Source organism: Roseateles puraquae, assembly GCF_002205845.1.
Lineage (GTDB): Bacteria > Pseudomonadota > Gammaproteobacteria > Burkholderiales > Burkholderiaceae_C > Pelomonas > Pelomonas puraquae.
Genome location: NZ_NISI01000001.1, coordinates 1 through 56930 on the forward strand (window position 1 = coordinate 1; position 56930 = coordinate 56930).

The window sequence follows — 56930 nt, forward strand, 5'->3', positions numbered from 1 at the left end:
CCCTAGGGAACTCCCTAGCCCTCCAGTTGCGGGCACAAACACCCCAACTTGTAGGAACCGTGGATCGACCACGCGCGCCATCCGCAATACTCCACCTGGCGCCTAAGCGGGAAGCGGTTGCCTGCCAGATAGCCGGCCTCCCACAGCGACGACATCATGGATGTTCAGCCAAAGGCTTGGCGGCAGGACTACAACGAGAGTCGGCCTCACAGTGCTCTCAATGACCTGACGCCAGCCGAATATGCCCGTAGAATCAAGGAGATGGGGCCTGCCTAGTGGCCCCGAGACCAGCCGGGACTAGCGCTGCGGGTGGCTCGAAGAATCCAAGCGGATCAAGTCCAAGCGGATCAGTTGGCCGCCCAGTGGCTAACCCCAGCCGAGACGGGGCCGTTTCGGGAGCGTCAAGGCTTTCAGGCCGCCCTGCCCCGACCAGCTCACCGTTCCACGCCGAGGTGCAAGCGCAGATAGGCGAACCACCGGCTTTTCGGTTTGGAGACGGGCGCTCGCCGACGTGGAGCCCCGATTGCCGCCACGTGGCAGCAATCCACAGACCGCATGGACTGGCGCCAGTACGCCCTCCACTGTCACGTCGTCAACGGAACTTAGGACAAGCACCCTGCCCGGGACTGGCTGGACCGACTGCGCGGCAGGCGTTCCCAGCACGGGGATTTCTGCACCCGGCTCAGCCCGGACCAAGGTCCCGACGGCAACTGCGGGTTCGGGCGCCGCAGCCTCCTCGGCGCGCTCTACTTGCAGCGTCCGATATCGCCGGTAGGCCTCGCGCAGACAGGCAATTGCGCCGCCGGGCTCAGAGTCGAGGGTTTCAAGGGGTGCGCGCTCCATCCGTGCGCACCATCCTGTTGTTGTCGGGAACAGCAGGAAATGCGGCCGCCCCTCGACAAGGAGCCGATGCCGCTTGAGCACGGCAACCGAGGCCGCGTCGGGAGCCGACGACGTGGCGACACCCCACCCGTCGCGCTGGCTGTAGCGCAGGCACAGGCCCACGCACACCCGCGTCAGCTGTCGAAGATGCTCAAGACGTTGGGCCCGGCGGGCAGCCTTAGTGCCGTGAGGTTGAGGCAGCAGGACATCCTGGGTACGCTCACCCTGGACCGTGAAGCGGACAGTCCGCACATCGGCCTCACCGGCCAACGAAAGCCGATTCCGGCCGATCATGCTTTTGCCAAGGTCCGCATCTCCTGCCTGTGCCATGCCGTGCGCCACGGCGCGGGCGCGCGCGAAACGGTGCCTCAGTACCGCCAAGGTCGCGTGCCGCAGCAGCCAGTCCGCCTGAGCCTGGCGCAATAGGCCTTCCGGCGCTTTTACGTCGAGTTCCATGCTCATCGCCGCCCGGTCAAGCACGGCGCGCGGCATGCCACACCGGCCCGGTGGCGCAGACCGTGGCAGCCACAGCCGGGAGGACACCTCGCATTCGAGATCCTGACTCCAGATGGCCACGGCCCAGGCCGCCAGCGCGCGGGGGTCGTCAGAGATCTGCTGCGCACACTGGTCAGGCGCCAATGACAGCAGTCGCCGGATGAGGGCGTCGGCATGCGGCACAACATGGCGCGTGATGTACCGGCGCAGCGCCCGGTAGGACTGAGCAGCGACGACATAGGCAAGGTAGTCGCCGTCCCGGACGACCTCGTCGTCGTCGCTAAAAGCGGTGCGCCCGGCTTCAGTGACAGTCAGATCGGTCCGGGCCATCAGGCACCTCCGAGCGGCGAGCCGACGGGGTTGCTCACGGGCTGCGCCTGGGCATCGTCATCCGGTCCCTCCGTCCAAAGATGCGCTGCATTGCGCCAGTCGGAGGGCTCCGGCATCCGAAACCCCATGTCCAGGCCATACTCCACCCCACGGCCAGTAAGTTCAATGGCAGCTCGGTCGATGACGCGCCCGCACCGATGCACGTCAAAGGCGCCGCGCAGGTGAACCAGCGACCGGCTTCGCAGGCGCTCCGCTGTCTCGATATCACCGCGCTCCGCAGCAAGCGCTGCCGCCATCTTCAGCACCTGACGGCCCAAGGCGCTGATGCGATCACCCGACAGCCCGATCAGGGTTGCCGACGCCTCGCGGATCCGGAACACCACATGACCCTGGGACGGGGTCTCCCGCTGACGCATCCACCGGCGGACCGTGTCCGACAAGGGCGGTGGGCACACCACAACCTCGCCCACACGCGAGGACAAGCGCTGGTGCAACCGGATGGACCAATCCGCGACTTGGCGATTGGGCGGCTCGAGATCTCCGGGCGACAGGGTGGCGATCTCCTCCGCGCGCAGGTTGCCGTAGTACAGCAACTCGACAATGAACCGCCGCGGAGCCAAATGCTCGGCCGGGAAATGCAGATCCAGCGTGCGTCGGATCCAGTGCCATTCCTCGGGGGTCACGGTACCCAAGGGCGTGAACCGGCGGGCAGCGCCTTTGACGGCTACGGTCGCCGTGCCATCGTCCATAGCGGTTTTGCCGTAGCTGAAGCGAAGGTCGGCATAGCGTTGCTCAAAGAGCCAATGCACGAGTGCCGCGACCTGACGCAGGGCGTTGTCCCGGGAGGAGCCCACCAGCGGCTTGGCAAACGGTCGCCATCTCATCGAAGTCCTCGACACCCGCGCACCGACCCAGCGCTGCAGCGGCTGGGGATGCGCCAAGAAGCGCGCGAACTCCGCGAAGTCTTGCTCGTCTAGGGAAGAGACCGCCTTGCCTTTGACGAAGCAGGCCCAGTTAAGCAGCTTGTCCGCGACGGCGCGCCGGCTGTGGGCGGTGGTCTCGTGACTTGAAGCCTGCGTCACCCACCAGTCGATCGCGGCGAGATCGTTATCTACGCCGATGAGACAGTGCTCCGCGCATCGATGGGCACCGGCGCTGCCGTCCAGTCCGGGGGGCGTGACAAAGCGCTCCAGTGGCGCGATATCGCAGGGAGGTGTCTGCGCGGGCTCGCCCATTCCTGGCCACGGCTCACCCCAGCCGTCATTCGGGTCCGGCAGTTCCGGATTCGTCATGCCATGCTCCTTCAAAACGTCGGGTCCAGACCAGGCACAGCTGTCGCTGTCCCCTGCCCTCTTCCCAGGTGAAATGGCTCAGTCCGCTAGAGAAGGTCTCCATGAGCGGACTCAGCCTGGGCGTCCAGGCCGTCAGCAGTTCCAGGAACGTCGCGCGGTTCGCCTTGACTTCAGGGGCCTCCCGGTCCGCCTGATCGAACGGCTCGCCCAAAGGACGGACCGCAGCCTGCCACTGTCGCGCCGTCCACAGGTCCTCCAGAAAGCTCCGCCACACGAAATGTCCCCAGACGTTGTCACTCACCTGGACGTCGATCGGCCAAAGCAGCAGCGGTGTGCGCAGTCGCACGCGCGGTTCATCTGCGTCCGGCGCGAGTGGCCACAGCCCTTGCAACAGCGGTGCGGGCGGCCTTGCCTCGCAGCGCGAGATCCAGATCACGAGCGCGTGAAGAGGGGCTGGACACGAGGACCGCCTGGGCACCACGGCTTCGTTCACGCGTTGCCGGTAGAAGACCTCGCTGAACGTGAAGCGATTCCCCCGGCCGGCCAGGCCCAGCCGCCGCATGATGTGGCGACGAATCGACTTGTAGATAGCGACGCGCTCCCTCTGCCGAGGCGGCGGCCGCTGGCAAGGCACGCACGATGACTTCACCTGCGAAACCCGGCTGTCCTGGCCATGATCCAGCACTGCCAGCCCCGACAGCATCCCCAGCGCCTGAAACACGTGCACGCGCTGGCGGCCGGCAGCGTCCGGTGATGGGGTGTCGATCCAGCTTGACACCGTGGGCCATTGCACAGCGAGCGACTCCCAGGCTTGCAGCCGGCGAGCCAGCCGTTGCAGGGGCCGCACGTCGAGCGGCCCGCCCCATCGCTCGAAACAGGCGGTGCCGTCCCAGGCGCTGGCGTACCCGCCACCGCAGGCGGTGCACTGCATGGGCGACTGAAAGCCTTCGACGGTCAACGCATACCTCGGCGTGGGGGCATCGCAATGCGGGCAGGTATCTCGCAGCCGCTCGCCATGCAGGGGGCACCTGGACAGCGCATCGATCTGGAAGAGCGCCGACTGATAGCCGACGTCTGCGCAAGATTGGCAGAACCGCAGGCGTGCGTCGCTGGCGATCACTGTTGCCCAGCCGCCGCACAGGCTGCTGAGAAATCCCGGCAACGCCGACTGGCCCGTGCCCCCCTGGGCCCGGGACGCTGCCCAGGCCCCATAGAGGAAGCTTCGGCCATGCACGGGCCCGAAGCTGTTAGGCAACAGGCGGCTGCCGTAGAGCAATTCGCCTAGGGCGCGCGAGTCCAGCGCGTTGACAAGTGCGATCTTGGCGGTCCGCGTGTATGCCCCTTCCAGGGGATGCATCCACCGCAGGCAGCCCACCAGGCCCCCCTGGAGACTCTGAAAGCGTGGCTGGCTGCCCATCAGAAGAGCGTGTCCTCGTAGCCGCTGAGCCGCACCGCCAGATGCCACATGTCGGGCTTGCCTACGAAACCGGGCCCGTCCAGCGGCATCTGGGCGAACAGGAAGTTGCGCACCGCGCCGTTGATCCAATTCATGCCGATGCTGTCGACGATCTTGGTCTTGCTGATGGCGATGGCCTTGAACTCGTTCCACATGCGATCGGTTTCATGAGCGAGCCGCCAACCGCCCTTGAACGCCTGCGGCATGAAGAACTCGGAATAGCTGATGTCGGTGGCAATCGGGTAGGCGCTTTGCGCGGGATCGTCGTAGGCCTGCAGCGTCTGTCGGAGTTCTTCGGGATCTCGCAGGCCGCGGAACGCACGGGGCGTAAGCAGGAAGCGGCCAATGAGGTCTGTCCGCCCACGTGCAAGCAGGAGCTGCCGCAGCTTCCTGAGCTCCCACGTCTGCCCGAAGGTCACGGTGATCAGTCGGACGTTCTTTTCATGGAGGTCGTTGGCTAGGTCGCGCAGCCACGTCCACTGCCTTTCGCCCCAGTTCTGGCCTTCGTCCACCAGCAGCAGATAGCGATCGCTATCGAGCTCGCGCGCGTGGCAGATCCACATGTTCAGGCACCGGATGCGCTTTTCCTGCACGGTGCCTCGCTGCTCACCCGAGTGACCGGCATCCCCGAGCAGGTCGGAGAAAAATGTCCCCTGGGTGAACTTGTCATGGTCCTTGGCCAGGGCCTTGCCGACGGGCAGGTTGGGAAAAGTCTCGTTGAGCGCACAGACCGTGCGATTGATCGTCGTGGTCTTGCCCGACCGAAAATCCCCCAGCAGGCAGGTGCCGGGATCGCGGTGCACCACCACGCTCTCGATGATGTCGTATGCCTCCTTGAGAGGCGGCGTGGCGACCGCGACCTCATTCCTGGTGACGGGGTGGTCGACGTAAAGCCGGTCGCGGGCTTCGCCCGGCTCCAGGGCCGCCTGGCGGACCTCGCGCAGCGCCGCGGCCTGTGCCACGGCTTCGTCGACGGCGGGCTGGGGCGTTGGGGCAGGCGGTGCAGACAGCGGTGAAGTGCGGCGGCTCCTCTGACGGTTGAGGGGCGGTGTGGCAGCGGTAACAACTGGGTTCAGCATAGCGACCTCCATCGGTCAGGTTGGCGCCCCTTTGGGCGCTTGGTGTCCCCTTGCGGGGGCGGTAGGGGATCAGGCTGACGGAGCAAAGGGGAGCGCCGGGCCTGTCCCACGTTCAGGTCTGGCGCCAGGTAGGGCGCTTGATATGTCCGGGTACGGGGCGGATGAGCAGGGGGGCGGCGTCCGGTTCTGCGTTCAACACGGGCGCCTTGAGCCCGGTGACACGCGAAGCCTCGGCGAGCTTTGTGGCGGCTGGCGAGACGCGCTCCGGCGCTGCCTTGACCTCCTCGAGGGCCTGCCGGGTCAGGTAGGCCAAGTACTCAACGACCGGGTCGTCGCCAGCGAGCCGGCCGTGGCGGATCAGCGCGTTGATGGTCTTGCGCATGGCCCGCGAGTGCGTGTGGGTGGACCAGCCGGTGGTTATGCAGCTGAGCTGGCCGAAGGCCTGCCCGTCCGGCAGGTAGGCCCACACCGTCATGTCGCTCTCGCGGATATGAGTAATGGCCTCTACCCCGATGAGGTCGTAGCGCGATGACAGGGTGTCGCAGCTGTAGCGAACCTCGTCGATCCTGATGTAAGGCGGCGTCAGCGAGCCGGGTTTCGCGCAGCCGCGAATGGGCCGCCGCTCCACGGCGACGCCCAGCGCTGGCGTCTGGGCTGTCGGAGGCACCGGCGGACGCGGCACAAACGTTGCGCTGTGTGCGTCGAGGCCGCGACGCAGGACGGCCAGCGGGGTCTGGCCGCCCAGCGCAGCGTGGCCCGTTGCGTTGTAGTTGGCCAGCAGCACGTCGATCAGATCCAGCAGTCCCTCCCAGGTGATCGCGTGGCGGATAGCGTTCTTCACCGGCACGCTCTTGTGCACGTCCATGGGGTTGGATCCCGTCGACGACGGCTCGCACTGGAAGCCGTACATCTCCAGCGTCTTGAAGAGACGCTCGGTGAAACCGTTATTCCACCAGCCCCCGATGGGACCGAAGGTGACGCTGCACCCCAGGGCGCGGCGCGCTGACTGGATCAGCTTGTTGGCGTAGTGCTGGGCCGCGTTGTCGATCTGCAGGGCGCAGGGACGGCAATGCACGAGGCCGTCGATGCAGCCCACCGGGAAGCCTGCGCCGGGCTTGTAGCTGTGGCCCTTGACCACCAGTTCGCGGGGCTTCCAGGGCACCTCGCACGCGGCGAGCGCCTCCTCGATGGTCTCGGCGCTGATCTCCTTTTGGATGCTGGCGGCATAGCGAAGCACGCAGCGGGATCCGAAGTCCACGATCGGGAAGATCCAGAGCCGCTCGATCACGACCGGCTGCGGGCCGGCCGGGCCGGTGACGATGACGACGCCGTGGCAGTGCAGCTTGTGGGCATCGGCGCCGCACAAATCCAGCGGCGCCATCGCCAGCGGAAACCGCTTCTTCCCCGTGCCGAGCTTCATCTGGTCGCGCGCGTCCGCACCGAACCAGGTCTCCACCGACGACGGATCGGTGGTGATAAAGGCCACGGCGTAGCGCTCGACCGAGCGGCGGCCCATGCTGCGTGAATTGAGCGGGTAGTCCTTCGAAGTGAGGCCCGCCGCCTGGCAAGCCGCCTTGAACGCCGCAAACACGCTGCGAAGGGTGGGATGGCGCGACCTGACCTTGGCCCGCGTCGATCCGCCGTATCGGATCGCCTCATGCAGCCGCTTGCGGATCTCGGGCCTCTCATTCAAGAAGGCCTCGAAAGCCCCGGTGGCGCCTTGTTCGGCCGCCCGGGCCCCGCTGGGCAGGTCCCGGCGCCGGTACGGCACCTGCGACAACCGCACATAGGGCAGCAACCCCCGCCAGCCAGCGATCTGGCCGTCATCGTCGACGGTGAGACAGCGGTTGAGCTTGTCCAGGACGGTTTGCTTGCTGCATTGGCCAGCCTTTGCCGCTTCCGCCAACGCGCCCGTGCGCAAGTAAGTACGCAGGGCCAGCGCCAGACGGTCGAAGCGGTCCCGCTCAAGCGGTGACATGTGTTCCACCGAGACCTTGGGCCACAGGTCGCAGTCCCGCCATGCCAGCGGCACGGTCTTGAAGGTGTAGCTCATCATGCCTGCGCCTCCCAGAATCGGGAGCCGAGCCCCCAGTGCTTCTCGTTGAGGTCGCTGCGATAGCGCCCGAACTGGACGCCTTGCAGCAGCGCTGCGACGTACAGGCCTTCCTTACCCGGTTCCGCCAGGGCGATCACATCGCAAAGCGCCACTTCCTCGCGCGTGTGCAGCAGCGCCGCAACGTCGTTGCCAAATTCATGCAGCGGCCAGGCGCGGGCCTGGGCCAGATAGGGCAACAGCCGGTTCCAGTTCTGCAGGCGCACCGGTTGGCGGACCATATCCTCGGCGGTTTGCAATTCCACGCGGGCCGGCAGTTCCTGGTGCACGCGCTGCGTGATCAGCAACTGCAGGTGATCCATCCGGGTGGCCAGCGCAGGCGTGTCCTCGCTGCGCACGCAGCGCCAAACAACGCTGCCGTCGGCCAGGTGCAGCTCCGCGTTGATCGTCTGGCCCAATTCCTCGCCGACGATGCGCATGGCCCGGGCCTGAACGTCATAGCTCGCCGACCGCACGTCCGGATCCGACTCCACCAGCAGGAAGTGGAAGTACTGCGGGTCGCCGTTCAGGACGACGTCGGCTTGTGCCTTGGGGCTGTAGGCGTACCAGAGGCGGAACTTGCTCTTGCCTCGACCAGCGTAGCCCTGCTGCAGCTTGCCACGCATCTGCGTGCCGAGCCTGCCGGTTGCGGACTTTTTCGGGGCCGCGCTCATGACCGCCGCCTTGGCGGGGTCAGGGGGATAGCGATGTCGTACATGCGGGACCTCCAACGCTGTGAAGGCGCCGCGCCGTGCCAGGGTAGCCGGTCTGTCTGGAGCCGGCCGCGTGTCGCGATGAACGCAGGAAAGGAAAATCGAGGGGCGAGTTCACCCCGTCCTTGACAGCTGCAGGCTAGGCGCCTAGGCTGTCAGGGCCAATGCATTGAGAGACTGCGGAGGCAACTTACGGAGTTCAGGAGAGGCCTGCTTGCGGGAACAAGCGGGCCTTTCCGTTTTCTGGCATGCGCGTGCGCCTTACGAAGTGACGGAAATGCATTCATAGGCGTTGGTCAATCAATGATCAAGGCCGTTTATTGTTGTGCCTGAGCTATCTAATTTACACGCGCGGCTACCCACGGCGCTGTCCAGTTGGACGGTTCGCCGGCTAGGGCTTTGAAGTTCATGGGCAGCACTTTCCCAGTTCTTCGAGAGGCTTCCCGGATATCGGCACCCCGCCTCCCGGTCGCAACAGGCCGACTCCACCAGTGCGCTTCGCGGCCGCTACCAGCGGCGCCATTTCAGGATCAACTCCTCCTCAATGGGTGCCTGGTGGTCGGCACCCGCCGCAGCCGAACTTCTCGTCGGCCGTGTCAGCCAGCACCACGCAGTGTGCACCGGCGGACCGGCAGCACCACACCAGGCGCTCAGAACTACGAGATTTGATTCGTCTGCGACCCCATTGAGTCATTCGGGAAGTCAGATCCTTTGTGTCGTCCGCTAGTTCCGTCAAGACCTTTGCGTCGCACATTTCATAGGTGAATGTCTGGTCGCACGAATCGTCTCCTCCATAGAGACGCCAGGGCAAGGTTACGTTGATTGATGTCGCGGTACTACACCCTATGCCACTGGCTGGACAACTGGCTGACACCAGCGAAGTCCGGCATCCGTCAGCCAAATCTGGATGCGAACTCGGCCAAACTTGTGCCTATGGTCGATCCGAACACCACTTCACCTCGCGCAATCCGACTGGTCGAACCAGGAAGTTAAGTCGCATGGGCGACTGGTTGCCGTAGAGAGGCAGATGCCGAAGCACCGAACAGGCTTGGTTAGCCGACATTCCTGACGAGCCGCCGTGGCCTTCAGGTCGCAACATCTTGATCCCTCGTCTACGTCGATCGCTTGCGAGCACCGGAAGCCTGTCGTGTTGGCTGCCTCGTGGGCGTCCGGCTGCGCGCCCAACGCCGTTCGGCGACGATCTGTTCGCCGACGCGCTTCTCGAAGGCTTGAACAAAAGACGTGATGCTCGGCGCACCAATCGCTAGCAACCAACGATGAAGTTCCACGAGGTCCAGTCGCTGGGCGCCGCGCTCGACCTTGCTGACTGCACTTTGGCCAATCAGTAGGCGCGCGGCAAGCTCATCTTGAGTAAGCCCGGCCGACTGTCTGGCAGCTACAAGAAGCTCTCTCAGGATGTCGTATGGCGGCGGGAACGGCTTCTGGGACATAGGCCACGTATTGCAGTGGCCGGAGGTTCCATGCGAACTTAGAATATTCGAAATCAGACTGCCATTGGCGCTTCGCCAGCTAACGAAGGGCTTACGTGGTAGCTGCGGTCCGATCAGGCTCGATAGTCTGTATCGAGCGGCACTTGACTTCCTTGGCTGCCCAGAAAAACCGCCTCAATCAGCGCGTCAGCATCAGATTGGCAGTCGCGGAGATACTGCCGCGGCATCCTGAGGGACTCACCTATGCAGAGTTGGTGCAGGAGATGCGGCGGCTTCACCCCGTAAGAAATCAGAAGAGCTTGTTGTACGACGTCGTCAAGCTGGATCGGCACATTCTTCCTAGGGGCTACAACCTCACGATGCAACTGACCAGTAGCATTACGCACCGCGGGGACGAGCGACCATCGAAGCGCCCTCTTACGGCCGCCGACTCTACGACCGCCCGCCGGCGTCATCGCGCGGCCGATCGCCTTCAGGCACTTGTTGATGTGGTCGGCGAACCGAACAGTGACTTTGGTCTTGCGGTGAGCCTCACGGGGACGAACGGCGCGGACATAGTGCTTGCAACGCTCGTCGAAGAGCAGCAATCGGTGTTCGTCGACCTTGGACAGGTACTCTTGCTCCACCTTCAGCCGTTTGATGACGCCGAGCGCCCGGACGAAGCGCACATGGGCAGGGTCAGTTGGAATGACCTGCAACCCGCCATCCGTGCCAAGGCAATAGAGAAGAATCCGCGCAACCGAGAGGAAGCGCGATGCGCAAGAGCAGGTACACAGACGAGCAGATCATTGGATTCATCAAGCAGGCCGACGCCGGCATGAGCGTGGCGGACCTGTGCCGCAGGGAGGGCTTCAGCTCTGCCACGTTCTACAAGTGGCGGGCCAAGTTCGGCGGCATGGAGGCCAGCGACGCCAAGCGGCTGCGCGACCTTGAAGTCGAGAACAACCGGCTCAAGAAGCTGTTGGCCGAGGCGGTGCTGGATAACGAAGCGCTGAAGGTGGCGTTCGGCGTAAAGCGCTGAGCCCACCGGCGAAGCGACGCGCGGTGGGCAAGATGCTTGAAGCGACCCCGATCAGTGAACGGCGTGCCTGCGTCTTGGTGGGCTTATCGCGCGACAGCTGGCGGCACCCGCCCCAGCGCGCACAGCACGACCAAGCCACGAGCCAGCGCATCGTCGAACTGGCGCACGAGCGGCGCCGCTTTGGCTATCGACGCATCGGCGACCTGCTGCGGGCCGAAGGCTCGGCGATCAACGACAAGCGCGTATACCGGCTCTACAAGCTGGCCGACCTGTCGGTGCGCAAGCGCCGCGGCAAGCAACGCCTGAAGCTTGAGCGCGTGCCACTGCACGAGCCGCAGACCCTCAATGAAGTGTGGAGCATGGACTTTGTGTCCGACAGCCTGGCCAGCGGGCGGCGCATCAAGTGCCTGACCGTCACCGACGACTTCAGCCACGAGTGCGTGGACATCGCTGTGGATCACGGCATTGGTGGCGAGTACGTGGTGCGGCTGCTGGATCAGGCTGCGCGGTTCCGAGGCTATCCGCAGGCCGTGCGAACGGACCAGGGGCCCGAGTTCACCAGCCGGGCCTTCATGGCCTGGGCGCAGGCCAAGGGCGTGCGCCACATCCTCAACCAACCGGGCAAGCCAACGCAGAACGCCTACATCGAGAGCTTCAACGGCAAGTTCCGCGACGAGTGCCTGAACGAGCACTGGTTCCAGAGCCTGAAGCAGGCCCGCGTTGAGATTGCGCGCTGGCGGATCGACTACAACGAGGTGCGGCCGCACAGCAGTTGCGGACGAATGCCAGCCTTCTTCGCAGGGACACCAGCGAAGTTCGCAGCCCTACATCGACAGTCAACCGGCGGCGCCGTGCCGGCGCCGCAGCAAACCCTGGAGTAATCTCCTTCAACCCAGCGGATTCCTTACAACGTCTGGCACGGGTACTGGGGGCAGGTCACCTCTTGCGTCGTCTGCCACAGGCGATGTCGATGTCCTATGTTTGGGTGTTCGCCAACGTCACGGTCGGCAGCCACGAGTCCATAGAGGCGTTCAACACACAAGGCATCGACCGCGCGATCGACATCGAAGCACTTTTGGAATTCAACGAGACGGATCTGCGGGACCTGATCGGCGCGTACGAGAAGAACCAGCCCCCGAGCTCGGAACTCGGCGAGGTCGCCAGCCAGTTGACGATCGACCGATTCAAGCAGTTGCTGCTCCGCAGCGCCGACGCGCTTGGACGTTGCCAACCGCTTCGGCCAGCGCCTGCTGGTTCAGCCCGGCCTCGATGCGGAGTTGCACCAACTCGGAGGCGAAGGCGGTCTCGGCCGCCGTTGTCCGCCACTTGTTCATGCCGTGCGGCGATGCCGATCTCGTGTGCCCAGACGCAGGTTCTCGAACGAGGCGATCTCGTCGCGCACCGAAGCGAGCAACTTCTCGACCTCCGCCGCGCTGCCCTTGCTGCAGAACGACAGCGTCAGGAGCGTCAAGGGATGCACGCCCATCGTCTGCGCCAGTTGGACGACCTTGTTGAGCGACGGGCTGGCCCCCTGGTTCTCTAGCCGGCTGAGATGGGTGCGGCCGGAGACCTCATAAAAGTCTTCCTGCGACAGTCCGCGCTCGAGCCGCACGGCGCGCAGCGCCTGGCCGAATTTTGGGGGTGCTGCCTTGAGACTCATTGCGGGTCGATTCCGGCCCGCATTGGCTCATCATGCACCTTTAAGGACTACACCATATAAGGTGCATTCGCCGGGAAACGAGGCCCCATTGAGGCCATCTGAACCGTATTGGTTTCCGCTTTGCGAAGGCACTACCCGTGGACCGGCGTGCTGCTACGGCAGTGAAGCGAAAGCGGCGCGCAGCTTGTCGCCGAGCTTGCCGATCAGCGCCATCGCCTGGAGGGACGAACTGTCCGCCCGGCTGCCGGCCAGCGACGCACCGGCTCGGCGACAGGCTGCTGCGACCGCTTCGGCTGCACCGGCGATCTCATCGTGCGCATTCTCCATGGCGATCGTCATTCGCAGCACCTGCAGCAGGCGGTCGACGTCCTCGAGGTGCCCGGCCAGTTGGCGCTGCCACGCCTTCGTGCGGGCAAGCCCCTTCAGCATCAGTTGGACCAGATCGGACAGGTCATGGATGATCTTGGCGACCACTGTCAGCCGTGGATCTGTGGGGCTGGAGGTAGCGATCATCACGTCGCAGCGGGGATGGTTTTCCGGCGCTTCGTTCGCCCAGCTGTGGTGTCGGCTGCAACCGCTGGTCGCGGCGTCAGCCGCTCGACCAGCGCCTGTAACGTCTGGGCTTCAGCTTGGTGGCGCGATACGGGGGCGTGCCGAGATACGGTCAAAAATGATACTTAAGCCCTGGGGTGATTAGCTCTCGCCGCGTTATTCGTCCAACGCATACCACCTCCCTACTTCAAGGGGCGAAGCGCCGCCCGCACCGTCACAGACCCTCTACAGAATGCGCCGCCAGTTCAAGAACTGAGGTGGCTGAATGGCATCGGTTGAGAGGACGGCGTATCCACGATTCCCGAGAACGATCACGCTGAAGGATCTGCAGGCGTCTTTCACACCCACCGCCGAAGAACTCCATTGGGCTCAGGGCTTTGCCCGCAGCGCTGATCGCCGCCTCGCACTGCTTGTGCAGCTCAAATGCTTCCAGCACCTGCATCATTTCGTGGACGTCGGCGCCATCCCCGCTGAGATCGTGCGCCACGTCAGCGGCTGCCTCTCGATGCCGGCGCAGGATGCCGTCACCTATCCCGACGCGCACAGGTCGCTCTATCGGCATCACGAGGCGATCCGGACTCTTCTTGGCGTCCGACCGTTTGCCGGCACCGCCGCCAAAAGGGAGGCCAACCAGATTGCGCTCGAAGCCAGCCAAATCGTCGATACGCGGACCGATGTCATCAACATCCTGGTCGACGATCTCATCCAGCGTGGATACGAGCTGCCGAGCTTCAGCGCGTTGGTGCTGATTGCCGAACAGGTGCATGAGGCCACCCAGCAGGCGCTGCACGAGCGCATTGCACAGCGTCTCGGCCAGGCGCAGCGCGAGTGGTTGGATCGCCTCATCGAGAGCGACCTTGAAGCGCGCCAGACGCTCTACAACCGGATCAAGCGTTCGGCCAAGAAGGCGTCCCGCAAGCACCTGGATCTCCTCCTCGGCCAACTGGCCTGGCTCGAGTCCCTGCCGGACTGCGATGCGCTGCTCGAAGGCGTGCCGGAAACGAAACTGCGCCACATGGCCGACAGCGCGGCCGTGCTCGATGCCGGCGAACTGAAAAGCTACCGGCGCATGGGGGCGGTGGCCTACCGCCACGTCGCCGACAATTACATCGCGGTGTTCCGTCACTTCATACCACCAGGCTTCCACGAGGCCGTCTACGTCATCGAGGGCCTGCTCAAGGCCGGCCTCAGCACGAAGGCCGACACCGTCTACTCCGACACGCATGGGCAATCGGAGACGGTCTTCGCGTTCACCCATCTGATGGGCATCCAGCTGATGCCGCGCATCCGGAACTGGAAGGACCTCAAGTTCTACCGGCCGGACAAGGCCACGCGCTTCAAGCACATCGACCGCCTGTTCACTGACACGGTGGACTGGGATGTCATCAAAGAGAACTGGCAGGAGCTGATGCAGGTGGCGATCTCCATCAAGGCCGGCCGCATCGCCTCGCCCACTCTGCTGCGCAAGCTCAGCAACGAAGGCCGGCACAACCGCCTGTTCGCCGCGGCGCGCGAACTCGGCCGCGTGCTGCGGACGGTCTACCTGCTCAAGTGGATTTCGAGCAAGCAGATGCGCCAGGAGATCACCGGCACGACCAACAAGATCGAGTCGTACCACGCCTTCACGAAGTGGCTGGACTTTGGCGGCGACGTGATTGCCGAGAACGATCCGAGCGAGCAGCAGAAACGCCTGCGATACATCGACCTGGTCGCCTCAGCGGTGATCCTGCAGAACACGGTCGACATGATGAAGGTCGTGCAGGATCTGTACTACAAGGGCGATCAGGTGGACGTCGCCGACCTGGCCTACCTGAGCCCCTACATGACGAGCGCGATCAAGCGCTTCGGCAACTACCATCTGGACCTGAAGAAGCCGCCGGAGCCTTGGGTCAAGGAAGCGATGTTCCGCGACGCCGCGAAGCAGTCCCGCCAGGCGCGCAACGGCGCGACCGATGCCTCGTCCGGCGACAACCCCACAGCCTCATGAGCGAACCGACCGTCTCCACACCCTACGGCGTGCTTGACCGCGCAGCACTGCTGAAAGCTCAACAAAGCTTCGACACCCGCGTGCTACTGCAGATGGTCGAGGCGCTCGACCGCTTCATCGCCGGCGCGCGAGAGCAGGACGGGCTGCGCGATCAGCTGCTTGAACTGCACCGCGTCAGCCATTCGGTCATCAACGGTGCAGGTCTCTCCGGATCTAGCGACGCAACGTTGCCGGAACTGGCTACCGACATCCTCATGGAACTGAATGAGATGGTGACCATGCTGCGCGGCTGGTGCACGCCGCTTGAAGAACTGCAGGCGCTGTCGGTGCCGGAGTAGGAAGTTGCAACCCCCTACGGCAGGAAAGCAGTGGGTAGAGCCCGATGCTCTAGTCCGATCAGACCATGGTGCGCTTGCGGAATTCACAGCGATTTCGCAGGGTGCGGGGACGATCCCTCTTTTGGGTTGTGTGTTGATCGAGGTGGTTCCATGAAGAGAAGCGGTGCTTTGGGACTGCTCAGCGTTGTATTCGCGGCTGTTGCGATGCTTCCAGGATGTGGTGGCGGTGGCGGTGGGAGCGATGTGCCAATTGCAACCCCCTCTGGGACTGGATCCAACCCAGCCGACGTCTCCCCAGGCACAGGCCAACCCACCAGCGTCGATCCGGACAAGGTCCCCACGGCCCCAATGCCGACCGACCTGGTTTACGCAGACGCCGTGCCGGCGAATGCCAGTCTTTTTTCCGTGGGACCCTCTCGCTGGTTGGTAAGCAACCTCACCGTTGAACGCTCGGTCCAGCGTCTTGCGTCCTCCGGTTCCAGTGCCTACGCAGGCTGGGTCGAATACGACAAGCGCACAGCCGGCGGCGCGACGTCCACCGGCCGCCTCAAGCTTGCGAGCATCGCCCAAACTGGGTTGAGCGTTGGCTCCGCCGCGACCTCGCCGGGCGGCTTCGTCGAAGGCCGCAATCTGGCCATCGCCGCCAGCGATGCCGGAGGCGCCATGGCGGCCTGGGTCGAGTTCGCGCAGGGCAATAACGGTTCTGAGTGGCGAATTCGCGTCGCTGGCTTCGGTGCTGGCGGCGTTTCAACACCCAGCGAGATCGCTGCCATTCCCGATACGAGCGCAGCCAAGATTGACAAGTTGATCTTGCGCTTCAACACCGACGGCTCGCCGGAGCTGTTCTGGCTGTTGCAGACGTGGCGACCAGGTACTGGGGAAGTGGGCAGTTCAGCCTTGTGGCGTGCGGTGCGCGTCGGCAACAGCTGGCAAGCAGCGCAACTCCGCCAGGTTTCAGACGGCACCATCGACGATCTCACCGCATGGTCCGGAGATGCCCAGGGGCAGGCTGGTGTCGCGTGGATCGAGCGCAACGGCACCTCGACGAAGTTGTTGACGGCAACGGCTTCCACATTGCCTCAAGCTCAACCAACCAGCGTGGCCACTGCGGCATCGATGACCGAAGTCCAAGCCGCGCGTAGCTCGGGATTGGTTGCCCTTGCATGGCGTGCCAGCGACTGTTCCGGCGCCACCCGTCAAAGTTCGTCCTCCAATATGGCAAAGCCGATGGCGGTCATTGCCGCAGCTGCGACCCCGTTCTCAACCTGCCTGACGGTTCGCGAGGGCGGTTCGGCGTGGAAAGACGTTCGGACGCTGGGCAGTCTGACCAGCAATGAGTTCGATACGGCAGCGATCGCCATTCGACCGTCCGGGGAAATCCTGGTTGTCTGGAGTGGCGAGATCGGCGCCAACAAGCGCGTCGCAGCGGCAGCGTGCACTACGGCTTCCTGCGCTACCGCGACCACGTTGGCCACACCGAACATGGGATCCATCGCGCGAACCGCAGTCACCGCCACGTCTTCAGGATTCGCAGTGTCGTGGGTCGACATCGATCCATATGCACAGTATCTAACTGCCGTACGTTTTGTGCGCACCAACGCTTCTGGCGTGATGGCTGGGACACCCGTGCCTGTCCGAGCCGTGTTCTACGGCTCTGGCATGTCCCCGACGAACAAGGAACCGGCTCTGGCTGCGGTGGGTGACAACGTGGTTCTGACGTGGCGAACTGATCGATTCAATACCGATGCCACCCAGGATTTCAACGCTGCCTGGCTCGCCCCTTAAATTGAGGACATGCTGTCGATTTTATTGGCCTGCATACCCCTAATTTGAAGCCGCTTCCTCAGTACAACTGAGCCGTTGGGATTATTTCGGCTTCAGTATTGAGCACTCTCCTGACACAGCAATGCCCTAATCTAAGGGGATTGTCTTATGGGAGAGCAGAATGAAAGTTCGCGGATATATATTTGCGGTCGCAGCATTAGTCTTGACGACCTCTGCAATTGCGCAGGTCAATTCGACTTTTGCCACCCGAACACCAATTTTCTCGGGCGGAGGTAATGGACCCGTCACCATTACCACTAGCTTAAACACGAATCAACAGGTGGAAAACGTTCTGGGTTGCTCGTACCCACGATCAGCGCCCAACCCTGTGATGACCTACGGATACAACGCTTGGTATTCCTACATTGGAAGTCAAGATGGGTATCTTGAAGTCCGTCCACAGGTGTTCCACGCCGACGGCATACTTTATTACGGCTCCAATCTAAATGCCCTTGAAGGGCCATTGGATAAGTTTGCATACGGCTCGACCAACGTTCAATACATTAGGGTGACGCCTGGAAAAGAAATTATCAAGCGTAATTGCTGGGGATCGAACTCGCCCCCCGGCATTATCACCGACGGCGTAGCAACATTCCGGTTCCTTCCTGGTTTGCAAGCGGATTTGGCGACTGCTACGGAAGTGACACGAGCCTCGCAACATACTGGCTTCAACGTACGCGCTCAGGTTGGAAACAACACTAGCAATACGCCCTCGGGTCACTTCATTCTGACGGTCACGCTGGAAAGCGATAGAGGCTTCTCAATCGTACCGACCGATCTTGGTAATGGAGGTACTGGCATCATCGGGAGTGATACTTATAAGGGAACAGGGTTGAATCCCACCGTTTCGGCTTTGAGCTGTGCCCAAGGCCGGTGCCGAATGACTGTAACTTTCCAAAAAGCTAATCAGCCCGTTCCGGTGGCAGGCACCGCCTCGGACGGTTACTATTACGCAGTTATTCCAGTCTCGACGAGTTCAGAAAGCTTCCGGGCGACAGCCGCAATTTCAGCCCTTGAGAATCCTGATCCGAATTTGGCCAACAACAGTGTCTCTACAGACTATGTCCCTCCGCCTCCTGACCCAGGTAGCAGTCAACCTGTGGGAGCAGGTGCCACTGTCCCCACGGCGGCCGAGTGGCAGCTGCTGATCTTTGGCGGTGCCCTCTTTGCAGCTGCGGTCCTTGCGGTTCGTGGCAGGCAGCGCTAGGCGTGAATGAGACGCAAAAACTTGACATGCGGCTGGTCCGCATGTCCGTCGTTTTTTTGGTCACGTACGGCCTTTTAAACTTGGGCTACTTTCTGCTCCCGGATGGGGACCTCAAGAAAATTCACGAGTGGGCGATATTGAAGCCAGCGGCAGCCACTTTAAATGGACTTTTCGGCGCGTCAGTTAGCATCATCGATAACGGCTTGGTTTCTGACGGAATCTATCTTGCAGTAGTCCGAGGCTGCGACGGCGCTGGTGTCATGTTTGGGGGCATGCCGGGATAAGGCCAATTTTCTGTCATAACACTATTAGTTATGAGCATTTGCTCCAAGTGCGACTTGGACGAATTAGGCAATGTTGGTGTGCTGGGTTGGGACGATCTCTGTTCCGGGGTCTCCTCGTTTTCAGTGCAATAAGTGACGGTACGAAAAGCTAGCACTGGCGCGGAGGTGGTGTTGGTAGATCGTTGATTTCATTGACTTTCCTGTTCACTTTCAAATCTGCGATTCGTGGCGTCAAACCGTGGTCGGTTTCATCCATTGGTGCCAGTTATCGATGCATTTGGCCGCGAAGGCAGGATTTGGTCAGCATAGCGGTCAACCGGGAAGCGAAACACACCCCGCAAGTTGATGCTCTCCAGCCTGGTGGGCGCAATCTTCCCGATCAGTTCCGGTGGAATGACCTGGCGGCGGTTCGACCAGCGATCCAGGACCGCCTGCATCTGTGAGGTATTCCACGCCATCACGATGTTGGCCATCAGGCTCAACGCATCGGCCACAGCCTGCATTTCATCGACACGTTTGGCCTGCGCCGGGCTGATCCGGCCGGTATAAATGGCGCGCTTGAGGGCGTTAACAGCCTCGCCCCGATTGAGCACCCGGCGCAACTCGTTCCTGAAAGCGTCCTTGACAAAGTAGTCAGCCAAAAACGCCGTACGCAGCAACCGCCCCAATTGCACGCCAGCCTCATAGATTGGATCGCCCTGGGCGGCAGAACCGAACCGCGCAAGAGCTGCCACCGCACTGGCATGTCCGCTCATGACCGAGGCTGCCAGGTGCACCAGACTATCCCAATGCTTTTCGATCAAAGCGACGTCGACATTGGCTTCGCACACCGCAGCGATTTCTGCGGGCACTTTGGTGCCGCGTGGCACAAAGAGGTGGCGCTGTTTGAGTTCCTTCAACCGCGGGCAAAGATCAAAACCAAGCAAACGGGCATGTGACATGGCAAAGTCGGTGTAGCCATGGGTATCCACAGCAAGCTGGCTGGTCTCCAGCTTTTCTTGGCGGATGACACCTTCAATGGCCACGCCCGCCTGGCGCTCATTGAGCACAAAGGGCTGCGCATGGAAGATGCCCCACCGGTCTTTTACATGGGAGTAGATTCCAATGGAAGGTGTGTTGCGCCGAGGATCAAGCCGGGCTTGCCACACCCGTTTGGTGGTCTCCATGCTCATCATGTCAGAAGATGCCAAATCGGACCGCCCCCAGGTGGCGGCAATCGGGTGTCGCTGCATGAATTCCAGCACAGCCTGGCAGGCCTGGCTCAGACGCCGTTCGTCCCGCGCCCAGCGCATGGCCTGGCGAATGCTGGTGGCAGACAATTGCGGAATCATGCGCGCGCATTCGACCGCAGTCAGACTGGTGCCGTGGGCCATGATGCCGGCATAGACCATCAGCAGCTCGTCGGTAGAGCGCGGCTCACGTCCGAGCATGATCCAGCTAAAGCGCACCTGGGCGTCAACGGCCAGAATCACTTCCGGCAATTGAACCTCACCGATGCGGTGATCCAAAGCCGCGCGCAGCTTGGTCACTTCTGGGTCTTCGTCCTCTGCGGGCAATGGCGACAAATGGAGTTCATCATCCACGCGCAGTACGCCACTGCGGGCTGCAGCGGCCACCGCATCGACACCGGCAGTTACTCTGGCCAGCAAAGGCTTCAAGAAAGTGGCAGCCTTGCTGGGTAACGATAGACGGGCATAGTGTTTCTTGGACTCTGCCTGCCAACGCTCGTCCGTGAAGAACAAGCGCGCACGACCCCGAAAGCTCAGGCTGTGCTCAATCCAGACCGAGCCATTGCGCACCGCGCGGCGCAGGGCAAACAGGGTGGCCACCTCCAACGCCTGAAACGCCCGTTCCCGGTCTGGGCTGGAGATCGAAACCTGCCAGATCATTCCCAGACTTGGTGCCACCACTTCAACTGGCAGCTTTCTGGATCCTTTGAGATATAAAGCTTGCAGCTTGGCAAGGTACTCGATGGCAGGATGCTCGCCGGTGGCCTGCCAGGGCAGCTTTGCAATGGCGACGAGCAACGACCGCACGGGGCGAATTCCATCAATCAATCCCTCGCGGACCAGGGAGGCCCTGCTCGGTGGTTTGCGTTTCTGGGTTTCGGTGATCAAGGCTTCAAGACGGGCACGCAACTCAGCATCTGGCACCGCACCTTGCGCGCTCAAGGCAACAAGTTCGCCGAGCAGCGTTTTGTACATTGCGGCCCAATTGACGGTAGCGGGGACATCGGCGGCAGCCTGACGCCACAGATCGGCGATCCGGCGCTGCACCATAAGGATCAACTGGTCTGTGGTGGTGAACAGGCAATACCGAAGAAAGCATGCGACCTCCACGGTGCGCGCTGGCTCTTTGATCTTGGCTCCGGCTGAGGGCGGCCTGGAGACAAGTCGGCGCGCGTAGCGGCGCAAGATGAGATCGGGGATGTCTGCCAGGTGCTTATGAACGTCCAGCGTGTAAAGCAGGTCGATGCGCTCCAGTACCTCGCTGATTTGGCGGGTTGAGTGTTTCGCCGGTGCAGCCCATAGCCAACTCTGCTGGGTTTGTCCATCTGGGCGCAGCTCTGAAACTGAGGCTCGCCAGCGATCAAGTGTTGCTGGATCAACGCTGGCGGCGATGGCGGTGCCTGTTTCAACTTCAAGCTGGGCAAGTGCCGCCGCAATCAGTGTCCGAATTGCCCGCTCGTGCACGATCACCAGCTTGTTCTTGTACAGCCATTGACGCGCCCGCACGAGTAGCTGATCGCGGTCGGCGCAGCGCGCCACTTCGTCGCGCAGTTCACGTACCAGTGAGCGGCGCTGGTGCTCGCTCATCCACTGGAATCCAAGGACCGTGCAGGCTACTTGTTGGTGATCGAATAGCGTGCGCCCGCGTTCATACATGGCTCTCAGCGAGGCGACTTCTGGTGCTGCAATGCCAAGCTCGTTGCCAAGGTGGCGCCACAAGGCTACTGGAATTACCCGAAAGGCACCGAGCAAACGCCCACTCATGCGCAGGAAACCAATATGGAGCGCCAGACCAAGCTTGTGGGAATCACCTCGGCGTGCATTGATTGCGTCGCGCTCGGCACCATCGAAGGTGAAAAATGCCTTCATCTCGAAGTCGCTGATATCGCGGGGGAGCCCACGCATCCCCAAAAACGTTGTGTGCCAACCCTGCATCGTGAACCTCAAAAGTGGGAGGCCACCATACCCGTTTACAAAGCGAACAGGAAAGTCAATGAAATCAACGGTCTACCCAGACCACCCCCGCGCCAGTGCTAGCTTTGCGTACCGTCACTTATTGCACTGAAAACGAGGAGACCCCGACAGCGCGCAGACGCCGAGCTGTCGGCTCTCAGACTCGACCACGGGCAGATGAAGGCACAGCTGCAGGCGCAGGTTGAGGGCCTCCAGGCGCAACTGCGTGCGGCGCAGGAGCAGGTGGCGTCGCTGGAGGAGAAGCACACCCACGCCCGCGAAGCTTTGGAGCACTTCAGGGCCGCCTCAAAGGAGCAACGCGACCGTGAAGCCCGCCAGCATGAGCAGCAGCTGCAGTACCTGCAGCGCGAGGTCGCCACCGCCACCGAAGCGCTGGCCAACAAGCAGGCTGAGCTCCGCGCCGCGCTGCAGGAGAAGGTCGACGCGCTGGCGCTGTTGACGGCCGCACGTGCCGAGCGCCGCCAGGTCGACGAACAACTGCGCGAGCTGAAGACGGCCGGGGAGAGCCTGGCCGTCCAAAACCAGCTCGTCGAGGACCTACGCGCCCAGGGCCAACAAGCTGCGCAGCAGTACGAAACCCTTCAGCTGCGTGCTGGAGAGCTGGAGAGGCGCAACGGCGAGCTGGAGCGGCTCCTGGCGGCGGCCGAAGCCGCAGCGCAGACACAGGCGGAGATGGTCAAAGGCTTGCTGGATCGCGTTGGCCAGGCACCGGGCAAAGCCAAGGGGAAGGCGACCCCGGGCGGCTGAAGACGCCCCATGGGTGGTGACCTTAACCCCATGTTTTGCACGCAAACCGACGCGGGTGTTTTTGGGCGATTTCCGTAAGTTGTTGATTTTTATAGGAGCCGCTCTGGCTTAACCCCAGTTTTTGCACCGAGACCGACGCGGGCTTTTTTCAGGGGGCAGTGGTGAACAGGTCGTCATTCCGGTGGGCTCACGCGCCCCGCGCCGCAAGCGGCGCTATCGTCGTCGAGGCGTTATGCCGAAAAACCTCATCCCGGGTTGCTCGACAGAGCATGGAAGCCACATGAAGACCAACGCCGAAGCCGAGTTCTGGCGCCACGTCCACGACGTCGATGGCGAACAGCCGGACGACTTCTTCTACAGGGTCGACTCGTTGATGGGCGTACGCACCATTCGGCGAGATGCGCTGCTGCGGCCCAGGCGCTGGGACACCGTGGATCGGCATCCGCACGTGGCGCTGCTGGCCGCGGACGAGCGGCGCGGTCCTCACCAGGCCATCTTCCGACTGTCTTTCTGGCGAACCTTCAAGGATGGCCTGCACGACTGGCGCACTCGGGCACCACACCATCCGATGGTCCTGATGCGGGTCCCTCGCCGAACTGTTCATCGCTCCCTCGAGGGATGGACGTTCGCTGAGGACGACCACCTGGATGGTCGGGCCGAACTGATCTGGAAATTGGGCAGCGCCGATGAGGACCGCGACAACTTCCATGTCGGCGGGGTATCGCTGGAGCACATCGATGTGTTCGACGCGAACACCGGACGATGGGGGCCGTGGCAGCCAAGGCCACGAGATGCTGTTCGACGCCCACACGCGCAGCTTCGCGGCCCTGGGCGGCGTGGCGCGCCGGGGCATCTACGACAACATGAAGACCGCCGTGGACCGCGTCGGTCGCGGCAAGCACCGCGACGTCAACAGCCGCTTCGCCGCGCTGTGCGCGCACTACCTGTTCGACCCGGACTTCTGCAACGTCGCCAGCGGCTGGGAGAAGGGTGTCGTCGAGAAGAACGTGCAGGACAGCCGGCGTCGCATCTGGCTGGCGGCGCGCGAGCAGCGCTTCGGCAGCCTGGAGGAACTCAACGCCTGGCTGGGCGAGCGCTGCAAGGCGCTGTGGGCCGAGTTGCGCCACCCCGAGCACAAGGCCTTCAGCGTGGCGGAGATGCTGGAGCTGGAGCGCAGCCATCTGATGCCCAAGCCCGTGGACTTCGACGGCTATGTGCAGGACGTGGCGCGTGTGAGCAGCACCTGCCTGGTCACCGTGGCCCGCAACCGCTACTCGGTGCCGTGCGAACTGGCCCGGCAGACGGTCAGCACGCGGCTGTACCCGCAGCGCGTGGTGATCGTGGCCGATGAGCGCGTGGTGGCTGAGCATGAGCGGCTCAGCGGCAAGGGCCGCACGGCCTACGACTGGCAGCACTATGTGCCGCTGGTCCAACGCAAGCCCGGCGCGCTGCGCAACGGCGCCCCCTTCGTGGACCTGCCCGAGCCGCTGGCCAGGCTGCGCCAGGCCTTGCTTCGCCACGCGGGCGGCGACCGGCTGATGGCGCAAGTGCTGGCGCTGAGCAGCACGGCCGGGCTGGACGAGGTGCTGGTCGCGGCCGAGCTGGCCTTGGAGCATGCTGGCCCCAGCGGTCGGATCAGCCCGGAACATGTGGCCAACGTGCTGGCCCGGCTCACGGCACCGGAGCGACCGCCCAACGTCGCCACACCGCTGAGCACGACCACACCGGTGCAGGCCGACCCCGGCCGCTACGACCGCCTGCGCCGGCTGGCTGAGCAGGAGGCCGACCATGGCTGATGTCATTGCGGAATTGAAGGCCCTGCGCCTGCACGGCATGGCGGCCACCTGGGCCGAACTCGGCGAGCAGCGCAATGCCGAAGTCGAGCGCTCGCGCTGGCTGCTGGAGCACATGCTGCAGGCCGAGGTCAGCGACCGCGCTACGCGCTCGGTGCAGCACCAGATGAGCAGTGCCAAGTTCCCGGTGCACCGCGACCTGGCCAGCTTCGACTTCGAGGTCTCGCCCGTGGACCGCAAGCTGGTCACGCAACTGGCCACCTGCGAGTTCACGGCCGCGGCGCACAACGTGGTGCTGGTGGGCGGACCGGGCACGGGCAAGACCCACCTGGCCACGGCCCTCGGCGTGGCGGGCATCGGCACGCACGGCAAGCGGGTCCGCTTCTACAGCACCGTGGACCTGGTCAATGCGCTGGAGCGGGAGAAGGCCGAGGGCAAGGCCGGGCGCATCGCGGCCAGCCTGCTGCGCCTGGACCTGGTGATCCTCGACGAGCTGGGCTACCTGCCGTTCAGCCAGAGCGGCGGCGCCTTGCTGTTCCATCTGATGTCCAAGCTCTACGAGCACACCAGCGTCGTCATCACGACCAACCTGGACTTCGCCGAATGGAGCACCGTCTTCGGCGACGCCAAGATGACCACGGCGCTGCTGGACCGGCTCACGCACCACTGCCACATCGTGGAGACCGGCAACGAGAGCTACCGCGTCACGCAGGCCACGGCGGCCACGCGCAAGCGCATCAAGGCCAGGGAGCAGGAGCGACGCAACAAGGGCGACGAGGCGGGCTGAACAAGCTCGCCGCTACAGTTGTCCACAGCCGGCATCAGCCGATGCCGGCCCCAAGCCCTGGGTCAAAGTTCAATCGGCAGGGTGGGTCAAATTTAGATCGGCGCCAACAGACTCAGAACTCAGGTGGTTCGTCGAGAGCGCGCCGAAGGAACTGGGCGCGCCGCCTGCAGCGAAGGCTTCGGCGGGCAGGATGAACGCGGCCGGCATTGCAGTCTTTTACGGTGCGATGGACCAGGAGACCTGCGTGGCGGAGATGCGGCCGGCCTTAGGCGGCAGGGTCCTGGTGGGAGCATTTAGGACGACACGACCACTGAAGATCTTGGACTTCCGTCGACTGGAAGCAGCCACGTTGGGGGAGCTCAGCTACTTCGATCCCAAATATGCGGAGCAACGAGAGCGGGCAGTCTTTCTTCGTCGTCTCCGCGGGCTGATAAGCCGACCGGTGGTGCCGGGGCACGAGGACGAATATTTGGTCACACAGACGTTGGCCGAATATCTGGCCCACGTCCACTCGCCGCCTTTTGACGGCATCTTCTTCGGCTCCGTCCAGAAGGAGGGAGGGGCGAACATCGTCTTGTTCGGGCGAAGTGACGACGAGCTGGTGATCGACGTGCTGGATGCACCAGAGCCCGTCTCAACACTCTGGCCCGCAGAGCCTCAGCACGAGGTGAATGGGGATCAACGGTTTCCCGTCGAGTACGTTGATGGCAGCGCCAAATTGTTTGCTACCCGCTCGATCGAGTACCAGCATCAGCAGCTCACGTTCTCAATCGGTGAGGACTACCTCTTTGTGCACGACGGACCCGACGACTACGAAGACGGCGATTGGGGCTGACGTGGTCGGCGTCACCCCTCAAGAAGAGCCGCTGCTTTGAGGGCATACCCTAGGCTCTTAACCCCAGTTGGTGCACGAAAACCGAGATCACCCCAAACCGGCTTTGCCCGAATGGTGGCCCATCGCGGTGGCCATGGCGCTCTCCGCCCCGCTCGTGCTTCCGATGTTCGCCACGCTGTTCGGTGCCCACTGGATGCTCCCGGGCTGGCTGCAACTCGCGTTGGCCACGCCGGTCCAGTTCTGGCTTGGCGCGCGCTTCTACCGGGCTGGATGGAAAGCGTTGCGCGCCGGCGCCGGGAATATGGACTTGCTCGTCGCCCTGGGCACGAGTGCCGGCTACGGTTTGAGCGTCTATCAGCTGTTGGCCCATGGCGACCAGGCCATGCATTTGTACTTCGAGGCCTCAGCGGTCGTCATCACGCTGGTCCTGCTCGGCAAGTGGCTGGAGACGCGTGCCAAGCGGCAGACCACGGAGGCGATTCGCGCGCTCAACGCCCTCCGCCCCGAACGAGCCCGGGTTCGCCGCAACGGTGCCGATCTGGATGTGGCGATCGCCGAGGTTCGTGTTGACGACCAGGTTGTCGTGCGCCCAGGCGAGCGGATTCCTGTCGACGGCGAGGTGGTTGAGGGTGCCAGCGAGATCGACGAATCGCTGATCACCGGTGAAAGCCTGCCCGTGGCCAAGCATGTCGGTGACCGCGTGACCGGCGGCTCCGTCAACGCTGAGGGTCTGCTGCTCATCCGGACCACGGCGGTCGGTGCCGAATCCACCCTCGCACGCATCGTTCGGCTTGTCGAGTCGGCGCAGGCGAAAAAGGCGCCTATCCAGCGACTTGTCGACCAGGTGAGCGCCGTGTTCGTCCCGGTGGTCATCGGCATCGCTGCCCTGACACTGCTGGGCTGGGGGCTGGGCACGGGCAACTGGGAGGCTGCGATCCTCAATGCCGTTGCAGTGCTGGTCATTGCCTGCCCGTGCGCCCTTGGCCTGGCCACGCCCACCGCCATCATGGCCGGCACCGGCGTTGCCGCACGTCACGGGATTCTGATCAAGGACGCCGAAGCACTCGAGGTCGCGCACAGCGTCAAGGTCGTCGCCTTCGACAAGACCGGGACGCTGACCGAGGGCAAGCCGGAACTCGTGGCGTTTGAGGCGGTCGATGGCAACACCAGCAGCATGCTCGGAGCGGCTGCAGCCATCCAGAACAACAGCGAGCATCCGCTGGCGCGTGCTGTCATCGAGGCTGCCAAGCGGGAGCGGGTCGGTGTGCCGCCGGCCAGCGAGGTCCGAGCAATTGCCGGACGTGGGATGGCGGCCGTCGTGCGCGGCCGAAACCTCAGGCTGGGCAGCACGCGGTTCATGCAGGAACTCAACGTCGACCTGTCGGCGATGGCCAAGATCGCCGCCGCGCTGGAAGCTCAGGGACGCACGGTGTCCTGGCTCGCCGAAGCTGGTGAGCGCCCTCACCTGCTTGGACTGCTGGCGTTCGGTGACGCGGCCAAGGCGTCTGCGGTGGACGCCATTCGGCGCCTGCATGAGATGGACGTCAGCACGGTGATGCTCACCGGCGACAACCGCGGCAGCGCCACCGCCATCAGCCGCCAGCTCGGGATCGACGAATTCCGGGCCGAGCTCCTCCCCCAGGACAAGGCCGATATCGTTGCCGAGCTCAAGAGCGGAAACAGGCGCGTGGCGATGGTCGGCGACGGCATCAACGACGCCCCTGCCCTGGCGGCTGCCGACGTGGGCATCGCGATGTCGACAGGTACTGACGTGGCCATGCACGCCGCTGGGATCACTCTGATGCGGGGCAACCCGGCGCTGGTCGCTGACGCCATCGACATCTCGCGGCGCACCTACGCCAAGATCCGCCAGAACTTGTTCTGGGCTTTTGCCTACAACGTCGTCGGCATACCGCTGGCCACCTTCGGGCTGCTCAGCCCGGTGGTCGCAGGAGCGGCCATGGCCTTCAGCAGCGTGAGCGTCGTCACCAACGCGCTGATGCTGCGCCGCTGGAAAGGAAGTATTCAATGAGCAGCATGAGCATGACCGGCCCCTTCAACATCGGTGAGGCGGCCAGCCAGTCGGGGGTGTCCGCCAAGATGGTCCGGCACTACGAATCGCTGGGGCTGCTGCCCAAGATCGGGCGGACCGCCTCCGGCTATCGCCAGTACACCGACAAGGAAGTGCACACCCTGCGTTTCATCCGGCGAGCTCGGGACCTGGGCTTCAGCATGGCGGAGATCGCCGAACTCCTGAAGCTTTGGCAGGACCGGCGCCGGGCCAGCGCCAACGTCAAGCGCATCGCGCTGGCGCACGTCGCCGACCTGGAAGTCCGGATGAAGGAGATGGACGCCATGAAGCGAACCCTGGAGCGCCTGGCCGAGTGCTGCCACGGGGACCATCGGCCGGACTGCCCGATCCTGGACGAGCTGGCCGACTGACGCTCCGCGCTCTCGCTCCTTCTGCAGAAAGCTGGCTGACAGCTGCACGTTGACACCATGCGCACACAATGAGAATAATAACGATTCTCATTTGCATTGGATAAGCATGCTCCTGTCTTCTCAGCGCGTGGCGACCGCCACGGTCATTGGCCTGGCCCTTCTTTCTCGCTCCGCCGTCGCTGGCGAATCCCCTATGGGCTGGATCTACACCGCTGAAGTCGCGCCTCCAGGGACTAGGGAATTCGAGCAATGGGTCGACGTTCAGACCAAGCAGACACGGGGCGACTACACCAACGTCCGCTTGCGCTCCGAGCTGGAGTTCGGCATCACGTCTAAATATCAAACGGCCATCTACCTGAACTCCCGCTTCATCCGCGCCTATCGCAACCAGATGGACGGCACGACCGCTGGCCCCAACACCGACATCCCCGACACCTTCGATCCCACATCCCGCTACAAGATGAGTCGCGTGGAGTCGGTGTCATGGGAAAACATCTATCAGCTATCCAACCCATTGGTGGACCCTGTCGGGCTGGCCGTCTATGTCGAGCCCTCCTGGGGGCGTCGCAACAAGGAGCTGGAATTCAAGCTCATCCTGCAGAAGAACTTCTTGGACGACCGCGTCATCTGGGCCACCAATCTGAGCACCGCCCTGGAGAACAACAAGCGGGGCAGCGACGTCGAAAAGGCGACGGAGCTCGATCTGCTGACAGGGGTCTCCTACCGCTTCATGAACAACTGGTCTGCAGGTATCGAAGTCCGCAACCATCGCGAGTTCACGGGCTACGGGTACGGGGTGGCCAACCACTCGGCGTGGTTCATTGGGCCGAACGTCCACTACGCCACCAAGGGCTGGTGGCTGACGGCGGCCTGGCGCAGCCAGATGCCCTGGGCGAGTGGCTTCCAGGATGATCAGAAGGAGGTGATCAGCGGCGGCCGTATCTACGGCGACGAGCACACACGCAACCAGTTCGTGCTGAAGCTGGGAGTGCCGTTCTGATGCGCTGGGAACCCTTCTTCGCCGTTCCCCTGGCTGTCGCCTCGACCGCCGCTTCGGCCAGCGTCTTCTTCTCGACCGAACAGGCTCAGCAGGTCATGTTCCCCGCGGGGAAGTTCACCAAGGTCGCGCTGGCCATGACGCCAGAGCAGCGTGATGGACTGTTCGCCCGATCGGGCGTCCACGAGCCGTTTCGGGAAGACGGCGTCTGGTCGGTGGAAGGCCAAGGGTTCTTCATCGTCGATCAAGTCGTCGGCAAGCACGAGCTGATCACCTATGCCGTGGGGCTCAACCTCGATGGCAGCGTGAAGCAGATTGAGATCCTCGAATACCGCGAGACCTACGGCTCAGAGGTGCGAGGGGCCGCGTGGCGGCAGCAGTTTGTCGGCAAGACTGCCGCGTCGCCAGTCAGGCTCAACAAGGACATCGCCAACATCACGGGCGCCACGCTGTCCTCCAAGCACATCACAGACGGGGTGCGGCGGGTTCTGGCTGTCTATGACTTGGCGTTGAAGGGGCTTCACAGTGGCAAGCGTTGAACGCATGCAGCCATTGCTGGGCACGTTTGTCACCATACGGGCACAAGGCCAGGAAGGCGTGCCTGAATCCGAGGTGACGGGCGCGGTCAGCGCTGCGTTCTCGGCCATAGCCCGGGTGCAGCGGCTGATGAGCTTTCATCGCCATGACAGCGACGTGGGCCGGCTCAACCGGGCTCGCCCTGGCTGTCACCTGCGCGTGCATCGCTGGACGAGCGCTGTGCTCAGCGAGGCGTTGCAGCTGCACATGGCGAGCGCCGGTGCTTTCGATTGCAACGTCGGTCGGGTTCTCGTGCGAGGCGGCTTGCTACCTCGCTCACGCCCCGCCGTTGTCGGCCGATCCAAAACGTCCATGTCCCGTGCCATCAGGTTGGCAGAGGGTGGCCGCGTCAACGTCGCCCAACGGGTTTCGCTTGATCTCGGAGGCATCGCAAAAGGATTTGCTGTCGACCAGGCGGTGCGTGTCCTGCGCAGTCGGGGCATGCAAAGTGGGCTTGTCAACGCCGGGGGCGACCTCTACGCCTTCGGCTCGGCGCCACAAGAAATCTGGGTTCGATGCCCGAAGTCGCCGACTGACATGAAGTTGATCGGACGGCTGCAAAACGGTGCCGTCGCGACGTCCGCCAGCTATTTCGCCTCCAACCTGGGCAACGACGGCAAGGCGGCAAGTGCCATCGTGAATCCGAGGCACCAGAGGCGTGTTGGCCTGCCAGGGAGCGTTTCTGTGGTCGCGAAAAGCTGCCTGCAGGCCGATGCGCTCACGAAAATAGTTGCGTTGCGAGGCTCCCTTCCCGCCAGCATCCAGAGGCGAGCGCGAGCAACGGTCATCCGACTATGACGACGACAAGACCTCAACCGTTCAGCATTCGCCTGCCAGCTTTTCAGCGGTGGGCGACCTATGGCACGTTGGCAGTGGTCGCAGCAAGCGGAACTGCCTGGCTCGTCGTTCATGACTGGCTGCGGTTGAACTGGTTTGCCGCTGAGCACAGGCTGCTCGTGACACACGGCGTTGCCGCCGCCCTTGCACTTACCGTTGTCGGAGGTTTGCTGCCGCTGCATATCCGGCTGGCCTGGCGCATCCGCCGCAACCTTTGGTCCGGTGCGTTCACCCTCATCATCATGGGACTGCTCGGCTTGAGCGGTTGGTTCCTCTACTACGGTGACGAGGAGTGGCGGGAAATTACCCGTTGGCTGCATATTGCAGTTGGCCTGCTCAGTTGCGCCGTGGTCCCGTTCCATGTCTGGATGGGCAGACGTCGCTCGGCAAAGCAGCAAGCCCCTCAAGCGCTGCCTACGCAGGTAGGCAAGGAATCGTTGGCCACGAACTGTGCCCCTTAGCGGACCCAGTTCCGGCGTTTTCCCATCTATGACGAGCGCATCCTGTTGCAGCCGCGAGGCTGGCGGTATCACAGCTGTCGATTCCGATCACCGAACCGTGGGAGGTGCATTGTGCAAATGAGATTGACGCCGATGGACTCGATCCAGTCGATCGCTCGCTCGGCCGAGGCACTGACCAAGCCGGCTTCGGTACAAGGGCGAGGGTTTCAGGATGCCTTGGCAAGTGCGCTTCAAACCACCAGCGACCTGCAAAAGGAGTCGGGCAGGTTGAGCAAGGAGTTCTCGCTGGACAACCCCACGGTCAGTCTCGAGGAAACGATGATCGCCGGACAAAAGTCGAACATCGCTTTTCAGGCGACTTTGCAGGTGCGCAACCGGCTGGTTCAGGCCTACAGCGAAGTCATGAACATGCAGATCTGAGGCGATAACCAGGTCGATCAAGGGCCCCTCCGTGTCAAACCTGCCGTGGTGTAAGGCGACGGAACCCGTCGCCGACGCATACCGCTTACGCGTTGGCTCTGGACGGAAACGCGCAGACTTTGATCTGGATCTAACGCCCCCGGCCACACGCGGATAGACTTTGCCCATGATGTTGAACAAGACCTACCGGCGCTGGATCGCGAGCTTGCTCGCGGCGGTGCTGGTGTGTCTGCAGCTCTCTACGGCAGCCTACGCCTGCCCCGTCCCGACCGGCTCGGAGTCGATGCCGATGGTCAGCATGGCCGGCATGGCCGACTGCGACCAGATGTCCGGGATGGACACCGAACAGCCGCAGCTGTGCAAGGCGCATTGCGACCGCGACAAGCAGACGGTCAACAACGCGCCGGCGCCTGACCTTGCGCCCGCGGTTCTCCTCGATCAGCTCTTCACCCGCCTGGCCCTCTGGCTCCCGCCCGAGACCGCAGAGGCACTCCCTGCGGTCATTACCGCCCACACCGGCCCGCCAGACGGCACGCTGCCGGTGTATCTCACCCTCCAGGTCCTCCGCAATTAAGCCCTGACGTCCGCGCTGCCGCACGCGCGGCGGCGTGCCCACGTCTCGCGTCGCTTGCCGACTGCTTCCAGGCTTTTTGTGGAGCGCCATCATGGCCATCTTCTTTTGGGCGGGATCTTGGTCCCGCTCCGGCGGCACAGGAGCTACCTGCCGCCGCATCCGCAAGGCTGTCATCGCGGCAGGCTTACTTGCAGGCGCCGCCGTGCATGCGGCCCCCGTCACCTTCGAACAGGCCTTGTTGCTCGCTGAACAGCGCTCCGCCGCACTGACGGCGCGCCAGGCCGCGGCAGAAGGCGCGCAACAGGCGCGCACGGCCGCAGGGCGCCTGCCCGACCCCAAGCTGGCTGTCGGCATCGAGAACTTCCCGATCTCAGGTCGCGAGCGTTTCAGCTGGAACCGCGAGTCCATGACCATGCGACGTGTCGGCGTCATGCAGGACGTGCCCAACGCTGCCAAGCGGGCCGCCCAGCGCGACGCTGCCGACGCCAAGGCCGAGCGCGAGCACGCGATGCTGGAAGCCGAACGCCTGGCGGTACGCCGCGAGGCGGCGCTGGCCTGGCTCGCCCTGCACTTCGCCGAGCAAAAGCTGAACGTCTTCGCAACGCTCGAGCAAGAGAACCGCCTCTTGCAGGACACGTTGTCTGCCCGCGTCGCATCCGGAGCCGCCACGCCCGGCGATGCGCTGATGGTGCGCCAGGAGGCCTTGGAGCTGGCCGACCGAAGGGACGAACTGCAGGCCGGCGTCGAGCAGGCACGGGTCCAACTGCGGCGCTGGACCGGCGACCAGCCGGAACTGTCCGCTGAGGCTGAACCGCCCCCGCTGCGGCCGGACCTGGCGCGATTGCTGGGCGGGCTTGATCGGCATGCCGAACTGCTGGCCTTCAACCCGATGCTCGCAATGGCTCGCGCCGACCTCAGCGAGGCAGAAGCGATGCGCCAGGGTGATTGGGGCTGGGAGGTCGCCTACGGCAACCGCGCACGGTCCTTCGGTGACATGGTCTCGTTCCAGCTCACCTTCGAGCTGCCCGTCTCACGGGCCACGCGCCAGGAACCCGTTGTCGCTTCCCGCCGTAAGGACGTCGAGCGGCTTGAGGCCGAGCGGGAGGATGCGCTGCGCCGCATCCGCGCCGAGGTGGATACCCAGGTTGCGGAGTTGCAGCGACTGGAGCGTGTGCTGCAGCGCCAGCTAACCGCCACGCAACCGCTTGCCCGGGAGCGCGCCCAGGTGACCCTGGCCAGCTACCAGTCCGGCCGCGCCGACCTCGGTGCCGTGCTCACCGCCCGCAAGAGCGCTGCCGAAGCGCAGTTGCGCGGTCTCGATCTTCAAGCCCAGGTGCTGGCCCAGCAGGCCCGCCTGGCCTATCTCATTGCGGAGTGACCCCATGACCTCCAACAAGAAACTGTCCGCCGTCGCCATGCTGCTCGTCGCTGCGGGCGCAGGCCTGGGCTACGGCGTCGCCCATTGGCGTACGGCCTCGATGTCGGACCCATCCGCCACGGTGTCCGGAACCAAAGAGACGACCAAGAGTCCGGCCGGTGAGCGCAAGGCCCTGTATTGGTACGACCCCATGGTGCCGCAGCAGAAGTTCGACAAGCCAGGTAAGTCGCCGTTCATGGACATGCAGCTGGTGCCCAAGTACGCCGATGAGGCGCCCTCAGGTGGCGTTGCCGTCGACCCGCGCGTCGCCCAGACCCTGGGGGTACGCACCGCAACCGTGGAGAAGCAGCGGCTCGGCGCCTCGTTCCAGGTGCCGGCCGTCGTGCAGCTCAACGAACGCGACGTGGCCATCCTGCAGGCGCGCACCGCTGGCTTCGTCCAACGGGTGGCCCGCCTGGCACCGGGCGATGTCGTCGCTAACGGTGCCTTCATCGCCGAACTGCTGGTTCCCGAGTGGGCAGGCGCCCAGCAGGAATTCCTGGCGGTGCGCCAAACGGGCGATGCGGCCCTGACCGCCGCGGCCCGCCAGCGCTTGGTGCTGCTCGGCATGCCGACGTCCCTGATCCAGCAGGTGGAACACAGCGGACAGGTACAGGCGCTCTCCAACGTGCACGCCCCCACCGGCGGGCTGGTACAGGAGTTGATGGTGCGACCCGGCATGACAGTGTCCCAAGGCATGAGCCTCGCCCGCATCACCGGTTTATCGACCGTCTGGCTAGAAGCCGCCCTCCCCGAAACCCAGGCCAGCGTCGCCCGCGTCGGACAGCCCGTCGAGGTGTTGTTGGCGGCGTTTCCCGGCGAGACACTGCGCGGCAAGATCACAGCGATCCTGCCTGAGGCGAATGCTGAGACACGCACCCTGCGCGTCCGGGCCGAGCTCCCAAATCCGCAAGGCCGGCTGCGGGCGGGGATGTTTGCTCAGATGCGCCTGGGCGGGACGGCCGAAGAGGTGCTCGTCGTGCCTGCCGAGGCCGTGATCCGCACAGGCCAGCGTGCTGTCGTCTATGTGGCTGAGCAGCTTGGGCGCTTTACGCCGGTCCAGGTGCGTCTGGGTCGCGAGCTGGGTGACAAGCTGGAGGTGCTGGAGGGATTGCAGCCCGGCCAACAGGTTGTGGCGTCCGGCCAATTCCTGATCGACTCGGAAGCGAGCATGCAGGGTGTGCTGCAGCGCCAGGCCACTCCGGCAGCGCCTGCTGCCAGCGCGGCTGCCGTGCCGGCGGCCTCATCGACAGCTTCTGCCGTTTCGGCACTTCAGGCGGTCGGCAGGATCGTGGAGCTTTCGGGGCAGAGCGTCACGCTGGATCACAGCGCCGTGCCGGCCCTCAAATGGCCAGCCATGCAGATGGGCTTCCGGCTCGCGCGGCCGGAGCTGGCCAAGGGCGTGAAGGTGGGCGACACCGTCCGCTTCACCTTCCGGGAAAGCCAGGACGGCTATGAAGTCGTCGCCATGCAGCGCGAGACACCGGGAGGCGCACGATGATCGGCGCGCTGATCCGCTGGTCGGTCGGCAATCGCTTCCTGGTGCTGCTGTCCACGCTCTTCCTCGCCGTCGCCGGCGTGCTGTCGCTGCGCTCGACACCGATCGACGCCCTGCCCGACCTGTCCGACGTACAGGTCATCATCCGCACCAGCTACCCCGGCCAGGCGCCACAGATCGTCGAGAACCAGGTCACCTATCCACTGGCGACCACCATGCTGTCGGTGCCCGGCGCCAAGGCCGTGCGGGCGTTCTCCTTCTTCGGCGACTCCTTCGTCTATGTGCTGTTCGATGACGGCACGGACCTGTACTGGGCTCGTTCCCGCGTGCTGGAGTACCTCAGCCAGGTGCAGGGCCGGCTGCCAGCGACGGCCAAGCCCTCGCTCGGCCCCGACGCGACCGGCGTGGGCTGGGTCTTCCAGTACGCCCTCGTGGACCGCACAGGTCGCCATGACCTGTCACAGCTGCGGGCGCTGCAGGATTGGTTCCTCAAGTTCGAGCTGAAGGCCGTCGCCAACGTGGCCGAGGTGGCCACGTTGGGCGGCATGGTCAAGCAGTACCAGGTGGTGGTCGACCCGGCCAAGCTCATCGCCTACGGGATCACGCATAACCAGGTACGCGAGGCGCTGATGAACGGCAACCAGGAGGCTGGCGGCGCCGTGCTGGAGCTGGCCGAGGCCGAGTACATGGTGCGCGCCAGCGGCTTCCTGAAGTCGCTGGATGAATTCCGCAGCATCGTGCTGGCCAGCCGCAACGGCGTGCCGGTGTTGCTGAGCCAGGTCGCCACCGTGCAGGTCGGACCGGAGATGCGCCGTGGCATCACCGAACTGGACGGCGAAGGCGAGGCGGTCGGCGGCGTGGTGATCCTGCGCAACGGCAAGAACGCCCAGGCGACGATTGCCGCGATCAAGGACAAGCTCAAGCAGCTGCAGTCCAGCCTGCCTCAGGGTGTCGAGATCGTCACGACCTATGACCGCAGCTCCTTGATTCAGCGCGCCATCGACAACCTGTCGATGAAGCTGCTCGAAGAGTTTGCGGTGGTCGCCCTGGTCTGCGTGGTTTTCCTGTGGCACCTGCGCTCGGCGTTGGTGGCAATCATCTCGCTGCCGCTGGGCGTGATGGCGGCCTTCCTGGTGATGCAGCAGCAGGGGTTGAACGCCAACATCATGTCGCTCGGGGGTATCGCCATCGCCATCGGCGCCATGGTCGATGCCGCAGTCGTCATGATCGAGAACGCGCATAAGAAGCTGGAGGCTTGGCAGCACGCCCACCCCGGCGAGGAACTGAAGGGCGAAGCGCGCTGGGCAGTCATCACCGACGCCGCAGTCGAGGTCGGCCCGGCGCTGTTCTTCTCGCTGCTGATCATCACGCTGTCCTTCGTGCCGGTCTTTACGTTGCAGGCGCAGGAAGGACGGCTGTTCGGGCCACTGGCCTATACCAAAACCTATGCCATGGCAGCGGCCGCCGGCCTGTCCATCACCCTCATTCCCGTGCTGATGGGTTACTGGATCCGCGGGCGCATTCCCGACGAACAGCGCAACCCCATCACGCGCGCACTGATCGCGCTATACCGCCCCGCGCTGGACGCGGTCCTGCGCTGGCCCAAGGCCACGCTCGTCGTGGCCGTCGCGGTCTTCGCCACCACCGCCTGGCCCGTGATGCGCCTGGGTGGCGAGTTCCTGCCGCCGCTGGATGAGGGTGACCTGCTGTACATGCCTTCCGCACTGCCAGGTTTGTCCGCCCAGAAGGCCGCCGAGCTGCTGCAGATCACCGATCGCATGATCAAGACGGTGCCAGAGGTGCAACGGGTGTTTGGCAAGGCCGGCCGGGCGGAGACCGCTACCGACCCCGCGCCGCTGGAGATGTTCGAAACCACCGTGCAGCTCAAGCCACGCGATCAGTGGCGCCCTGGCATGACCCCGGAAAAACTCGTCGAGGAGCTTGATCGCACGGTGAAAGTGCCGGGCCTGACCAACATCTGGATCCCGCCGATCCGCAATCGCATCGACATGCTGGCCACCGGCATCAAGAGCCCCATCGGCGTGAAGGTGTCCGGCACCGATCTCTCCGCGATTGACCGGATCGCCGCCCAGGTCGAGGCGGCCGCCAAGAACGTGCCGGGCGTCAGCTCGGCGCTGGCCGAGCGGCTGACCGGCGGACGCTATGTCGACGTGCAGATCGACCGCGTGGCCGCCGCGCGCTACGGCATGAACGTGAGCGACATTCAGTCCGTGATCTCAGGGGCGATAGGCGGCGAGAACGTCGGCGAGACGGTAGAAGGCCTGGCGCGCTTCCCCATCAACCTGCGCTATCCGCGCGAGCTGCGCGATACGCCGGAGAAGCTGCGCAATCTGCCGGTGCTCACGCCCGCTGGCCAGCAGGTGACGCTCGGCACTCTGGCAGCCGTGACCCTCGTTGACGGACCACCCATGCTCAAGAGCGAGAACGCCCGCCCATCGGGCTGGGTCTACATCGACGTGCGAGGACGGGACATCGCCTCGGTGGTTGGCGATTTGCGGCGGGAGGTCGCCCAACAGGTGCGGCTCGAGCCAGGCATGAGCCTGGCCTACTCTGGCCAGTTCGAATACATGGAGCGGGCCAACGAACGGCTCAAGGTGGTGGTGCCTGCCACGCTCTTGATCATCTTCGTGCTGCTGTACCTGACGTTCCGGCGCGCCGAGGAGGCTGCCCTCATCATGGCCACGTTGCCGCTGGCGCTGACCGGAGGAATCTGGTTCCTCTACCTGTTGGGCTACAACCTGTCCGTGGCCACCGGCGTTGGCTTCATCGCGCTGGCGGGCGTATCGGCCGAGTTCGGCGTCGTCATGCTGCTGTATCTCAAGCACGCCCTGGAAGACCGGATGCGCGCCGGTATGCCCATCACACGCGAGGTCGTGCTCGACGCCATCCGTGAGGGTGCAGTGCTGCGCGTGCGTCCGAAGGCGATGACGGTGGCCGTGATCCTCGCCGGCCTGCTGCCCATCGTCTGGGGATCTGGCACGGGCTCCGAGGTCATGAGCCGCATTGCTGCGCCGATGCTGGGCGGGATGGTGACGGCACCGCTGCTGTCGCTTTTCGTGGTCCCAGCCGCGTTTGCCTTGATGCGCGTGCGACGCGTCAAGAACTATCCCCATCATCACGAGCCGACAGGCCAAGTCACTTGAGCTGCGCTTATCGGTATGACTTGGCCGCAGCAGGCTTGACGATGAAACTTTCGCTGCCATGGCATCCGTCAAGTTTCCATTTGCGGTTGGAATCCCGGCGGCGGGCGTCCAGGCGAGGCAGAAAAAACGCGGCCCCGGCAAGAGCCGGGGCCATAAAGCTTCGACGCTGTCATCACGCCGACGCTCCTGCTCAGGGAGGTAAAGCAGGGAGACCAGCACCGCCAGTCTCGAGAGCAACTTTAGCAGCCAACGCCCCTTTGTTTGCGCGGCGGGTATACCGACTCTCAGTGCTTGTGCACCGAGCGCAGATGGCTTGCACTCTGATCCGCCGGCGTTTTCTCTTGCGAAGCTTCGGCGAGACCGGAAAGGATGCCGCACTGGTCCGTGCGCCTGGCGTCCCCACAACGCTGGCGAAGTTCCTTGAGCTGCTGTTCCAGCGCTCGCAGCTCCTTGATGCGCTTGGACACGTGTCCGATGTGCTCGTCGAGCAGCGAGTTGACGTCCCCGCAGTCCTCACCAGGTGCGTCCCTGAAGCGCAGCAGAACACGAACCTCGTCCAGCGACATGTCGAGGCCTCGGCAGTAGCGAATGAACTGAAGCCGCTCCAGGTGCGGCGCCTCGTACACACGAAAGTTGCCCTGCGTACGGCCAGGCGCAGGCAGCAACCCCTCCCGCTCGTAGAAGCGGATGGTCTCGATGGGCGTTGTTGACGCAGCGGACAAGTCACCAATCTTCATGGGTCCCCCGGGGCTTACAGGACAGAAGTGTAGGGACTTGACTCTGTAGCAGCTACAGGTTGTCAAATACCCTCAATAGCTGAAGAACGATCAAGCATGAGCACCCACAAGCACGACCACAGTGACCACGCGGAGCACCATCATGAGGACGGCCATGCTCATGGGTCCGGGCACGGGCACGGGCATGGCGATGCACATGAGCACGGGCGTGAGCCGTCGTGCTGTGGCACTGCATCCGTCGCAGCGGCGAAGGCCCAGACATCCACTGCGTCTGGCGGCCTGCTGCTGCGCATTCCCTCCATGGACTGCCCGACCGAGGAAGGACAGATACGCCGCGCGTTGGAGGGTTTCCCCGAAGTACGAGGATTGCGGTTCGATCTGCCGGCACGCGCGCTGGACATCGACGCCCCGCCGGCAGCCTGGGAGCCCGTCATTGCCGCCATCAATGGCATCGGCTTCAAGACGGAGACGCTGTCGGCGCCGCCTCCTGCGGAGGACACTGCAAAGGCTCAGCGCACCGAGTTGACGCGCCTGGTTGCGGCGCTGCTGGTTGCCATTGCTGCGGAGCTGGTTGACTTCTTCGCGCCGGACATGCTGGCCTGGAAGGTCGTCGGTATGGCTGTTGCAGCCGGGGCAATTTGGCTTTCTGGTCTTGCCGTGTTCCGCAAAGGCCTTTCTGCCATCGTGCGGCGTGACCTCAACATCAACGCCCTGATGTCGGTGGCGGTCGCAGGCGCGTTCGTCATTGGGCAATGGCCTGAAGCGGCGATGGTGATGGCGCTGTATTCCCTGGCGGAGCTCATCGAGGCACGCTCGGTTGAGCGTGCGCGCAACGCCATCACTGGCCTTCTCGCGCTGTCACCGCCACAGGTGGAGGTGCGCCAAGCCGACGGCACATGGACCAGCGCGGACGTCAAGACGGTGGCAGTTGGGGCGACGGCGCGCGTGAAGCCTGGCGAACGCTTCGCCCTTGATGGTCGCGTGACCGCGGGCCAGGGCGCTGTGGATCAGTCCCCCGTTACCGGCGAGAGCATTCCCATCGACAAGGCACCGGGCGATGACGTCTTCGCAGGGACCATCAACCAGAGCGGTGCCCTCGAGTTCGAAGTGACCAAGCCCGCCAGCGACACAGTGCTGGCCCGCATCATCCATGCCGTCGAAGCTGCCCAGGGGCAGCGGGCGCCTACCCAGCGCTTCGTCGACAAGTTCGCTGCCATCTACACCCCGGCCGTCTTCGTGCTGGCGCTGGCGGTCGCCGTCGGAACGCCCTTCATCATGGGCTGGCCGTGGCTGACGGCGGTCTACAAGGCGCTGGTGCTGCTCGTCATCGCCTGCCCTTGCGCACTCGTCATCTCGACGCCGGTTACCGTCGTCAGCGGCTTGGCTGCCGCGGCGCGACGCGGCATCCTCATCAAGGGTGGCGTTTACCTCGAAGAGGCTCGCAAGCTCAAGGTAGTCGCGCTCGACAAGACCGGTACGCTGACCGAGGGAAAGCCGCGCCTCGTCGCACAGGCGGCGCTGTCGCAGAGCCTTCCTGAAGCCGAGGTGTTGCGCATTGCCAAGAGCCTGGCCTCGCGCTCTGACCACCCGGTGTCCAAGGCTGTGTCCAACGGCTTGGACGGGGAAGAGCTGGCCGTCGAAGACTTCGGCGCCGACATGGGCCGAGGCGTTCACGGCACCATCCACGGACGTAAGTACATCCTCGGCAATCACCGCTGGGTGCATGAGCGTGGCCTGTGCTTCCCTGAGTTGGAGGCCAAGCTCGAAGAGCATGAAGCGCAAGGGCGCACGCTGTCTTTGCTGGCAGACCAGGAACGCGTCCTGGGTCTGTTCGCGGTCGCCGACACCGTCAAAGAAACCAGCAGGCAGGCGGTCGCCGACCTGAAGGCCCTCGGCGTGCGTTCCATCATGCTGACCGGCGACAACCCGTCGACCGCCAAGGCAATCGCCGGCCAGGTCGGCATCGACGACGTTCAGGCCAACCTGCTCCCCGAGGACAAGCTCAAGGTGATTTCCGAGCTGGGTCAAACCCAGCAGACGGGCATGGTCGGCGATGGCGTCAACGATTCGCCGAGCCTGGCTGCGGCGTCGGTGGGCTTCTCCATGGGCGGTGCTGGCACCGATACCGCGAAGGAAGCGGCCGACGTGCTCATCATGAACGACGACCTGCGCAAAGTGCCCGAGACCATCCGGCTTTCGAAACGGACGCACGCCATCCTCTGGCAAAACATCGTCCTCGCGCTTGGCATCAAGGCCGTGTTCTTCGTCCTCGCAGTCTTCGGCAGCGCCACCATGTGGATGGCCGTCTTCGCCGACATGGGCGCGAGCCTGCTGGTTGTCTTCAACGGTCTGCGCCTGTTGAAAAGCACTCGCTAAATCCATCGGCCACATCGGCTCGCATCGTGCGGGCCATCTTTTTGCTCGAGAACCGAAATGAGTCTCACTAAGACAGTCCATCGCAGCGCCAGGGGGCTGGCCATCCTGGTCACGTTCCTCTTCTCAAGCGTGTCGCAGGCGTCGGAAGCCGACGTGAAGCGCGTTTGGCAAATCCTCGACTACTTGGCTGTCGACTACGCCGGCGCCGTCAAGGATGGCAAGGTCGTCTCTCAGTCCGAGTACGACGAGATGAAGGAGTTCGCACTGACGGCGCGAACCAAAATCGCGACGCTCGAAACCAAGAGCGAGCAGCCCGCGTTGATTGCACAGGCTACGGAGCTTGAAGCAGCCATCGGCGCTCGAGCTGACGCAAGCAAGGTTGGCGCGCTGTCCAAGGCGTTGGCCAAGTACCTTGTCGCCGTCTATCCCGTCCCGCTGGCGCCCTCGAGAATTCCGGACGTTGGGCTCGGGGCGAAGATCTACGCCCAGAACTGCGCCAGCTGCCACGGCGCGACTGGCAACGGCGACGGCCCCGTGGGGAAGTCACTGAACCCTAAGCCCATCGCGTTCACTGACAAAGAGCGTGCAAGTCAACGCAGCCTCTTTGCGCTCTACCAAGCTGTGTCGCAAGGTCTCGCCGGCACGGCGATGCCCGCGTTCGGTCAGCTGTCTGAAGAAGACCGATGGGCTGTGGCGACTTACCTGGGCACCTTTGCGCACGACAGCAGCGAAATCGAGCAAGGCAAGAAGGTGTGGAGCGAAGGAGAAAGGGCGAAGGCCGCTGTCCCCAATGTCGACCGCTTCGTCGGCCTCACGCAGAACGACTTGGCTGAGACGCTGAGCGGAAAGGAAGCGAGCGTGGTCATGGCGTACCTGCATGCAAATCCGGATGCGCTCAACCAGGCTCCTGCTGGTGACCTGACGCTCGCGCGAAAGCAGCTGCAGCTCAGCTTGGCGGCCTACAAGGCCGGTGACATCAAGAAGGCTCAAGACCTTGCTCTATCTTCCTACTTGGACGGTGTTGAGCCCTATGAGCATGCATTGGCTGCAAAGGATGGCTCGCTGAAAAGCCAGATTGAAGTGGCGATGAGCCGCTACCGGTCACAGCTTTCAGACAAGGCTCCGATTGACCGAGTAGCCGCATCTGCTTCTGATGTGGAGCGTCTCTTCACCCAGGGGGACCAGGTGCTCTCTGACTCGAAGGCAGACTCGACGGCTGCCTTCTTGGGGAGCCTCACCATCCTGCTACGAGAAGGTCTTGAAGCTCTGCTGGTCGTGGTGGGCATGATTGCGTTCCTGCGAAAGGCGGAACGCCCGGACGTGCTCGGCTACGTTCACGCCGGCTGGCTGACGGCCCTCGCCGCAGGTGCGGCAACGTGGGGGGCCGCGACGTACCTCGTCACCATCAGCGGCGCCAACCGTGAGGTGACAGAAGGGCTGTCGAGTCTGTTCGCCGCCGCGGTGTTGGTCAGTGTGGGCATCTGGATGCACCAGAAGAGCGTTGCTGGTCAGTGGCAGGTCTATCTGCGCGAACGCATGTCTGCAGCCTTGAACCGGAAGTCAGCGTTTTTCATGTTCGGTCTGGCCTTCGTTGCGGTGTATCGCGAGGTCTTCGAGACCATCCTGTTCTACGCGGCGCTCTGGGGCCAGGGCAATGACCGCGCGATCTTGGTTGGCCTGGCGGCCGGCGTCCTGTGCCTGGCAGCAATCACCGTCTTGCTGCTGCGCTTCAGCGCAAAGCTACCCATCGGCAAGTTCTTCTCCGCCAGCTCCTGGCTCGTCGCCGTGCTCGCCGTTGTCCTGACCGGCAAGGGTGTAGCCGCACTGCAGGAAGCCGGTTGGATTGCCCCTAGCGCCCTGCCATCGCCGCGCGTTGAGCTGCTAGGCGTATACCCTTCCACCATCGGGCTCGCCGCCCAAGCGGTCGTTCTGGCGTTCGTGTCGGGGTTCTTCCTGTGGAATGGACGTGCGCAATCCAAGCCGGAGCAGCACGCATGACGCCTGGAGGACCGCCTCGCCTTGGCGCAGTCCGGATCGCAGTCTGCCTAGCGACGGCACGGCCGGAGCGCTAAAGGCTCGCGGTAGCATCACCAGTTATCCGGCGGTCGGATTGGGGGGCAATGGCATCGAGAAGCAGCATCCCGCCAGCAACGCGACGTTGCGCCTGAGACCGTATTTTGACGCCGGCATCACTCCGGAGCAGGCGGCTTCCACCACGCTCCCGGCACACACGCCCAGTGCCGGGCTGCGCAACGCATACGCTGGGGTGGGATTCATCACCGCTCTCACGCCGCGTTGGATCCTCTTCGGCAACGCGGGGACATCGAGATTGATCGGTGATGCGGCCGCCAGTCCGCTGACCCTGAACCGCAGTTCCTACTCGGCTGGCCTGGGCCTGGCGTATCGCTGCTGCCGTTGGTAGGCGCCGCAAATCCTGATGGAGGGTGTGACTGGTCGGCGGTCCGCGCGCGGGGCACGTCGTAGCACGCCACACTGACGCCATGCATCTGATCCACAAAGTACGCGCATGGGCACGAAGCATCAAGCGCGACGCGTTGACTCTCTGGTTCGCACGTCGCCATCCCGATGCGCCATTGATCTCAAAACTGCTCGCCGCGTTCGTCGTGGCCTACGCGCTGAGTCCGATCGACCTCATCCCGGACTTCATCCCGGTGCTCGGCTACGTCGACGATGTGCTGCTGCTGCCTGGCTTGATATGGCTGGCTATCCGTCTGCTGCCCGCGTCTGTGTTGGACGCGGCACGCCTTGAAGCCGAGACCTGGATCACCGGCCGGCGCGACAAGCCGCGCAGCGTGGTCGGAGCGGCCGTGATCATCTCGATATGGTTGATCGTTGCTGTTGCGATTTCACTGTGGGCAGCTCGACATTTCCAGTTCGGCGTTTGAGTCGAGTGGTAGATTCGAGATCGAAGCTTGGCTGCGGCCAGTTTCCCTGCTTTTCCTCCCTGAGCAGGCGCGTTAACGTTATGACAGCGAAGATGCGTTGAGCCCCGGCCAGCCCGGGGCTTTTGTTTTTCTGCTGCAGCCGCAACGCTTTTCTCGAGCTTGGCGCTGTTGACCCTGGATTCACGCCCCCAACAACTTGAGCGCGTGCAAGCCTTCATAGCCGACATAGAGCCCGACGAGCAATATCAAGGCGCTTGAGAAGTACGGCGCCTTGCGTGCGAACGCTCCGAAGCCGCTCCAGCGCTTGGATACGTGCTTGACGCTCAACGCGGCGAGCGCGCCCGACGTCACCATCGTCAACGCCAGGCCGATGCTGAAGCACAAGACCAACGCTGCGCCCAGCGTGAACTTCTTCAGCTGCAGGCACAGCAGCAACACGGTGATGGATGCGGGACAAGGGATCAGCCCACCGGTCAGGCCGAAGATGATGATCTGGCCTGTGGTGACATTGCGGTTGGCAAAGCGGCGCTTGATATCGTTCGCATGAGCGCGCTCGTGTGCGTCTTGAAACTCCAAGTCGCCTGCTTCAAGCTCGTCATGGGTGTGCTGGTGTTCTTCAAACGTCAGTGAATAGTCGTGGTGCTCTCCACCGAGGCCCAGACTGACTTGGGCTTTGAACGCGTGCGGCTCGGGAATCTCGTCAAGGGACTCTAGGAATCCGTCCTTGCGAACGAACTTGAAGAGCTGCCGGCCGCCATCCTCACGAATCGTCGTGACCTCCGCTTCCGCAGCGTCCCAGCTACTTCAACCAGCTGCACGCCGAAGGCATGACGCTGCTCGACAGCGTGACGCTGGGGGCCAGACGGCGATTGCGACCGGTGCTCATGACCGCGTCCATCACGGCCTTCGGCCTGATCCCCCTGCTGTTCGCGACCGGGCCAGGCTCGGAGATCCAGCGTCCTCTGGCCATCGTCGTCATCGGCGGGCTCATCACCGCCACGGCGCTGACCTTGGTGCTGCTGCCGCTGCTTTACCTGCGCTTCGGCCAGCCGCGGGCGGCTGCACTTGCAACGCCGGAGGTGGCCCATGGCTGATTTCCCATCAAACCTGGTCTGTCTGCACCTGCTGTGCCCGGCGCTGACCGAAGAGCGGGTGCTCGACGCTCTGCTGGCCGTCGGCGAGGCAGGCGTTTTCACCAGCTCGCCAGCCTCGGGCCACGGCTACGGGCATGGCGCTCTGAGCACCCAGGATCAGGTCAGTGGCCGCAGCGATGCAGCCGTGGTTCAGGTGCTGGTCGCGCACGACCAACTGGACGCCCTGTTGACCCGGTTGCAACCCGAGCTGGTCCGTACCGGCGCGCGCTATTGGGCCACGCCCGTCGTTCGACAAGGAGAATTCAAATGAAGCGGCTGGCAGCGAGATTCATCGCATGCGCCTGGCTCTGCGTGACGCTGTCCGCGCGTGCTGAAGACGTGCCGACCCCCGGCTTCCTGCCCTCCACCGCACAGGCGAGTGCCTGGATCGAGGCCGATCCGGCCGTAGCGCGCGCCCGTCTCGCCGCGGAGGCCGCCAACCACGGTGGTGCGGCCATTGCGGCTGGCCCGCATGAGTGGACTGCCCGCGTTCAGGGCCAGCGGCGCAGCTACCAGGACAGCGGCGCACGCTCCAACGAATGGACGGCGGCGCTCGAGCGCGCCATCCGCGTCAACGGCAAAGCCGGATTGGACCGCCAGCTAAGGGACCTGGAGGTGGAGTTGGGCCGAGCCCGCCTCGGCGAGGCGCGCCACGAGGCGGCCCGGACGCTGGCCGATGCCTGGACGGGCGTCATCGTTGCCAAACGCCAGCACGCACTGCTGCGCGACCAGCTTGCCATCGCCATGAGCAATCTCGACGTGGTGACCAAGCGCCAGCGGGCCGGTGATGCGTCGGCGCTGGACTCCAATGTCGCGCAGGGCGACATCGGCAGCATTGCGCGTGATGTCAGCCAGGCCGCCACCGAAGTCGTCAAGGCTGAAGCCACGCTGCGCGTGCGCTTTGCGGCCGTGGTGCCGGACGGCATCGTGCTGCCACCTCCCCAGACGCCGGTCTGGCCCGAGGCCCAGTGGCGCGAGCGCGTGCTGGAGGAAGCCGACCCCATCAAGACTGCGGAGACGGAGTGGCGGCGCGCCGGCGTGACGGCCGCGCGGGCGCGGGCCGACCGCATCGCTGACCCCACGGTGGGCGTCTTCGCGGCCAACGAGGCGATGCGCAACGAACGGGTCGTGGGCCTGTCGATCAGCATCCCTTTCGGTGGCAGCTACCGCAGCGCGCGGGCGTTGCAGGCCGGCAAAGAGACCGACGCACTGCAGGCGGCGCTGGACCAAACGCGCCGCGAGATCGAGCTCGAAGCGGCACAGACCTACGCCGAGGCCACCGGCAGCCTGGAGCGCTGGCGCATCGCAAGCGAGACAGCCCGTCTCAGCGCTGAGAGCGCACGCTTGATGCAGCGCGCCTACGGCCTGGGCGCGGCGGACCTGCAGGCCTTGCTGCTGGCACGCCGCCAAGCTACCGATGCGGCACGCGCTGCCGTGCAGGCCCAGGGCGAGGCGGTGCGCTGGGAGATGCGTCTGCTGATTGACGCCCACCTGATCTGGGACCTGGCCCAAGACTGATCCACGTAATCAAGAAGGTCACTCATGCTCCGACTCTTTGCCCGGCCGCTGCTTGCGGTGGGCTTGTTCCTCACCTCGCTGGCCGCCTGGGCCCATGGCATCTCGGAAGCCGACAAGCAGCGCATGCTGGATGGCGGATACCTGCAGTACGTCAGCCTGGGAGCCAGCCACATGCTGACCGGCTATGACCACCTGCTCTTCCTGTTCGGCGTGGTGTTCTTCCTCACGCGGTTTGTGGATGTCGCCAAGTTCGTCACCGCCTTCACGCTCGGCCACTGCATCACGCTGATCTTGGCGACCTTCCTGAAGATCACGTGGAACTTTTGGCTGGTCGATGCGCTGATCGCCATCAGCGTGATCTACAAGGGTTTCGACAACAACGGCGGTTTCCAGAAGCACTTCGGCCGCGCCTCGCCCAACCTGCTGGCCGTCGTCTTCGGCTTCGGCCTGCTGCACGGCTTCGGCTTGTCGACGCGGCTGCAGCAACTGCCGCTGGGAGACGACCAGGTAGGCATGCTGATGCGCATCCTCAGCTTCAACGTCGGCGTAGAGCTGGGCCAGATCGCGGCCCTCGTCGTCATGGTCGGCCTGCTGTCGGTCTGGCGTCGGCGCGAGTCGTTTGCACGCTTCAGCGTGCTGGCTAACAACGCGCTGATGGCGGTGGGTAGCCTGCTGCTGCTGATGCAGCTGCACGGCTACCACCACGACATTGATGCAGAGAACCTGCGTTTCCCCGTCAAGGCGCATCGGCACGCCCACGAGGACCTGGAAGTCGAGAACAGCACCAAGACCGGGCGCGACAGCCTCTAAACAATATTCCCCTCCCCCCACCAAGGACTCACCATGAAGCAATTCGTCAGCACCTTTGCGGCCCTGGCCGCCCTGTCCCTCTCGGCGCCAGCCTTTGCCGGCGGCGAGGGCGACTGCCATTTCCACGGTTCCACCCCGGCCAAGGCCGAGACCGTGTCTGGCTGCGCCGTCAAACGCCAGCAGCAGCTCATCGCCAGCGGCAAGCTCGACAAGTCTTGGCAGGCCGTGAAACCCGCCGCACCCGAGCAAGTCGACGGCCAGAAGGGCAAGGAATGGAAGTTCACTTTCAAGGACGCTGCTGCGACGGACAAATCCAAGGAGACCCTCTACATGTTCTTCACCCCGCAGGGCAATTTCATCGCTGCCAACTTCACCGGTAACTGATGCGCCCACCTCGGTGGGCACATCGCCTGCCGAGGTCATTCAATATCAGCGGAGAAGCACCATGCTCGACGTCCTCGCCAACCGCACCTATCGGCATCTCTTCTTCGCTCAGGTCATCGCTCTGGTCGGCACAGGCCTGGCCACGGTCGCCCTGGGCCTGCTGGCCTACGACCTGGCAGGGGCAGACGCCGGGGCGGTCCTTGGCACGGCGCTGGCCATCAAGATGCTGGCCTACATCGGCGTTGCGCCGGTGGCCTCCGCCTTCGCCGAACAACTGCCCCGCCGCACTCTGCTCGTCACTCTGGACTTGGTGCGCGCAGCGGTCGCCCTGCTGCTGCCTTTCGTCACTGAGATCTGGCAGGTCTATGTGCTGATCTTCGTGCTGCAGTCCGCCTCGGCCGCATTCACGCCCACCTTCCAGGCCACCATCCCCGACGTGCTTCCCAAGGAGGCGGACTACACCAAAGCATTGTCGCTGTCCCGCTTGGCCTACGACCTGGAGAGCCTGGGCAGTCCGGCGCTTGCCGCAGTGCTGCTGACGGTCGTCAGCTTCCACAGCCTCTTCCTCGGCACCGTCGTGGGTTTCATCGCGTCGGCGTTGTTCGTCGTGTCGGCCGTGCTGCCCAAGGCCAAAAAGCCGTCGCGCCGCAGCGTCTACGAGCGTACGACGCGCGGCAGCCGCATCTATCTGGCCACGCCGCGGCTGCGCGGGCTGCTGGCGTTGAACCTGGCCATCGCGTCGGCGAGCGCCATGGTCATCGTCAACACCGTCGTGCTCGTGCAAAGCCAGCTGCAGCTCAGCCAGCGCTTCACGGCCGGCGCGCTGGCAGCTTTTGGCGCAGGGTCCATGCTGGTGGCCCTGGGGCTGCCCAAGCTGCTGGAGCGGCTGCCGGATCGAAGGGTCATGCTGTTCGGTGCCGGGTTGCTGGCAACCGGTCTCTTCCTCGGGCCACTGGCGGTCGGGCGATTCGAGATGCTGGTGGCGCTGTGGCTGTTGCTCGGCATCGGCTATTCGCTGGCACAGACACCGTCGGGCCGGCTGCTGCGGCGCTCCGCCAACGAAGAAGACCGACCTGCCCTCTTCGCCGCGCAGTTCGCCTTGTCGCATGCCTGCTGGCTCATCACTTACCCAATGGCCGGCTGGATGGGCGCGCGGGTAGGGCTCAATGCCAGCTTCCTCGCCCTCGGCACGCTGGCCGCGCTGACGACGATCATGGGCATGTGGCTGTGGCCCAGCGACGACCCGGCCGAAGTGCCACACACCCACCCTGACATGCCGGCAGAACATGCCCATCTCCACGCCCCGGCGGTCGATGACCAGGGGCGGCATAGCCACGCCTACGTCATCGATGACGAGCACCAGCGCTGGCCGAGAGACTGACCATGAGTGTCAAGACACGCTGCTAAGACTCCGTACGTCGTGGCAACCGCGTGGCGGTTCGCGTCGACGGTCGGCGCGGCTTGGACGCAATTCCTGATTCGGTTGTCTGAATCTGGTTGCGACCCGGATCGCACGGGCTGCCGTTGGACTGGCAGGGCCGTAGTGACGCAGGACGCTGCTCTTGGGGCCGGCGAACAGCGGTTTCTGGAGATCAACGGCTCGCCAATGATCCGCGCCACGTGCTACTGCTGGCCGGCCGGCGAAGTTGGCGGCGCGAAGCGACGCGCGATCCAGTCGAAGCTGAGTATCCGTCCGGCCAACTCACCTTGAACGGCCCGTGGCCGGCAGCCAGGATGGTGCCCACCAAACAAGTTAGGTGGACACCATGCCAGACGCCAAGCCGGCTAGCCGCCGACGTCACGATGCAGAGCTGAAGCGGCAAGTCATCGCCGCATGCGCGGCGCCAGGCGCGTCCGTGGCCCAAGTGGCGATGAGCTACGGCCTCAACGCCAATCTCGTTCACAAGTGGCGCCGCCTGGTTGCTGACGACGCAGAGGCTCGCAGCGCACCCGCCTTCGTCCCCGTGTCGGTGGTCGCGGAGGTCCCGCCATCTGATCCGCCGCAGTCCATCGAACTGGAGCTGCAGCGCGGGGCGGTCCACGTCCGCGTGCGCTGGCCGATGAGTGGTGCGACGGCCTGCGCCGCTTGGCTGCGCGAGATGCTGCGTTGATTAGGGTCGACGCGCTGTGGCTGGCAGTCGAGCCACTGGACATGCGCGCCGGCACCGAGGCCGCGCTACGGCGCGTGGTCGCAGTCTTCGGCGCTGCCAGGCCGCATCATGCCTACCTGTTCGCCAACCGCCGAGCCAACCGGATGAAGGTGCTTGTGCATGACGGCATCGGCGTGTGGCTGGCGGCCCGACGCCTCAACGCGGGCCGCTTCGTCTGGCCTCGCGATGTGACAGGCACGCTGAGCGTGAGCCGCACCCAGTTCGACGCCCTGGTGCTGGGCCTGCCGTGGCAGCACGTCGGCGAGACCGGCGTCATCACGCTGCTGTAGCCGCGCGTCCATTGCGGCATCTGCCGATGGGCGGCGCGGCTAACGGCGGGCAGCATCACCACTCGTGATTGCCGACGACCTCGACACGCTCGATGCCAACCAACTGCGCGATGCCCTTCGGGCTGCACGCGCCGAGGCTGCGTTCAAGCAGGCCATCATCGACAAGCTCACGCACGAGAACGCCATCCTCAAGCGACTGAAGTTCGCGGCGCAGAGCGAGCGGTTCAGCGCCGAGCAGAAGAGCCTGCTGGATGAGACGCTGGACAGCGACCTGGCGGCTGTTGCCGCCGAGATTGAGGCGCTGCAGCCAGGCCGCGCCGCTGGTGAGCGGCAACAGCCTCGGCGAGAGAAGCTGCCGGCGCACCTGCCGCGCCGCGATGTGCGCCATGAACCCGAGAGCACGACCTGCGGCTGCGGCCAGGCCATGCAACGCATCGGCGAGGACGTGGCCGAGAAGCTGGACTACCAGCCCGGCGTCTTCACTGTCGAGCGCCACATCCGCGGCAAGTGGGTGTGTAAGTGCTGCGAGCGGATCGTGCAGGCGCCGGTCGCCCCGCACATCATCGACAAGGGTCTGCCTACGACGGGCCTGCTGGCCCAGGTGCTCGTGGCCAAGTACCTGGACCATCTGCCGCTGTACCGGCAGGAAGCCATCTTCGAGCGTGCCGGCCACGCCATCTCGCGCTCCACGCTGGCGCAGTGGGTCGGCGAGTGCGGCGTGCAACTGCAGCCGCTCGTTGACGCGCTGACCGCCGAGCTGCTGCGCCAGCCGGTGTTGCACGCTGACGAGACGCCGGTTGCGATGCTCAAGCCCGCCGGTCAGCGCGACGGCAAGACCCATCGGGCCTACCTCTGGAGCTACTGCAGCACGCAGTTCAGCCCGCTGCAAGCCGTCGTCTTCGACTTTGCCGACATCCGGCGAACCGTATTCACAACTCAAGTCAAAGAGGAGATCCCATGCTTGCTCAGTTCACCAAGATCATCAATGCATTCAGAGGGTTGCTCGAGAGCGCTGACCAGCACCGGGTAGGAGCATGCTTCATGCTCGCTACCGGCCTACTGATCGTTGCCGCGATCTACCTTATCCGTCATTGAGGGAGCTCGCCTACATGGGAAAGCGGCCCAGCGGCAAGTGCGCGGCGAGTTCCGCTGCTACCTTGGACATCCACTCGTCCCAATGGAGACCGCGATGACCAACTCCTCTGCCGGCCCAGCGCCCGCGCCTGGTGACCATCAGAAATCCCCCGTCCAGTTGCCGACCGAGCCGGACAAGCCGGTCGACGCGCCCATCACGCCGCAGCCGGAAGACAGCCCTGGACACGCCAATGCCAAGGCTCAGCCCGATCGGGTCGCGCAAAGCATTGAGGACGCCCATGCCGACGGGAGCGATCGGTCGAGCGAGACCGAATCGCCCCGAGGCTCAGGACCTTGAGTACACCGATCTCAGGCTTTCATCCGCCGCGGAGCACCATGTAGACGGTCGTGCCGCTGATCGCGGCGCCCAGAAGCGCGCCCACAACGGCTCCGATGATCACAGGTAGCCACCAGTTTTGCTTGAGGCGGTCCGCCTCGAGATTGACAGCAGACACAGCTGAGTTGGTTTCAGTCGTCAAGTTGGTCAGTGCCGTCTTGGCCTTGCCTTCCGCCTTGGTCAACTGCTGCCCGATGCGATCAGCTGCATCATCAACAGTGGTGTTGAACTTGCCTGCCACGACTTTTTCGATGTCGGCAGCCATCTGCTGTTGATTGGCGACCAACGTCTTCACGGTGCCAGCGACGAGCGCTGCGGCCGTGTTAACGCGCTGCACGGCGTCGCCTGCTGCTCCTTGCAGCGTCTGAGCGTGTTCGATGACGTCGGCAACGATGGGGACCAGCTCTTCGAGCGTCTCTGGTCGCTTCTTATCGGGATTGGATGACATGTGAGGTAGGTGATGAGGGCCTGCGGATGCTTGCAAATCTCCGCCCTGCGGTTGAAATGAGGTCAGAGGGATGGACCATGATCAAGCGTTTGCTGCTTCGGCTCGACTCCGTGTGCCAGCTCGCCAGACACCTCTCGGCGCTGCAGTTCCTGTCGCACAGCAGATGAAAACGCGCCGCGCGCGGCCTGACTTCGCGTGAACTCTTCCTCCCTGGCGCGCAGCCGGGCACGAAGCACACGAGAAGTCGCCTTCAGGTCTGTGATGTTCTCAAGCGGCAGGTATGACAAACCGCCATTGCTGCCGACGCCCACGAGTAGCCCAGAAGTTTCGTAACCGTCGAGGCAGCCGAAAAGCTTGATCAAGCGGAGGTACAGGTCCAGCTCTGCCTTATTCGGTGGGTCTTTGTGCGCATCCTCGGCAACCTGCTCGGCAAAGGCCTCAAGTGAGATCCCTCCGTGCTCCTCGAGCTCCAGGTAGGGCCGCACGTTCATTTGAAACGTCGAGTTGTCAAACTCGTCAATGATGTGCTGCCCGGTCTCGACAAACCAGTGAGCTCGCAAAGACGCTTTGCGAAGATCAACGTCTCGGCGCGTGGCGCCTCGGTACGTCGCCAGCTTGACGCGCTCCTTCTTCAGGTTGGCGCCAACGCGCTTGAACTCGATCAGCCGCCAAGCTCCAGGGAACTGCAGCATGACGTCACCCAGGACCTTGTCCAGTGGCGTCTGCTGCAGCAGATTCACGCATGAATCGATCTGCCTCGGGTTCTTGCCCATCACGAGCCCAAGCCCGTAGATGAAGTTCCCGATGATGACGTTCTCGTAAGGCGAAAGCATTCGTTCCTCCCCTGCCCTCTGGCTACGGGCCTCCTTGTTGATCCGGGGCTACCGCGGTCACGGCCGTACCGTGCCATCGCCGCACGACGCGCTGGAAGAACAGGCTGTTGGGCAGTTGCAGCGTTGTGCCGTTCTGCTGATCGCCGCTTTCGAGAAGCGTGGTGTAGACCGGATTGATTTCGACCACGCGTCCCTTCATCCCCGGCTTGTCACCCGCTTCTAGCAGTTCGACCGTGTCGCCAATCCGAAAGGACTTGGTGATGTAGATGAGCAGCGTGCAGAACAAGTTCGACAGCACGCTCCATGCTGCGAAGAACGCGACCGCGCCGACGGTTGCAAACCCCGTGAACGCCGTCCAGAGCACTGCGCCCGAGACACCCATGCGCTCCAACGCCCAGAGCAGCGCGCCGAGGTAGACCAGGGCGCCGACCACGCGAAGAAACAACGATGCCATGTTGACCGGCAGGCCGTACTTGGTCGTGACTCGGTCGATCAGCTTGTGGGCCAGCCGCATCAGCAGCCAGGCGCCCAAGACGATCATCACAACCTCCACCGCAGGAATGAGGATGTCGAGCCAGTCCGCTGCCCAGACGGGCAACTGGTCGTGTAGCGCTTGGATGAGCTTTCTCATGGAGGGAATGTCGTCGTCAGAAGTTTGAACGGATGTTCGCAGGCAGGAGTTTTACCTGCGCCGCCGCTTCGCGCCGGCAGTGTCGAGCTTGCGCTCAACAAGCTGTCTGCGAACCCTCCGCCGCCCCGCCCGGAAGCGCCATCGCCTCGTCCAGTTCGGCCTTCGCCATGCGCGCCCAGCGTCCCCCTCCACGAAGGACATCCAGTTCGTTAGAGCACGCCCTGGCAAAGAACATCGATTCGGCCAGACCATGAGCCTGTAGGACCTGCTTCAACCTCACCATGCGATGACGAAGATCGAAGTCCTGGAACTCTGCACCCCGTACGCCGCCGCCAGCGACTTGCGCCACGACGCGTCGCAGGTTGTGCTGGACTGACTCCGAGATGGCCGGCACCGCGCGCGGCGCGGAAAGCTTGGCATGGCGGATGAACGGATTGCGCCCCACGACGAGCCCCCACGGGCGCTGGCTGCCCACGAGGTCCACGGTCATCGCCTCGAGCTTGGTCAGCCCGAAATCCCTGGCCACCTGAAGCCGAAGTGCGAGCCCAGGACTGGACTGCTCAATCTCCTCCAGCGCGCGGGCTGCATCGACGTCACGGCTGTCCACGGGAAGAACGAAGGTGCACAGCAACCGGTGGGCGGCCTCATCGCCCGCTTGTGCCGCTTGGTACAGCCAGTGCATGCCTTGCTCGACATCGCGCAGCGAGCCTGATGCCCGCAGGATGGTTGCACCCAGCCGCCGCTGGGCAATCACTGCGCCGCTGGCCGCCGCCTTCTCCAGGCAGAACCGCGCCATAGGCGGGTTGGCAACCGATCCGTTGTGGTTCGAGTGAATCTCGTACAGCCGGCTCCATGCCTCGCCGTGGCCACCGTCAGCGGCGCGCATCAGGAGCGCTGAGGCCTTTCGGAAGTTTTGGCTCGTCACCAGCGATTCCCACGCCAGGGCACCGACATCCTGGCCGCTCAAGGCCAGTCCCAACATCAACGCCGCGCCGGTGTTGCCTCGTGCAACGCAGTCGTCGAGAAGGGCCTCAATCGCCCGACGATCAACAGCGGTATCCACGGGCTGCACCTTGCTGGCATAGCTGAGGGCTTCGAACACCTTGTCCGCCAAGCCAGCCTCAGGTGATCCATCCAACTCCAAGCTCACCGCCAGCGCCCGGAACAGGATCTGCGGCTCTTGACGCATCAACGCCCTGTCCATCGCAAACGTCAGCAAAGCGGCCCAGCCGATGCCCGGCACAGCCTTGAGGGAGCGAAGCCGCGCCACGACGCGTTCTTCGGACAAATCGTCCGGGGTATAGGCGGTCAGCACCTTCCTGGCAGCTGTCTCACCACCCGCCGCAGCGCTTCGGAACCAGCGCATCGCCTCTTCGGGATCGACGGCCGTCAATGAAAGCCAGATTGCCAGCTTCATCTGCGCGGCCGCTCTGCCGGCCTGCGCTGCTCGCTGCAGCGTGGCGACTCGCCCATGCGCAGCGATCTCGTAGAGGTCCAGCGACTCGACGATGAGCTGCAGCGTGTCGTCGGCTCGGGCGCGCTCAGCCTGCTGCAAGTACTCGAGCCCGAGCGTCACGTGGCGCGGGAATCCGCTCGTGCCTTGCAGGTATTTGCGGCCGGCCTCCAGGCAGGCCGCGATGTCTCCTCGTCGCGCCCTCGATATCAGTTGAGCATCGGGTCTTCTCATCCGCGCCTTCTTTGCAGTGGCCCTTGCCAAGCCGCCTGCGTCCGTAACGGCGTCGTGGACGCCAGTGCCAACGGGCAAGCGTAAGAAGGCGGCCATGACCGCTGCCCGTCCGGCGGATTACGGTTTTGTCAGGTTGGCGCGCCGATTCACGGGTTTGTCCAGCTATGACAAGGGTGTGAATCGAAATCGCTCATTTCGCGCAAGTGCCCCCTGTCGATTCGAAGGCACAGCAACCCTGCCTTTGCGGCACCGCGCACCAGCACGCGCCCACCCAAACGGTCGAGATCATGGATTTCCCTAGGCAGCTTCCCTAGCCTGCGTAGCGCTGGGGGCGATCCAGATCCCCCGGTACCTACTGAATAGGAGAAGTACATGAAGAAGCCAGTCCTCTTGGCCTTGGCATGCAGCGCGATGGCGAGCACCGCTTTCGCGCAAACCTCGTCGGTCACGCTGTTCGGTGTCGCCGATGCGGCCGTCCGCCAGGTGAAGAACGGCAGCGCAGGCACGGTCAAGGGCGTCACTTCGGGCGCCAACACGACCAGCCGCCTGGGCGTTCGTGGCGTTGAACAACTTGGCGGCGGCCTGTCTGCCGGCTTCCATCTGGAATCGGGTGTCGAGCTCGACACCGGCGCGGCCAACGCCAGCAAGTTCTGGAACCGCCGCTCCACCGTCAGCCTGATGGGCGAGTTTGGTGAGATCCGCCTCGGCCGCGATACCACCCCGACGTACAACAACGCGCTCAACGACGAGTTCGGCATCGTCGGCGTGGGTTCGCGCGGTGTTTTCGTCTACGGCTCCAGCGCAGTGCTGGGCAGCGGTGCGACCACCGCCCAACGAACCGACAACGGCGTCAGCTACTTCCTGCCCAAGAACCTGGGCGGCTGGTTTGGTCAGGTGCATGTCGCCGCCGGCGAAGGCGTCGTGGGCAACAAGTACACAGGCGGCCGTCTCGGCTTCGAGAACAACACGTTCCTGGTCGGCGGTGCCATTGGCCAGACCGACGTTGGCAGCACCCAGCCGAAGTTCAAGAACTACAACCTGCTCTTCAACTACAAGTCGCCCTGGGGCACGTTGCACACCCTCGTCGACGTGAAGAAGTGGGGCCCGCGCAAGGCTCAGGAACTGTCGATTGGCGCCACCGT

General features: G+C 64.0%; 49 protein-coding genes and 5 pseudogenes (1 of these 54 running past the window's edge). 36 read left to right on the forward strand and 18 right to left on the reverse strand.

Features of this window, described 5'->3' with window-relative positions:
• Nucleotides 1-159 precede the first annotated feature (159 nt).
• Nucleotides 160-276, forward strand: a pseudogene (locus CDO81_RS29245) (integrase core domain-containing protein); the annotation flags it as partial.
• 90 nt (nucleotides 277-366) lie between these two features.
• Here the strand turns inward: CDO81_RS29245 and CDO81_RS00010 are convergent.
• The 8 genes from CDO81_RS00010 to CDO81_RS00045 form a co-directional block, all read right to left on the reverse strand.
• A complete protein-coding gene (locus CDO81_RS00010) occupies nucleotides 367-1707 on the reverse strand; it encodes a hypothetical protein (RefSeq protein WP_088481135.1) in 1341 nt (446 codons plus the stop codon).
• The gene (locus tag CDO81_RS00015; RefSeq protein ID WP_144397083.1) at nucleotides 1707-2999 is read right to left on the reverse strand and encodes a hypothetical protein; all 1293 of its coding nucleotides are present in this window, start codon (nucleotides 2997-2999) and stop codon (nucleotides 1707-1709) included. Before CDO81_RS00015 ends, CDO81_RS00010 begins: the two co-directional genes overlap by 1 nt.
• Complete coding sequence (locus CDO81_RS00020; RefSeq protein WP_144397084.1) at nucleotides 2968-4356, reverse strand: hypothetical protein; 1389 nt, start codon at nucleotides 4354-4356, stop codon at nucleotides 2968-2970. The genes CDO81_RS00015 and CDO81_RS00020 overlap by 32 nt, the downstream gene beginning before the upstream one ends.
• 59 nt (nucleotides 4357-4415) lie before the next feature.
• The gene (locus tag CDO81_RS00025; RefSeq protein WP_144397085.1) at nucleotides 4416-5534 is read right to left on the reverse strand and encodes an ATP-binding protein; all 1119 of its coding nucleotides are present in this window, start codon (nucleotides 5532-5534) and stop codon (nucleotides 4416-4418) included.
• 112 nt (nucleotides 5535-5646) lie between these two features.
• The gene (locus CDO81_RS00030; RefSeq protein ID WP_088481139.1) at nucleotides 5647-7590 is read right to left on the reverse strand and encodes a hypothetical protein; all 1944 of its coding nucleotides are present in this window, start codon (nucleotides 7588-7590) and stop codon (nucleotides 5647-5649) included.
• Nucleotides 7587-8300 carry a hypothetical protein gene (locus CDO81_RS00035; protein ID WP_144397086.1) on the reverse strand — a complete coding sequence of 238 codons (714 nt, stop codon included), beginning with the start codon at nucleotides 8298-8300 and terminating at the stop codon, nucleotides 7587-7589. Before CDO81_RS00035 ends, CDO81_RS00030 begins: the two co-directional genes overlap by 4 nt.
• Before the next feature lie 1151 nt (nucleotides 8301-9451).
• Nucleotides 9452-9790 (reverse strand): helix-turn-helix domain-containing protein, encoded by a 339-nt coding sequence (locus CDO81_RS00040; protein ID WP_088481141.1) that lies wholly within the window; start codon nucleotides 9788-9790, stop codon nucleotides 9452-9454.
• Between the two features lie 113 nt (nucleotides 9791-9903).
• Nucleotides 9904-10488 (reverse strand): hypothetical protein, encoded by a 585-nt coding sequence (locus CDO81_RS00045; protein ID WP_144397087.1) that lies wholly within the window; start codon nucleotides 10486-10488, stop codon nucleotides 9904-9906.
• A 56-nt stretch (nucleotides 10489-10544) separates the two neighbouring features.
• Here CDO81_RS00045 and CDO81_RS00050 point away from each other — a divergent pair.
• Nucleotides 10545-11692, forward strand: a protein-coding gene (locus tag CDO81_RS00050; protein ID WP_088481143.1) for an IS3 family transposase whose coding sequence is annotated in 2 segments (ribosomal slippage) — nucleotides 10545-10806 and nucleotides 10806-11692 — 1149 coding nt in all. Because the reading frame shifts where the segments join, the coding sequence is not laid out codon by codon here.
• A 449-nt stretch (nucleotides 11693-12141) separates the two neighbouring features.
• Here CDO81_RS00050 and CDO81_RS00060 read toward each other — a convergent pair.
• Together CDO81_RS00060 and CDO81_RS00065 are read right to left on the reverse strand one after the other, a co-directional pair.
• The gene (locus tag CDO81_RS00060) at nucleotides 12142-12471 is read right to left on the reverse strand and encodes a helix-turn-helix domain-containing protein (RefSeq protein ID WP_088481144.1); all 330 of its coding nucleotides are present in this window, start codon (nucleotides 12469-12471) and stop codon (nucleotides 12142-12144) included.
• A gap of 153 nt (nucleotides 12472-12624) precedes the next feature.
• Nucleotides 12625-12987 (reverse strand): hypothetical protein, encoded by a 363-nt coding sequence (locus CDO81_RS00065; protein ID WP_158218117.1) that lies wholly within the window; start codon nucleotides 12985-12987, stop codon nucleotides 12625-12627.
• Nucleotides 12988-13288: 301 nt separating this feature from the next.
• Here CDO81_RS00065 and CDO81_RS00070 point away from each other — a divergent pair, with 301 nt between their 5' ends.
• From CDO81_RS00070 to CDO81_RS27450, 4 genes are all read left to right on the forward strand, one after another.
• Entirely contained in the window at nucleotides 13289-15010 is a 1722-nt protein-coding gene (locus tag CDO81_RS00070; RefSeq protein WP_088481146.1) for a Tn3 family transposase, read from the forward strand.
• The gene (tnpC, locus tag CDO81_RS00075; RefSeq protein WP_088481147.1) at nucleotides 15007-15348 is read left to right on the forward strand and encodes a Tn3 family transposase post-transcriptional regulator TnpC; all 342 of its coding nucleotides are present in this window, start codon (nucleotides 15007-15009) and stop codon (nucleotides 15346-15348) included. The genes CDO81_RS00070 and tnpC (CDO81_RS00075) overlap by 4 nt, the downstream gene beginning before the upstream one ends.
• 348 nt (nucleotides 15349-15696) lie before the next feature.
• Nucleotides 15697-17133, forward strand: a complete 1437-nt coding sequence (locus CDO81_RS27445) for a hypothetical protein (protein ID WP_144397089.1) — start codon at nucleotides 15697-15699, stop codon at nucleotides 17131-17133.
• A gap of 160 nt (nucleotides 17134-17293) precedes the next feature.
• Nucleotides 17294-18379 carry a hypothetical protein gene (locus CDO81_RS27450; RefSeq protein WP_144397090.1) on the forward strand — a complete coding sequence of 362 codons (1086 nt, stop codon included), beginning with the start codon at nucleotides 17294-17296 and terminating at the stop codon, nucleotides 18377-18379.
• Nucleotides 18380-18911: 532 nt separating this feature from the next.
• Here CDO81_RS27450 and CDO81_RS00090 read toward each other — a convergent pair.
• A complete protein-coding gene (locus tag CDO81_RS00090; protein ID WP_003049965.1) occupies nucleotides 18912-21827 on the reverse strand; it encodes a Tn3-like element IS1071 family transposase in 2916 nt (971 codons plus the stop codon).
• 195 nt (nucleotides 21828-22022) lie between these two features.
• Here CDO81_RS00090 and CDO81_RS00095 point away from each other — a divergent pair, with 195 nt between their 5' ends.
• On the forward strand, nucleotides 22023-22613 hold the full coding sequence (locus CDO81_RS00095; protein ID WP_088481150.1) for a hypothetical protein: 591 nt from the start codon (nucleotides 22023-22025) through the stop codon (nucleotides 22611-22613).
• Between the two features lie 187 nt (nucleotides 22614-22800).
• Here CDO81_RS00095 and CDO81_RS00100 read toward each other — a convergent pair whose 3' ends face one another.
• Entirely contained in the window at nucleotides 22801-23322 is a 522-nt protein-coding gene (locus CDO81_RS00100; protein WP_088481151.1) for a hypothetical protein, read from the reverse strand.
• A gap of 67 nt (nucleotides 23323-23389) precedes the next feature.
• On the opposite strand from CDO81_RS00100, the pseudogene istA reads away from it, so the two are divergent.
• The 14 genes and pseudogenes from istA to CDO81_RS00170 form a co-directional block, all read left to right on the forward strand.
• A pseudogene (gene istA, locus CDO81_RS00105) lies at nucleotides 23390-24409 on the forward strand (IS21 family transposase); the annotation flags it as partial.
• The gene (gene istB, locus CDO81_RS00110; RefSeq protein WP_088481152.1) at nucleotides 24402-25193 is read left to right on the forward strand and encodes an IS21-like element helper ATPase IstB; all 792 of its coding nucleotides are present in this window, start codon (nucleotides 24402-24404) and stop codon (nucleotides 25191-25193) included. The pseudogene istA and the gene istB, both read left to right, overlap by 8 nt.
• Before the next feature lie 151 nt (nucleotides 25194-25344).
• On the forward strand, nucleotides 25345-26028 hold the full coding sequence (locus tag CDO81_RS00115) for an RES family NAD+ phosphorylase (protein WP_277596050.1): 684 nt from the start codon (nucleotides 25345-25347) through the stop codon (nucleotides 26026-26028).
• 94 nt (nucleotides 26029-26122) lie between these two features.
• A pseudogene (locus tag CDO81_RS00120) lies at nucleotides 26123-28060 on the forward strand (copper-translocating P-type ATPase); the annotation flags it as partial.
• Nucleotides 28061-28065: 5 nt separating this feature from the next.
• Nucleotides 28066-28470 (forward strand): Cu(I)-responsive transcriptional regulator, encoded by a 405-nt coding sequence (gene cueR / locus CDO81_RS00125; protein WP_241516791.1) that lies wholly within the window; start codon nucleotides 28066-28068, stop codon nucleotides 28468-28470.
• 106 nt (nucleotides 28471-28576) lie between these two features.
• Nucleotides 28577-29470, forward strand: a complete 894-nt coding sequence (locus CDO81_RS00130; protein ID WP_088481154.1) for a DUF6662 family protein — start codon at nucleotides 28577-28579, stop codon at nucleotides 29468-29470.
• Complete coding sequence (locus CDO81_RS00135; protein WP_088481155.1) at nucleotides 29470-30006, forward strand: FMN-binding protein; 537 nt, start codon at nucleotides 29470-29472, stop codon at nucleotides 30004-30006. Before CDO81_RS00130 ends, CDO81_RS00135 begins: the two co-directional genes overlap by 1 nt.
• A 4-nt stretch (nucleotides 30007-30010) precedes the next feature.
• Entirely contained in the window at nucleotides 30011-30841 is an 831-nt protein-coding gene (locus CDO81_RS00140) for an FAD:protein FMN transferase (RefSeq protein ID WP_088481156.1), read from the forward strand.
• Nucleotides 30838-31341, forward strand: coding sequence for a DUF2231 domain-containing protein (locus CDO81_RS00145; RefSeq protein ID WP_144397091.1), 504 nt, complete (start codon nucleotides 30838-30840; stop codon nucleotides 31339-31341). Before CDO81_RS00140 ends, CDO81_RS00145 begins: the two co-directional genes overlap by 4 nt.
• Nucleotides 31342-31473: 132 nt before the next feature.
• Nucleotides 31474-31761, forward strand: coding sequence for a flagellar hook-basal body complex protein FliE (gene fliE / locus CDO81_RS00150; RefSeq protein WP_088482370.1), 288 nt, complete (start codon nucleotides 31474-31476; stop codon nucleotides 31759-31761).
• A 166-nt stretch (nucleotides 31762-31927) separates the two neighbouring features.
• Nucleotides 31928-32335 (forward strand): hypothetical protein, encoded by a 408-nt coding sequence (locus tag CDO81_RS00155; protein WP_088481158.1) that lies wholly within the window; start codon nucleotides 31928-31930, stop codon nucleotides 32333-32335.
• A 91-nt stretch (nucleotides 32336-32426) separates the two neighbouring features.
• Nucleotides 32427-33713 (forward strand): TolC family protein, encoded by a 1287-nt coding sequence (locus CDO81_RS00160; RefSeq protein WP_088481159.1) that lies wholly within the window; start codon nucleotides 32427-32429, stop codon nucleotides 33711-33713.
• A 4-nt stretch (nucleotides 33714-33717) separates the two neighbouring features.
• Nucleotides 33718-35253: an efflux RND transporter periplasmic adaptor subunit gene (locus tag CDO81_RS00165; protein ID WP_088481160.1), complete on the forward strand. Its 1536-nt coding sequence runs from the start codon at nucleotides 33718-33720 to the stop codon at nucleotides 35251-35253.
• Complete coding sequence (locus CDO81_RS00170; RefSeq protein ID WP_088481161.1) at nucleotides 35250-38414, forward strand: efflux RND transporter permease subunit; 3165 nt, start codon at nucleotides 35250-35252, stop codon at nucleotides 38412-38414. The genes CDO81_RS00165 and CDO81_RS00170 overlap by 4 nt, the downstream gene beginning before the upstream one ends.
• A gap of 284 nt (nucleotides 38415-38698) precedes the next feature.
• Here CDO81_RS00170 and cadR read toward each other — a convergent pair whose 3' ends face one another.
• Nucleotides 38699-39151 carry a Cd(II)/Pb(II)-responsive transcriptional regulator gene (gene cadR, locus CDO81_RS00175; protein WP_088481162.1) on the reverse strand — a complete coding sequence of 151 codons (453 nt, stop codon included), beginning with the start codon at nucleotides 39149-39151 and terminating at the stop codon, nucleotides 38699-38701.
• 96 nt (nucleotides 39152-39247) lie between these two features.
• Between cadR and CDO81_RS00180 the strand changes: the two genes are divergently transcribed.
• From CDO81_RS00180 to CDO81_RS00195, 4 genes are all read left to right on the forward strand, one after another.
• Entirely contained in the window at nucleotides 39248-41527 is a 2280-nt protein-coding gene (locus CDO81_RS00180; protein WP_168928248.1) for a heavy metal translocating P-type ATPase, read from the forward strand.
• 57 nt (nucleotides 41528-41584) lie between these two features.
• Complete coding sequence (locus CDO81_RS00185; RefSeq protein ID WP_088481164.1) at nucleotides 41585-43525, forward strand: cytochrome c/FTR1 family iron permease; 1941 nt, start codon at nucleotides 41585-41587, stop codon at nucleotides 43523-43525.
• The gene (locus tag CDO81_RS29250; RefSeq protein WP_088481165.1) at nucleotides 43488-43949 is read left to right on the forward strand and encodes a MipA/OmpV family protein; all 462 of its coding nucleotides are present in this window, start codon (nucleotides 43488-43490) and stop codon (nucleotides 43947-43949) included. Before CDO81_RS00185 ends, CDO81_RS29250 begins: the two co-directional genes overlap by 38 nt.
• Before the next feature lie 79 nt (nucleotides 43950-44028).
• A complete protein-coding gene (locus CDO81_RS00195) occupies nucleotides 44029-44433 on the forward strand; it encodes a YkvA family protein (protein ID WP_088481166.1) in 405 nt (134 codons plus the stop codon).
• A gap of 180 nt (nucleotides 44434-44613) precedes the next feature.
• Here CDO81_RS00195 and CDO81_RS00200 read toward each other — a convergent pair.
• Nucleotides 44614-45234, reverse strand: a pseudogene (locus CDO81_RS00200) (nickel/cobalt efflux transporter); the annotation flags it as partial.
• Between CDO81_RS00200 and CDO81_RS00205 the strand changes: the two are divergent.
• From CDO81_RS00205 to CDO81_RS27455, 10 genes and pseudogenes are all read left to right on the forward strand, one after another.
• Nucleotides 45231-45527, forward strand: a pseudogene (locus tag CDO81_RS00205) (efflux RND transporter permease subunit); the annotation flags it as partial. The pseudogenes CDO81_RS00200 and CDO81_RS00205 sit on opposite strands and share 4 nt — an antisense overlap.
• Nucleotides 45520-45837: a DUF3240 family protein gene (locus tag CDO81_RS00210; RefSeq protein WP_088481168.1), complete on the forward strand. Its 318-nt coding sequence runs from the start codon at nucleotides 45520-45522 to the stop codon at nucleotides 45835-45837. The pseudogene CDO81_RS00205 and the gene CDO81_RS00210, both read left to right, overlap by 8 nt.
• Nucleotides 45834-47084, forward strand: a complete 1251-nt coding sequence (locus tag CDO81_RS00215) for a TolC family protein (protein ID WP_088481169.1) — start codon at nucleotides 45834-45836, stop codon at nucleotides 47082-47084. Before CDO81_RS00210 ends, CDO81_RS00215 begins: the two co-directional genes overlap by 4 nt.
• A gap of 24 nt (nucleotides 47085-47108) precedes the next feature.
• Complete coding sequence (locus CDO81_RS00220; RefSeq protein WP_088481170.1) at nucleotides 47109-47894, forward strand: HupE/UreJ family protein; 786 nt, start codon at nucleotides 47109-47111, stop codon at nucleotides 47892-47894.
• A gap of 33 nt (nucleotides 47895-47927) precedes the next feature.
• Nucleotides 47928-48278 (forward strand): DUF6488 family protein, encoded by a 351-nt coding sequence (locus CDO81_RS00225; protein WP_088481171.1) that lies wholly within the window; start codon nucleotides 47928-47930, stop codon nucleotides 48276-48278.
• Between the two features lie 61 nt (nucleotides 48279-48339).
• Entirely contained in the window at nucleotides 48340-49659 is a 1320-nt protein-coding gene (locus CDO81_RS00230; RefSeq protein WP_088481172.1) for an MFS transporter, read from the forward strand.
• 385 nt (nucleotides 49660-50044) lie between these two features.
• A complete protein-coding gene (tnpA, locus tag CDO81_RS00235) occupies nucleotides 50045-50389 on the forward strand; it encodes an IS66-like element accessory protein TnpA (protein ID WP_088481173.1) in 345 nt (114 codons plus the stop codon).
• Entirely contained in the window at nucleotides 50386-50718 is a 333-nt protein-coding gene (gene tnpB / locus CDO81_RS00240) for an IS66 family insertion sequence element accessory protein TnpB (protein WP_144397092.1), read from the forward strand. Before tnpA ends, tnpB begins: the two co-directional genes overlap by 4 nt.
• A 64-nt stretch (nucleotides 50719-50782) precedes the next feature.
• On the forward strand, nucleotides 50783-51748 hold the full coding sequence (tnpC, locus tag CDO81_RS00245; RefSeq protein WP_420893068.1) for an IS66 family transposase: 966 nt from the start codon (nucleotides 50783-50785) through the stop codon (nucleotides 51746-51748).
• A gap of 159 nt (nucleotides 51749-51907) precedes the next feature.
• Nucleotides 51908-52150 carry a hypothetical protein gene (locus CDO81_RS27455; protein ID WP_144397093.1) on the forward strand — a complete coding sequence of 81 codons (243 nt, stop codon included), beginning with the start codon at nucleotides 51908-51910 and terminating at the stop codon, nucleotides 52148-52150.
• Between the two features lie 19 nt (nucleotides 52151-52169).
• Here CDO81_RS27455 and CDO81_RS00255 read toward each other — a convergent pair whose 3' ends face one another.
• The 4 genes from CDO81_RS00255 to CDO81_RS00270 form a co-directional block, all read right to left on the reverse strand.
• Nucleotides 52170-52637, reverse strand: coding sequence for a hypothetical protein (locus tag CDO81_RS00255; protein WP_088481175.1), 468 nt, complete (start codon nucleotides 52635-52637; stop codon nucleotides 52170-52172).
• A 62-nt stretch (nucleotides 52638-52699) separates the two neighbouring features.
• Entirely contained in the window at nucleotides 52700-53470 is a 771-nt protein-coding gene (locus CDO81_RS00260; protein WP_088481176.1) for a hypothetical protein, read from the reverse strand.
• 22 nt (nucleotides 53471-53492) lie between these two features.
• Entirely contained in the window at nucleotides 53493-54101 is a 609-nt protein-coding gene (locus tag CDO81_RS00265; protein WP_193466476.1) for a mechanosensitive ion channel family protein, read from the reverse strand.
• Between the two features lie 94 nt (nucleotides 54102-54195).
• The gene (locus CDO81_RS00270; RefSeq protein WP_158218118.1) at nucleotides 54196-55788 is read right to left on the reverse strand and encodes a tetratricopeptide repeat protein; all 1593 of its coding nucleotides are present in this window, start codon (nucleotides 55786-55788) and stop codon (nucleotides 54196-54198) included.
• 372 nt (nucleotides 55789-56160) lie between these two features.
• Here CDO81_RS00270 and CDO81_RS00275 point away from each other — a divergent pair, with 372 nt between their 5' ends.
• Nucleotides 56161-56930 carry the 5' portion of a porin gene (locus tag CDO81_RS00275; protein WP_088481178.1) on the forward strand. It continues 277 nt past the right edge of the window, so only the first 770 of its 1047 coding nucleotides appear in the window; the start codon lies at nucleotides 56161-56163; its stop codon lies off the right edge, out of view.

Excerpts from the sequence above, each read along its gene's own strand:
- CDO81_RS00010 (WP_088481135.1), bottom strand. The coding sequence starts at position 1,707 with ATGGCCCGGACCGATCTGACTGTCACTGAAGCCGGGCGCACCGCTTTT.
- CDO81_RS00015 (WP_144397083.1), bottom strand. The coding sequence starts at position 2,999 with ATGACGAATCCGGAACTGCCGGACCCGAATGACGGCTGGGGTGAGCCG.
- CDO81_RS00020 (WP_144397084.1), bottom strand. The coding sequence starts at position 4,356 with ATGCATCCCCTGGAAGGGGCATACACGCGGACCGCCAAGATCGCACTT.
- CDO81_RS00025 (WP_144397085.1), bottom strand. The coding sequence starts at position 5,534 with ATGCTGAACCCAGTTGTTACCGCTGCCACACCGCCCCTCAACCGTCAG.
- CDO81_RS00030 (WP_088481139.1), bottom strand. The coding sequence starts at position 7,590 with ATGATGAGCTACACCTTCAAGACCGTGCCGCTGGCATGGCGGGACTGC.
- CDO81_RS00035 (WP_144397086.1), bottom strand. The coding sequence starts at position 8,300 with ATGAGCGCGGCCCCGAAAAAGTCCGCAACCGGCAGGCTCGGCACGCAG.
- CDO81_RS00040 (WP_088481141.1), bottom strand. The coding sequence starts at position 9,790 with ATGTCCCAGAAGCCGTTCCCGCCGCCATACGACATCCTGAGAGAGCTT.
- CDO81_RS00060 (WP_088481144.1), bottom strand. The coding sequence starts at position 12,471 with ATGAGTCTCAAGGCAGCACCCCCAAAATTCGGCCAGGCGCTGCGCGCC.
- CDO81_RS00070 (WP_088481146.1), top strand. The coding sequence starts at position 13,289 with ATGGCATCGGTTGAGAGGACGGCGTATCCACGATTCCCGAGAACGATC.
- tnpC (WP_088481147.1), top strand. The coding sequence starts at position 15,007 with ATGAGCGAACCGACCGTCTCCACACCCTACGGCGTGCTTGACCGCGCA.
- CDO81_RS27445 (WP_144397089.1), top strand. The coding sequence starts at position 15,697 with ATGCCGACCGACCTGGTTTACGCAGACGCCGTGCCGGCGAATGCCAGT.
- CDO81_RS27450 (WP_144397090.1), top strand. The coding sequence starts at position 17,294 with ATGAAAGTTCGCGGATATATATTTGCGGTCGCAGCATTAGTCTTGACG.
- CDO81_RS00090 (WP_003049965.1), bottom strand. The coding sequence starts at position 21,827 with ATGCAGGGTTGGCACACAACGTTTTTGGGGATGCGTGGGCTCCCCCGC.
- CDO81_RS00095 (WP_088481150.1), top strand. The coding sequence starts at position 22,023 with ATGAAGGCACAGCTGCAGGCGCAGGTTGAGGGCCTCCAGGCGCAACTG.
- CDO81_RS00100 (WP_088481151.1), bottom strand. The coding sequence starts at position 23,322 with ATGGAAGTTGTCGCGGTCCTCATCGGCGCTGCCCAATTTCCAGATCAG.
- istB (WP_088481152.1), top strand. The coding sequence starts at position 24,402 with ATGGCTGATGTCATTGCGGAATTGAAGGCCCTGCGCCTGCACGGCATG.
- cueR (WP_241516791.1), top strand. The coding sequence starts at position 28,066 with ATGAGCATGACCGGCCCCTTCAACATCGGTGAGGCGGCCAGCCAGTCG.
- CDO81_RS00130 (WP_088481154.1), top strand. The coding sequence starts at position 28,577 with ATGCTCCTGTCTTCTCAGCGCGTGGCGACCGCCACGGTCATTGGCCTG.
- CDO81_RS00135 (WP_088481155.1), top strand. The coding sequence starts at position 29,470 with ATGCGCTGGGAACCCTTCTTCGCCGTTCCCCTGGCTGTCGCCTCGACC.
- CDO81_RS00140 (WP_088481156.1), top strand. The coding sequence starts at position 30,011 with ATGCAGCCATTGCTGGGCACGTTTGTCACCATACGGGCACAAGGCCAG.
- CDO81_RS00145 (WP_144397091.1), top strand. The coding sequence starts at position 30,838 with ATGACGACGACAAGACCTCAACCGTTCAGCATTCGCCTGCCAGCTTTT.
- fliE (WP_088482370.1), top strand. The coding sequence starts at position 31,474 with ATGGACTCGATCCAGTCGATCGCTCGCTCGGCCGAGGCACTGACCAAG.
- CDO81_RS00155 (WP_088481158.1), top strand. The coding sequence starts at position 31,928 with ATGATGTTGAACAAGACCTACCGGCGCTGGATCGCGAGCTTGCTCGCG.
- CDO81_RS00160 (WP_088481159.1), top strand. The coding sequence starts at position 32,427 with ATGGCCATCTTCTTTTGGGCGGGATCTTGGTCCCGCTCCGGCGGCACA.
- CDO81_RS00165 (WP_088481160.1), top strand. The coding sequence starts at position 33,718 with ATGACCTCCAACAAGAAACTGTCCGCCGTCGCCATGCTGCTCGTCGCT.
- CDO81_RS00170 (WP_088481161.1), top strand. The coding sequence starts at position 35,250 with ATGATCGGCGCGCTGATCCGCTGGTCGGTCGGCAATCGCTTCCTGGTG.
- cadR (WP_088481162.1), bottom strand. The coding sequence starts at position 39,151 with ATGAAGATTGGTGACTTGTCCGCTGCGTCAACAACGCCCATCGAGACC.
- CDO81_RS00180 (WP_168928248.1), top strand. The coding sequence starts at position 39,248 with ATGAGCACCCACAAGCACGACCACAGTGACCACGCGGAGCACCATCAT.
- CDO81_RS00185 (WP_088481164.1), top strand. The coding sequence starts at position 41,585 with ATGAGTCTCACTAAGACAGTCCATCGCAGCGCCAGGGGGCTGGCCATC.
- CDO81_RS29250 (WP_088481165.1), top strand. The coding sequence starts at position 43,488 with ATGGACGTGCGCAATCCAAGCCGGAGCAGCACGCATGACGCCTGGAGG.
- CDO81_RS00195 (WP_088481166.1), top strand. The coding sequence starts at position 44,029 with ATGCATCTGATCCACAAAGTACGCGCATGGGCACGAAGCATCAAGCGC.
- CDO81_RS00210 (WP_088481168.1), top strand. The coding sequence starts at position 45,520 with ATGGCTGATTTCCCATCAAACCTGGTCTGTCTGCACCTGCTGTGCCCG.
- CDO81_RS00215 (WP_088481169.1), top strand. The coding sequence starts at position 45,834 with ATGAAGCGGCTGGCAGCGAGATTCATCGCATGCGCCTGGCTCTGCGTG.
- CDO81_RS00220 (WP_088481170.1), top strand. The coding sequence starts at position 47,109 with ATGCTCCGACTCTTTGCCCGGCCGCTGCTTGCGGTGGGCTTGTTCCTC.
- CDO81_RS00225 (WP_088481171.1), top strand. The coding sequence starts at position 47,928 with ATGAAGCAATTCGTCAGCACCTTTGCGGCCCTGGCCGCCCTGTCCCTC.
- CDO81_RS00230 (WP_088481172.1), top strand. The coding sequence starts at position 48,340 with ATGCTCGACGTCCTCGCCAACCGCACCTATCGGCATCTCTTCTTCGCT.
- tnpA (WP_088481173.1), top strand. The coding sequence starts at position 50,045 with ATGCCAGACGCCAAGCCGGCTAGCCGCCGACGTCACGATGCAGAGCTG.
- CDO81_RS27455 (WP_144397093.1), top strand. The coding sequence starts at position 51,908 with ATGACCAACTCCTCTGCCGGCCCAGCGCCCGCGCCTGGTGACCATCAG.
- CDO81_RS00255 (WP_088481175.1), bottom strand. The coding sequence starts at position 52,637 with ATGTCATCCAATCCCGATAAGAAGCGACCAGAGACGCTCGAAGAGCTG.
- CDO81_RS00260 (WP_088481176.1), bottom strand. The coding sequence starts at position 53,470 with ATGCTTTCGCCTTACGAGAACGTCATCATCGGGAACTTCATCTACGGG.
- CDO81_RS00265 (WP_193466476.1), bottom strand. The coding sequence starts at position 54,101 with ATGAGAAAGCTCATCCAAGCGCTACACGACCAGTTGCCCGTCTGGGCA.
- CDO81_RS00270 (WP_158218118.1), bottom strand. The coding sequence starts at position 55,788 with ATGAGAAGACCCGATGCTCAACTGATATCGAGGGCGCGACGAGGAGAC.